55 protein-coding genes, 2 tRNA genes and 1 other RNA gene are annotated in these 55,475 nt (G+C 63.0%); 40 read left to right on the forward strand and 18 right to left on the reverse strand.

The annotated features are described in order from the left end of the window. Nucleotides 1–172: 172 nt before the first annotated feature. The 5 genes from NKJ06_RS15920 to ffs form a co-directional block, all read right to left on the reverse strand. Nucleotides 173–1,096: a cell wall hydrolase gene (locus NKJ06_RS15920; protein ID WP_352810182.1), complete on the reverse strand. Its 924-nt coding sequence runs from the start codon at nt 1,094–1,096 to the stop codon at nt 173–175. Continuing rightward, entirely contained in the window at nt 1,023–1,670 is a 648-nt protein-coding gene (locus NKJ06_RS15925) for a hypothetical protein (RefSeq protein ID WP_352810183.1), read from the reverse strand. Before NKJ06_RS15925 ends, NKJ06_RS15920 begins: the two co-directional genes overlap by 74 nt. Nucleotides 1,671–1,688: 18 nt before the next feature. Then, on the reverse strand, nt 1,689–2,012 hold the full coding sequence (locus NKJ06_RS15930; protein ID WP_352810184.1) for a YbaB/EbfC family nucleoid-associated protein: 324 nt from the start codon (nt 2,010–2,012) through the stop codon (nt 1,689–1,691). A 30-nt stretch (nt 2,013–2,042) separates the two neighbouring features. Beyond that, nucleotides 2,043–3,860, reverse strand: a complete 1,818-nt coding sequence (locus NKJ06_RS15935; RefSeq protein WP_352810185.1) for a DNA polymerase III subunit gamma/tau — start codon at nt 3,858–3,860, stop codon at nt 2,043–2,045. Nucleotides 3,861–3,964: 104 nt separating this feature from the next. Further along, an RNA gene (ffs, locus tag NKJ06_RS15940) (signal recognition particle sRNA small type) lies at nt 3,965–4,061 on the reverse strand. 171 nt (nt 4,062–4,232) lie between these two features. On the opposite strand from ffs, the gene NKJ06_RS15945 reads away from it, so the two are divergent. From NKJ06_RS15945 to NKJ06_RS15955, 3 genes are read left to right on the forward strand one after another with little or no spacing between them, the layout of a single operon-like run. Next, nucleotides 4,233–4,652 (forward strand): HIT family protein, encoded by a 420-nt coding sequence (locus tag NKJ06_RS15945; protein WP_352659487.1) that lies wholly within the window; start codon nt 4,233–4,235, stop codon nt 4,650–4,652. Between the two features lie 41 nt (nt 4,653–4,693). After that, nucleotides 4,694–5,638: an NAD(+) diphosphatase gene (nudC, locus tag NKJ06_RS15950; protein ID WP_352810187.1), complete on the forward strand. Its 945-nt coding sequence runs from the start codon at nt 4,694–4,696 to the stop codon at nt 5,636–5,638. Between the two features lie 37 nt (nt 5,639–5,675). Further along, nucleotides 5,676–5,975 carry a Dabb family protein gene (locus NKJ06_RS15955; protein ID WP_352629817.1) on the forward strand — a complete coding sequence of 100 codons (300 nt, stop codon included), beginning with the start codon at nt 5,676–5,678 and terminating at the stop codon, nt 5,973–5,975. Between the two features lies 1 nt (nt 5,976). Here NKJ06_RS15955 and NKJ06_RS15960 read toward each other — a convergent pair whose 3' ends face one another. Both NKJ06_RS15960 and NKJ06_RS15965 read right to left on the reverse strand, forming a co-directional pair. Next, nucleotides 5,977–6,840, reverse strand: a complete 864-nt coding sequence (locus tag NKJ06_RS15960) for a prephenate dehydratase (RefSeq protein WP_352810188.1) — start codon at nt 6,838–6,840, stop codon at nt 5,977–5,979. Nucleotides 6,841–6,884: 44 nt separating this feature from the next. After that, nucleotides 6,885–7,613, reverse strand: coding sequence for a 3-deoxy-manno-octulosonate cytidylyltransferase (locus NKJ06_RS15965; RefSeq protein WP_352810190.1), 729 nt, complete (start codon nt 7,611–7,613; stop codon nt 6,885–6,887). Between the two features lie 192 nt (nt 7,614–7,805). Between NKJ06_RS15965 and NKJ06_RS15970 the strand changes: the two genes are divergently transcribed. The 9 genes from NKJ06_RS15970 (at nt 7,806) to NKJ06_RS16010 (ending at nt 18,250) form a co-directional block, all read left to right on the forward strand. Then, complete coding sequence (locus NKJ06_RS15970) at nt 7,806–8,489, forward strand: c-type cytochrome (RefSeq protein ID WP_352810191.1); 684 nt, start codon at nt 7,806–7,808, stop codon at nt 8,487–8,489. Nucleotides 8,490–8,643: 154 nt separating this feature from the next. Next, on the forward strand, nt 8,644–10,521 hold the full coding sequence (locus tag NKJ06_RS15975; RefSeq protein ID WP_352810192.1) for an extracellular solute-binding protein: 1,878 nt from the start codon (nt 8,644–8,646) through the stop codon (nt 10,519–10,521). Beyond that, the gene (locus tag NKJ06_RS15980; RefSeq protein WP_352810193.1) at nt 10,521–12,389 is read left to right on the forward strand and encodes an extracellular solute-binding protein; all 1,869 of its coding nucleotides are present in this window, start codon (nt 10,521–10,523) and stop codon (nt 12,387–12,389) included. The genes NKJ06_RS15975 and NKJ06_RS15980 overlap by 1 nt, the downstream gene beginning before the upstream one ends. 30 nt (nt 12,390–12,419) lie before the next feature. After that, entirely contained in the window at nt 12,420–13,517 is a 1,098-nt protein-coding gene (locus NKJ06_RS15985; protein WP_352659480.1) for a microcin C ABC transporter permease YejB, read from the forward strand. Beyond that, nucleotides 13,517–14,662: an ABC transporter permease gene (locus NKJ06_RS15990; RefSeq protein ID WP_352629829.1), complete on the forward strand. Its 1,146-nt coding sequence runs from the start codon at nt 13,517–13,519 to the stop codon at nt 14,660–14,662. The genes NKJ06_RS15985 and NKJ06_RS15990 overlap by 1 nt, the downstream gene beginning before the upstream one ends. A gap of 157 nt (nt 14,663–14,819) precedes the next feature. Beyond that, nucleotides 14,820–15,053 (forward strand): hypothetical protein, encoded by a 234-nt coding sequence (locus tag NKJ06_RS15995; RefSeq protein ID WP_352629830.1) that lies wholly within the window; start codon nt 14,820–14,822, stop codon nt 15,051–15,053. Beyond that, complete coding sequence (locus tag NKJ06_RS16000) at nt 15,053–15,553, forward strand: type II toxin-antitoxin system VapC family toxin (RefSeq protein ID WP_352810194.1); 501 nt, start codon at nt 15,053–15,055, stop codon at nt 15,551–15,553. Before NKJ06_RS15995 ends, NKJ06_RS16000 begins: the two co-directional genes overlap by 1 nt. Continuing rightward, a complete protein-coding gene (locus NKJ06_RS16005) occupies nt 15,550–17,178 on the forward strand; it encodes an ABC transporter ATP-binding protein (RefSeq protein WP_352629833.1) in 1,629 nt (542 codons plus the stop codon). Before NKJ06_RS16000 ends, NKJ06_RS16005 begins: the two co-directional genes overlap by 4 nt. A gap of 130 nt (nt 17,179–17,308) precedes the next feature. Further along, a complete protein-coding gene (locus NKJ06_RS16010) occupies nt 17,309–18,250 on the forward strand; it encodes a 2-hydroxyacid dehydrogenase (RefSeq protein WP_352810195.1) in 942 nt (313 codons plus the stop codon). Here NKJ06_RS16010 and NKJ06_RS16015 read toward each other — a convergent pair. Together NKJ06_RS16015 and NKJ06_RS16020 are read right to left on the reverse strand one after the other, a co-directional pair. Further along, nucleotides 18,247–18,609 carry a hypothetical protein gene (locus tag NKJ06_RS16015; protein ID WP_352629837.1) on the reverse strand — a complete coding sequence of 121 codons (363 nt, stop codon included), beginning with the start codon at nt 18,607–18,609 and terminating at the stop codon, nt 18,247–18,249. The two genes, NKJ06_RS16010 and NKJ06_RS16015, sit on opposite strands and share 4 nt — an antisense overlap. Before the next feature lie 119 nt (nt 18,610–18,728). Further along, nucleotides 18,729–19,646 (reverse strand): class I SAM-dependent DNA methyltransferase, encoded by a 918-nt coding sequence (locus NKJ06_RS16020; protein WP_352629838.1) that lies wholly within the window; start codon nt 19,644–19,646, stop codon nt 18,729–18,731. A gap of 106 nt (nt 19,647–19,752) precedes the next feature. On the opposite strand from NKJ06_RS16020, the gene NKJ06_RS16025 reads away from it, so the two are divergent. Then, nucleotides 19,753–20,763 carry a ligase-associated DNA damage response exonuclease gene (locus NKJ06_RS16025; RefSeq protein WP_352629841.1) on the forward strand — a complete coding sequence of 337 codons (1,011 nt, stop codon included), beginning with the start codon at nt 19,753–19,755 and terminating at the stop codon, nt 20,761–20,763. A gap of 4 nt (nt 20,764–20,767) precedes the next feature. Continuing rightward, nucleotides 20,768–22,369: a cisplatin damage response ATP-dependent DNA ligase gene (locus NKJ06_RS16030; protein ID WP_352629843.1), complete on the forward strand. Its 1,602-nt coding sequence runs from the start codon at nt 20,768–20,770 to the stop codon at nt 22,367–22,369. A 24-nt stretch (nt 22,370–22,393) separates the two neighbouring features. Here the strand turns inward: NKJ06_RS16030 and NKJ06_RS16035 are convergent, their stop codons facing one another. Then, nucleotides 22,394–23,554 carry a hypothetical protein gene (locus tag NKJ06_RS16035; RefSeq protein WP_352629846.1) on the reverse strand — a complete coding sequence of 387 codons (1,161 nt, stop codon included), beginning with the start codon at nt 23,552–23,554 and terminating at the stop codon, nt 22,394–22,396. Nucleotides 23,555–23,876: 322 nt separating this feature from the next. Here NKJ06_RS16035 and NKJ06_RS16040 point away from each other — a divergent pair. Next, a tRNA-Thr gene (locus NKJ06_RS16040) sits at nt 23,877–23,952 on the forward strand. 97 nt (nt 23,953–24,049) lie between these two features. Here NKJ06_RS16040 and NKJ06_RS16045 read toward each other — a convergent pair. Next, nucleotides 24,050–24,125, reverse strand: a tRNA-Cys gene (locus tag NKJ06_RS16045). Between the two features lie 270 nt (nt 24,126–24,395). Here NKJ06_RS16045 and NKJ06_RS16050 point away from each other — a divergent pair. The 9 genes from NKJ06_RS16050 (at nt 24,396) to NKJ06_RS16090 (ending at nt 29,120) form a co-directional block, all read left to right on the forward strand. Next, nucleotides 24,396–24,584: a YodC family protein gene (locus tag NKJ06_RS16050; protein ID WP_352629848.1), complete on the forward strand. Its 189-nt coding sequence runs from the start codon at nt 24,396–24,398 to the stop codon at nt 24,582–24,584. Between the two features lie 174 nt (nt 24,585–24,758). Continuing rightward, nucleotides 24,759–25,193, forward strand: coding sequence for an EF-hand domain-containing protein (locus NKJ06_RS16055; RefSeq protein WP_352629850.1), 435 nt, complete (start codon nt 24,759–24,761; stop codon nt 25,191–25,193). A gap of 45 nt (nt 25,194–25,238) precedes the next feature. Continuing rightward, on the forward strand, nt 25,239–25,781 hold the full coding sequence (locus tag NKJ06_RS16060; protein ID WP_352629852.1) for an RNA polymerase sigma factor: 543 nt from the start codon (nt 25,239–25,241) through the stop codon (nt 25,779–25,781). Further along, a complete protein-coding gene (locus tag NKJ06_RS16065) occupies nt 25,774–25,908 on the forward strand; it encodes a hypothetical protein (protein WP_352629854.1) in 135 nt (44 codons plus the stop codon). Before NKJ06_RS16060 ends, NKJ06_RS16065 begins: the two co-directional genes overlap by 8 nt. A 22-nt stretch (nt 25,909–25,930) precedes the next feature. Further along, nucleotides 25,931–26,353: a hypothetical protein gene (locus tag NKJ06_RS16070; protein WP_352629857.1), complete on the forward strand. Its 423-nt coding sequence runs from the start codon at nt 25,931–25,933 to the stop codon at nt 26,351–26,353. Beyond that, nucleotides 26,350–26,811, forward strand: coding sequence for a periplasmic heavy metal sensor (locus NKJ06_RS16075; protein WP_352810196.1), 462 nt, complete (start codon nt 26,350–26,352; stop codon nt 26,809–26,811). The genes NKJ06_RS16070 and NKJ06_RS16075 overlap by 4 nt, the downstream gene beginning before the upstream one ends. Nucleotides 26,812–26,924: 113 nt before the next feature. Next, nucleotides 26,925–27,212, forward strand: a complete 288-nt coding sequence (locus NKJ06_RS16080) for a GCG_CRPN prefix-to-repeats domain-containing protein (RefSeq protein ID WP_352629861.1) — start codon at nt 26,925–26,927, stop codon at nt 27,210–27,212. Between the two features lie 154 nt (nt 27,213–27,366). Then, nucleotides 27,367–28,578 carry an LTA synthase family protein gene (locus tag NKJ06_RS16085; RefSeq protein ID WP_352629863.1) on the forward strand — a complete coding sequence of 404 codons (1,212 nt, stop codon included), beginning with the start codon at nt 27,367–27,369 and terminating at the stop codon, nt 28,576–28,578. Beyond that, a complete protein-coding gene (locus tag NKJ06_RS16090; protein ID WP_352629865.1) occupies nt 28,563–29,120 on the forward strand; it encodes a hypothetical protein in 558 nt (185 codons plus the stop codon). The genes NKJ06_RS16085 and NKJ06_RS16090 overlap by 16 nt, the downstream gene beginning before the upstream one ends. Nucleotides 29,121–29,192: 72 nt before the next feature. On the opposite strand, the gene pdxR is transcribed toward NKJ06_RS16090, so the two are convergent. Next, a complete protein-coding gene (pdxR, locus tag NKJ06_RS16095; protein WP_352629867.1) occupies nt 29,193–30,650 on the reverse strand; it encodes a MocR-like pyridoxine biosynthesis transcription factor PdxR in 1,458 nt (485 codons plus the stop codon). Nucleotides 30,651–30,725: 75 nt separating this feature from the next. On the opposite strand from pdxR, the gene NKJ06_RS16100 reads away from it, so the two are divergent. Further along, entirely contained in the window at nt 30,726–31,349 is a 624-nt protein-coding gene (locus tag NKJ06_RS16100; RefSeq protein ID WP_352439684.1) for an FMN-binding negative transcriptional regulator, read from the forward strand. A gap of 45 nt (nt 31,350–31,394) precedes the next feature. Then, on the forward strand, nt 31,395–32,081 hold the full coding sequence (locus tag NKJ06_RS16105) for a B3/B4 domain-containing protein (protein WP_352629870.1): 687 nt from the start codon (nt 31,395–31,397) through the stop codon (nt 32,079–32,081). 115 nt (nt 32,082–32,196) lie between these two features. Here NKJ06_RS16105 and NKJ06_RS16110 read toward each other — a convergent pair whose 3' ends face one another. From NKJ06_RS16110 to NKJ06_RS16130, 5 genes are all read right to left on the reverse strand, one after another. Next, nucleotides 32,197–33,777: an indolepyruvate oxidoreductase subunit beta family protein gene (locus NKJ06_RS16110; protein WP_352629872.1), complete on the reverse strand. Its 1,581-nt coding sequence runs from the start codon at nt 33,775–33,777 to the stop codon at nt 32,197–32,199. Next, nucleotides 33,770–35,923, reverse strand: coding sequence for a thiamine pyrophosphate-dependent enzyme (locus NKJ06_RS16115; protein WP_352810198.1), 2,154 nt, complete (start codon nt 35,921–35,923; stop codon nt 33,770–33,772). The genes NKJ06_RS16110 and NKJ06_RS16115 overlap by 8 nt, the downstream gene beginning before the upstream one ends. Before the next feature lie 45 nt (nt 35,924–35,968). Continuing rightward, a complete protein-coding gene (locus NKJ06_RS16120) occupies nt 35,969–36,451 on the reverse strand; it encodes a MarR family winged helix-turn-helix transcriptional regulator (RefSeq protein ID WP_352629876.1) in 483 nt (160 codons plus the stop codon). Beyond that, nucleotides 36,451–38,022, reverse strand: a complete 1,572-nt coding sequence (locus NKJ06_RS16125) for a phytoene desaturase family protein (protein WP_352629877.1) — start codon at nt 38,020–38,022, stop codon at nt 36,451–36,453. The genes NKJ06_RS16120 and NKJ06_RS16125 overlap by 1 nt, the downstream gene beginning before the upstream one ends. A gap of 311 nt (nt 38,023–38,333) precedes the next feature. Then, nucleotides 38,334–39,125 carry a cyclase family protein gene (locus NKJ06_RS16130; RefSeq protein WP_352629879.1) on the reverse strand — a complete coding sequence of 264 codons (792 nt, stop codon included), beginning with the start codon at nt 39,123–39,125 and terminating at the stop codon, nt 38,334–38,336. 119 nt (nt 39,126–39,244) lie between these two features. Between NKJ06_RS16130 and NKJ06_RS16135 the strand changes: the two genes are divergently transcribed. The 13 genes from NKJ06_RS16135 (at nt 39,245) to NKJ06_RS16195 (ending at nt 53,393) form a co-directional block, all read left to right on the forward strand. Beyond that, the gene (locus NKJ06_RS16135; RefSeq protein ID WP_352629880.1) at nt 39,245–40,819 is read left to right on the forward strand and encodes a phytoene desaturase family protein; all 1,575 of its coding nucleotides are present in this window, start codon (nt 39,245–39,247) and stop codon (nt 40,817–40,819) included. Nucleotides 40,820–40,933: 114 nt separating this feature from the next. Then, a complete protein-coding gene (locus NKJ06_RS16140; RefSeq protein WP_352629882.1) occupies nt 40,934–42,463 on the forward strand; it encodes an ABC transporter substrate-binding protein in 1,530 nt (509 codons plus the stop codon). 217 nt (nt 42,464–42,680) lie between these two features. After that, on the forward strand, nt 42,681–43,688 hold the full coding sequence (locus NKJ06_RS16145; protein ID WP_352629884.1) for an ABC transporter permease: 1,008 nt from the start codon (nt 42,681–42,683) through the stop codon (nt 43,686–43,688). After that, nucleotides 43,681–44,529: an ABC transporter permease gene (locus NKJ06_RS16150; protein WP_352629886.1), complete on the forward strand. Its 849-nt coding sequence runs from the start codon at nt 43,681–43,683 to the stop codon at nt 44,527–44,529. Before NKJ06_RS16145 ends, NKJ06_RS16150 begins: the two co-directional genes overlap by 8 nt. Further along, nucleotides 44,526–45,404 (forward strand): ABC transporter ATP-binding protein, encoded by an 879-nt coding sequence (locus NKJ06_RS16155; protein ID WP_352629888.1) that lies wholly within the window; start codon nt 44,526–44,528, stop codon nt 45,402–45,404. The genes NKJ06_RS16150 and NKJ06_RS16155 overlap by 4 nt, the downstream gene beginning before the upstream one ends. Beyond that, complete coding sequence (locus NKJ06_RS16160; protein ID WP_352629890.1) at nt 45,397–46,233, forward strand: ATP-binding cassette domain-containing protein; 837 nt, start codon at nt 45,397–45,399, stop codon at nt 46,231–46,233. The genes NKJ06_RS16155 and NKJ06_RS16160 overlap by 8 nt, the downstream gene beginning before the upstream one ends. Nucleotides 46,234–46,312: 79 nt before the next feature. Then, nucleotides 46,313–46,912 (forward strand): VOC family protein, encoded by a 600-nt coding sequence (locus tag NKJ06_RS16165; RefSeq protein WP_352629892.1) that lies wholly within the window; start codon nt 46,313–46,315, stop codon nt 46,910–46,912. A 140-nt stretch (nt 46,913–47,052) separates the two neighbouring features. Continuing rightward, nucleotides 47,053–49,341, forward strand: a complete 2,289-nt coding sequence (locus NKJ06_RS16170) for a bifunctional salicylyl-CoA 5-hydroxylase/oxidoreductase (RefSeq protein ID WP_352629895.1) — start codon at nt 47,053–47,055, stop codon at nt 49,339–49,341. Nucleotides 49,342–49,540: 199 nt separating this feature from the next. Then, nucleotides 49,541–50,299, forward strand: coding sequence for an SDR family NAD(P)-dependent oxidoreductase (locus tag NKJ06_RS16175; protein ID WP_352629897.1), 759 nt, complete (start codon nt 49,541–49,543; stop codon nt 50,297–50,299). Then, nucleotides 50,293–50,763 (forward strand): MarR family winged helix-turn-helix transcriptional regulator, encoded by a 471-nt coding sequence (locus NKJ06_RS16180; protein ID WP_352629899.1) that lies wholly within the window; start codon nt 50,293–50,295, stop codon nt 50,761–50,763. Before NKJ06_RS16175 ends, NKJ06_RS16180 begins: the two co-directional genes overlap by 7 nt. Then, a complete protein-coding gene (locus NKJ06_RS16185; protein WP_352629901.1) occupies nt 50,760–51,572 on the forward strand; it encodes an enoyl-CoA hydratase family protein in 813 nt (270 codons plus the stop codon). The genes NKJ06_RS16180 and NKJ06_RS16185 overlap by 4 nt, the downstream gene beginning before the upstream one ends. Nucleotides 51,573–51,785: 213 nt before the next feature. Continuing rightward, complete coding sequence (locus NKJ06_RS16190) at nt 51,786–52,934, forward strand: acyl-CoA dehydrogenase family protein (RefSeq protein ID WP_352629903.1); 1,149 nt, start codon at nt 51,786–51,788, stop codon at nt 52,932–52,934. A 63-nt stretch (nt 52,935–52,997) separates the two neighbouring features. Continuing rightward, nucleotides 52,998–53,393, forward strand: coding sequence for a RidA family protein (locus NKJ06_RS16195; RefSeq protein WP_352629905.1), 396 nt, complete (start codon nt 52,998–53,000; stop codon nt 53,391–53,393). A gap of 24 nt (nt 53,394–53,417) precedes the next feature. Here the strand turns inward: NKJ06_RS16195 and NKJ06_RS16200 are convergent, their stop codons facing one another. Continuing rightward, entirely contained in the window at nt 53,418–54,509 is a 1,092-nt protein-coding gene (locus tag NKJ06_RS16200) for an LLM class flavin-dependent oxidoreductase (RefSeq protein ID WP_352629907.1), read from the reverse strand. 121 nt (nt 54,510–54,630) lie between these two features. On the opposite strand from NKJ06_RS16200, the gene NKJ06_RS16205 reads away from it, so the two are divergent. Continuing rightward, nucleotides 54,631–55,407, forward strand: a complete 777-nt coding sequence (locus NKJ06_RS16205; RefSeq protein WP_352629909.1) for an HpcH/HpaI aldolase family protein — start codon at nt 54,631–54,633, stop codon at nt 55,405–55,407. Nucleotides 55,408–55,475 lie beyond the last annotated feature (68 nt).

Here is a 55,475-nt window from a genome sequence, read left to right on the forward strand (position 1 = left end):
CCACCCCCCCCCCCCCCCCCCCCCCACCCGCCCCCCCCCCACGCCCGCGGCCCCCCGCCCCCCCCCCCCCCCCCCCCCGCTCCAGGATTTTCAGAGCGCTTTGGAACATCCCACTTCCGCAGCAACCGCCATATTGGCTTGGTGGACCATTGGGCGGACCATGGAGCGCGGATCAGTTGGTTTCGAGCGGCCGGCCCTGGCTGACGATCATCGCGCCAATGGCGTCGGTGTTCTCAGGCGTCGACTGGAACCCCATCGACGCCTCTTGCGGTGCGCTTTGAACCGAGGAGATGACCCTTGTGTTCAAGGTTCCGCCAAAACGTGCGGCATCCGGTTCCTCCATCGGCTCCTGCATCGCCACCACCGTCGGCTCCACCGAGACGCGCGCGGATTTCGCGGGCGGCGCAGCGGCTGCGGGCACATAGGTCTGTTGGGCAGGAGCGGATCGAACGGTCGCCGGCTTGATCGGAGGTACCGGCTCGGCGGAAGCAACCATCACCGGTGCGGCTGACTTCTGGGGCGCCGCCGAGGCAATGGCTACCTGTGGCTCATCCGGCAGCGGCTGCCAGTTGCGGCCGCGCTTCTCATAGAAGGCATTGCCGCCGGCAACCATGGTGTAGTGCATGTTCTTGTAAGGGAAGCGCAGCCCGGCGGTGTGGAAAAACATCGTGTTCTTCAGCTTGGTCTTGCGCTCGCCCTTGAGCACCGCGTCGGCGGCTTCCTCGACATCGGGCATCGCTCGCGAATTCATCGGCCTTGTCATGACGCCGGGGGCAAACTGCCCGCGCTCGCCCACCACCTCGCAGATGGTGCTGCCGTGGTTGCCGGAGCGAAGCCGGTTCATCACCACCGTGCCGACGGCGATCATGCCGTCGCGGCTTGAGCGGTTGGATTCAAAGAACATCGCCCGCTCCAGGCATTCCTTGTCCTTCGGCGTATGGCTGTAGGCCCGGGAGCTCAGGAAACTCGGAGTGATGGCGTCGGTCAGGCTGGCCACGGACATACCGTGTGAAGTGGTCTGGCTACAGGCAGCCAAAAACAAGGGTGAAATGACGGCGCCGAGCAACAGCGGCGTCTTCCATCGCGTGGCAATCAACAGGTAACCCTCTCACTTCCATGCCCGCCCCCAGGCTGCGGCAAGAATGAGACACTTTCGGGCAAAAAGATGGCCAAAACGTTATTAATGAGACGCTGTTGCCAAATTGGCACAGTTGCATGGCTTTATGCGGGCTAGCGCCCGGCTGCAATCGCGACCGGCTGGCCAGGTTCAGCCTCTTCGATCTTCTCCGAAAACAGGCCGCGCCGAAGGAACAGCGTCCGCGCGTCCCTGGCCGTCGGCGCGATCCTTGCCGGCCAGTCGCTTTTGATGAACTCGGCCTTGGTCTTTTGATGAACTCGGCCTTGGTGAAGTCCGGATTTGTCTCGCTGGCCGCCTCCAGGAATTCGGCGATCTCCAGCACGATCGCGCGCTCGCCCTTCGAAAGCGCAGATGTGCCGGCTTCGATCGACGAGCGATGGACGAAATCCTCGAACAGATTGAAGTAACCTTTGATGCCGACGAGATCGACGCCGTTGTCGCAGTCAGCCAGGATTTCCAGGATCTCGTAGATCCTGTTGCGGATACGCTGCTCGATCAATCTTTCGGAGGGCTCTTCGGTCATGTCGATCACGGGGGCGCGCGCCGAATGCTAAAAGGGCAGTTTCATTCCCGGCGGTATCGGCAGGCCGGCCGTCAGCGTCTTGGTCTTTTCCTGCATGATCTGCTCGACCTTGGTCTTGGCGTCATTGTGAGCGGCGAGCACCAGGTCTTCCAGGATTTCGACATCGTCCTCCTTGAACAGGGACGGGTCGATCTTCAGCGACTTCATCTCGAATTTTCCGGTCAGCGTCACGTTGACCAGGCCGCCGCCGGCCTGGCCGGATGCTTCCAGCGTGGCGATCTCGTCTTGCATGGCCTGGAACTTGGCCTGCATTTCCTTCGCCTTGCCCATCAGGCCGAGAAGATCTTTCATGGTCCGGTCCTTTGCGGATTCGTGGCTGGATCAGGTTTCGTCGTCGTCAGCCGGCGGCTCGACCGGCACTTCGGCCTCAGTCGTTTCGGCTTCCGGCGCGTCTGGAATGCGCACGTCGATGATCTTGGCACCGGGAAAGCGCGCCAGGATGGCGGCCACCGTCGGGTCACTCTTGGCATCGAGGAAGGCGGTCTCGCGCTTGGCCGATTCCATTTCGGCAAGCGTCTGGCCACCCTCTTCCTTCGACAGCGAGACCAGCCAGCTGCGGCCGGTCCAGGCGCGCAACTTCGTCGTCAGGTCGTTGAGCAGCATCTTGGGTGCGTCGCTGGTCAGGCCGACGTCGATACGGCCGGGCTCGATGCGCACAAGGCGGATATAGCTCTTGATCTGCACCTTGAAGGCGATGTCGCGCTGCGCGTCGGCCAGGGCAATGATGTCGGCCAGCGATTTCAGCGGCGCCGATTGCGTCTCCACGACCGGCTCCGGCGGCGCGACGAAAGTGGCGGGGGCAGGCGTGGCTTCGACCAGCCGCATGGTCTGTGCGCCGCCCGACCCGGCAGGCATGCGCGTCTGCGTCACCGCGCTGGCGCCACCGCCATTGCCGGAATTTGCGGGCGCACCATTCGCGCGCGGCGCGCCATTTTGCACCGGCGCTGCGCCCTCAAGCGATCTCAACGCCTCATCCAGCGTCGGCAGGTCGGCGGCGTGCGCCAACCGGATCAGCACCATTTCGGCGGCACTCACCGGCCGGTTGGAGGACTGGACCTCGGGAATGCCCTTGAGCAGCATCTGCCATGTCCGCGACAGCACCCTGACCGACAGCGTCCTGGCGAAATCCGCGCCGCGATGCCGCTCGTCCTCGGAGAGCGACGCGTCCTCGATGGCCGTCGGCACGAAACGCAGCCTGGTGACGAGATGGTTGAACTCGGCAAGATCGGTCAGCACGGCTGCCGGATCGGCGCCGGTATCGTACTGCGCGCGGAATTCGCCAAGGGCGGCCGCCACATCGCCCTTCATGACATGTTCGAACAGGTCGACGATGCGGGCGCGGTCGGCGAGACCCAGCATCGCGCGAACCGCATCGGCGCTGACGGAGCCGGCGCCGTGGGCAATCGCCTGGTCGAGGATGGAGAGAGAATCACGGGCCGAGCCTTCGGCGGCGCGGGCGATCATCGCCAGCGCGTCGTCGTCGACCGAAATGCCTTCCTTGGCCGATATCGAGGAAAGATGCGCGACCAGCGCGCCGGCGTCGATGCGCCTCAGGTCAAAGCGCTGACAGCGCGACAGTACGGTGATCGGAACCTTGCGGATTTCGGTGGTGGCGAAGATGAATTTGACATGCGGCGGCGGCTCTTCCAGCGTTTTCAACAGGCCGTTAAAGGCCTGCGTCGACAGCATGTGCACTTCGTCGATGATGTAGACCTTGTAGCGGGCCGAGACCGGGGCGTAGCGCACACGCTCGATGATGTCCCTGATGTCGTCGATGCCGGTGTGCGAGGCGGCGTCCATCTCGATGACATCGACATGACGGCCTTCCATGATCGCCTGGCAATGTTCGCCGAGCACGGCAAGGTCGACGGAAGGCTGGTCGACATCAGCGGTTTTATAGTTCAGGGCTCGCGCGAGTATCCGCGCCGTCGTGGTCTTGCCGACGCCGCGCACGCCGGTCAGCATCCAGGCCTGGGCGATGCGGCCGGTGGCAAAGGCATTGGTGAGTGTGCGCACCGTCGGCTCCTGGCCGACCAGTTCGGAGAAGTTCGAAGGACGGTACTTGCGCGCCAGCACGCGATAGGCGGCCGCCTTGCCATTCTCCAGGCTTTTTGGTCCCGAATTTCCGGCTTCGCTCATTCGCCCGTAAAGCTCCAATGGCCGCGCCCGAAGGCGGCCGATTCCTGCGCATAGTCTCGCCCGCGCTGCAATGCGTCGTCAATGTCGCGAGAGGAGCCGATGAGGTGGGAGGCTGGAACAATGACCCGTTCCGGGCTCGTTAGGGCTGCTTCCTTCCGGACCTGACCCGGTTGGCGAGTGGATCGTCCACCACCAACCTCCCGCTGTCCATATCGGCAATTGTGCGATGAAATGCAAGTGCGCCGAATAAATCGTAAGAATATGGGATTGGCGCACCAAACCGTGAGGGCGCAATGATTCGCTTGCAGCTCTCTTGCCGCCGCTCTAGCGTTCCTGCGTTTGAGGAAAACAAGAAAAGCAAGGGAAACGCCGATGTTGCCGGGCCTGAAGGCCGGATTCACGCTGGACTCCCGGCTGGAGGCGGACAGCGAGCAGTTGATGTGGCTTGGGCTATGCGAACTGCGCGTGATGAACGACCGCCGCTGGCCATGGCTGCTCCTGGTGCCGCAGCGGCCGGGCGTGGAGGAAATCCACGACATGACGCCGCTCGACCAGGCGATGCTGACCTTCGAGACCAATATGGTGGCACAGGCGCTGAAGAAAGCGACTGGCTGCACCAAGATCAACACCGGCGCGCTCGGCAACATCGTGCGCCAGTTGCACATCCATATCATTGCGCGTTCGGAAGGCGATCCGGGCTGGCCCGGCCCGGTGTGGGGACACGGCCTGCGTGAACCCTATCAACGTTCCGACCTGCGGCGGTTTGCCGAAACGATCAAGGCGGCGCTATAAGCGTCCCCCGTGTCCATCCCGCAACGTACCCCAGAGTCTCCATGAGCTTCCGCCTGTTTGACGCGCCTTTGCGCGAGCCGAGCCAGTTCGTCGGCTTTGCCGGCAACACCATCGACCGGCAGTCCGAAAACCGCGCCGACGATTCGGTCGACAAGGCGCTCGCCGACCCGGCGACGCGGCTGCTTCTGATGAATGGCGGCCGGCTCTATCTGAAGCTCGGGGATGGCAGTGGTCTCGACCCCTGGTTCGGCGCCGCCGAGAGCGAGCCCTTCGAGGTTTCCCTGGCACAAGGCGTCCTGCTTGGGTTTTCCGAACAGGGACCGGTGCTGGCTGTGCCGGCCGGCGTCGACGCCGAACAATTGCCAGAAACCATCAAGGCCATCGACTATCGCTCGGTCTATATGCAAGGGCTGATCGATGAGGCGTCTGCCGGCGCGATGGCGCAAGGGGCGGCCCTGCTTGCCTGGCACGCAAGCCATCGCTTCTGCAGCAAATGCGGCACTGAATCGCAGATGCGGGCGGGCGGCTACAAGCGCCACTGCCCGAATTGCAGCACCGAGCATTTTCCGCGCACCGATCCGGTGGCGATCATGCTGACGGCGACGCGGGAGAAATGCCTGCTCGGGCGAGGCCGGCATTTCGCGCCGGGTATGTACTCCGCCCTTGCCGGCTTCATCGAGCCGGGCGAGACGATCGAGGCGGCGGTGCGCCGCGAGACGCTGGAGGAGGCCGGGATCCGGCTTGGCCGTGTCGTCTACCACGCCAGCCAGCCCTGGCCATTTCCCTATTCGCTGATGATCGGCTGCTTCGGCGAGCCGCTCAACGACGATATCCAGGCCGACCTAAACGAGCTGGAGGACTGCCGCTGGTTTGCCCGCGACGAGGTGCGTTTGATGCTGACCCGGGAGCATCCCGGCAATTTGGTCACGCCACCGAAAGGCGCCATTGCGCATCACCTCATCCGCGCCTGGGTCGACAGCGAATGATAGCCGCGACTATTGAAAGACATTGCAGGAGCAGCTCATGATCCGTCACACCGTCGTTTTCACGCTGAAGCATCCGCCGCATTCGCTGGAGGAAAAGAGGTTCCTGGTCGACGCCAAGAAAATCCTGACCGCGATCAGGGGCGTCACGCATTTCGAGCAGTTGCGGCAGATCAGCCCCAAGAACGACTATCACTTCGGCTTCTCGATGGAGTTCGCCGACCAGGCTGCCTACACCAGGTACAACGACCACCCAGACCACGTCGCCTTCGTACGCGACCGTTGGGTGCCGGAGGTCGAGACCTTCATGGAAATCGACTACGTGCCGCTGGGCTGGTGATTTAATCAGCCACCTTCCACTGTTCACGCGACTCGCTGGCCGGATAGACGCCCAGGATCCGCACTTCGCGTGAGAAGAAGCGGAGTTCGTCCAGTGCCAGCTTGACCAGCGGATCGTCGGGGTGGCCCTCGATGTCGGCGTAAAACAGCGTCGCCGTGAAGGCGCCAAGCTGGTAGCTCTCCAGCTTGGTCATGTTGATGCCGTTTGTGGCAAACCCGCCCATCGCCTTGTAGAGCGCTGCGGGCACGTTGCGGACGCGGAAGATGAAGGTCGTCATCATCTTGACGTCGGGTGACGGGCGCTCGGCCCATTGCTTGTTCTTGGTCAGGACGACAAAGCGGGTGACGTTGCTGTCGGTGTCCTCGACATTTTGCTCGATGATGTCGAGCCCATAGAGCGTCGCGGCCAGCGCCGGCGACAGCGCCGCCGTGGTGCGGTCCTTGACCTCGGAGACCATCTTGGCGGCGCCGGCCGTGTCGCCGGCGACGATCGCCTTCCAGCCGTTCTTGCGGATGTATTTGCGGCACTGGCCAAGCGCGTGAATGTGGCTGTGCACCGTCTTGATCTCTTCACGCCTGACGCCCGGCAGCACCATCAGCTGGAAATGGATCGGCAGGAAATATTCGCCGACGATGTGCAGCTTCGATTCCGGCAACAGATGGTGGATATCGGCGACGCGCCCGGCGATCGTGTTCTCGATCGGGATCATGGCGAGATCGGCCTTGCCGGTCTCGACCGCGTTGAACGCGTCCTCGAAGGTCGGGCACGGTAACGGCTCCATCGATGGATAGACGTTGCGGGAGGCGGTGTCGGAATTGGCACCCGGCTCGCCCTGGAAGGATATTCTGTTGGTCTTTTCAGGCATGGGCCAATTCTCGATTCAAGGGGTCTCAGCTTCGAAGGATTTTCTCAGTTTGCAAGAATGGTTCTGGCGCGTTCGAGGTCTTCCGGCGTGTCGACGCCAAGCGGCAGCGAGCGCACGATTTCGGCGTCGATGCGCATGCCGGCCTCCAGCGCCCGCAGCTGTTCCAGCCGCTCGCGCCGCTCCAGCGGCGACGGCTTCAGAGCGACGAAACGCTCGAGCGCGGCTCGACGATAGGCATAGAGCCCGACATGGTGATAAAGCGGCCCCTCGCCCCAAGGCGCTGTGGCACGGGTGAAATAGAGCGCCCTCAGCCTGGTGCCGAAGAGCGGCGAACCGACGATCTTGACGACGTTGGGATTGGTCTTCTCCTCGTCCCGGACGATCTCGACACCGAGGGTAGCGATGTCCACCGCCTCGTCCTCGAACGGCCTGAGCGAGGCGACGATGATTTCGGGATCGATGGTCGGCAGGTCGCCCTGCACATTGACGATGGTTTCGACCTTGCGCTCGGGATCGAGCGCGACCAGCGCCTCGTGGATGCGGTCGGAGCCGGATTCGTGGTCCATGCGTGTCATCACGGCCTCGAAACCATGCGCGCGCACCGCTTCCGCCACGCTTTGCGTGTCGGTCGCCACCACCCCCCGGCCGCGGCCGGCCGCGGCCGCGCGGCGGGCGACATGGACGATCATCGGCGCGCCGGCGATGTCGGCCAGCGGCTTGCCCGGCAGGCGGGTCGAGGCCATGCGGGCCGGGATCTGGATCAGCGTGGACATGCGCGGTGCGAGGCGTCTCAAAGAGGACAAGGAAAGTGGCAAAAGGTCTCACTGGAAGCGCCCTTATAGGTGTTGCAACGCCGCAGCAAAAGACCTAGTTTCCGCCCGATTTGGCCGCCCTGGCAGGGCGGGTCGCGATACCGACGGACGGAGTGGACGGTTCGGTCCGCCGGAAAAGGGAGCAAGGGGCGTATGGATTCCACCGAAGTCAACAAGCTGCTCGCCGGGTTGCTCGGAACCGTTTTTGTGGTCTTCTCGGTCGGCATTGTGTCCGATGCGCTGTTTGCTTCGCCGGCGCCGGAAAAGCCCGGTTTCGCCATCGAGGCTGCGGAGCCCGCCGAAGGTGGCCCGGCCGCGCCTGCCGCCGAAGCCAAGCCGATCGCCGACCTGCTGGCGACCGCCAATGTCGAGCAAGGTGCTGCCGTCTTCAAGAAATGCCAGGCCTGCCATTCCGGCGAAAAGGGCGGACCCAACAAGGTCGGCCCCGATCTGTGGGATCTCATCGACCGTCCCGTCGCAGAGCATGAAGGCTTTGCCTATTCGGCCGGCATGAAGGAGTTTTCCAAGGGCGGCGCCGAGAAGTGGACCTACGACAACATCAACCACTTCATCACCTCGCCGAAGAAATTCGTGAAGGGCACCGCCATGGGCTTCGCCGGCCTGCCCAAGGACGAGGACCGCGCCAACGTCATCGCCTATCTGCGCACGCTGTCCGACAATCCCAAGCCGCTGCCGGCGCCAGGTGCCGCCGCCGACGCAACCGCGCCCGCCAAGCCGGCCGACGCAGCTGTTCCGGCCAAGCCGGCTGAAGGTGCAGCGCCCGCGAAACCGGCCGCGCCGGCTCCGGCCGCCCCCGCACCGGCGCCCGCTCAATAGCCGGATATCCATCTCGACGACCTTGAAAAAGCCGGGTTCAGCCCGGCTTTTTCGTTAGGAAAACCGCATAGGCGGCGACAAAGCCGCGCATGGCGGTTTTCACAGGCGCCAAATCGTCTAGATTGTCGATCAAGGCGTTGCAAAGGGATAGTGCATGACGGTTGGCAGAACGCTTCTCAAGTCGATGCTGGCGGCAGCCCTGCTGGCGGCCGGATTGCAGACGAGCCATGCCGATGAATGGCGCACCACCTCATCGCTGATCGGCGAGTCCAAATACGGCGACAATTTCCAGCACTACGACTACGTCAACCCGGACGCGCCCAAGGGCGGCACGCTGAATTCAGTAGTGCCCGGCACATTCGACAGCTTCAATCCATACATAGTACAGGGATCACCGGCCGCCGGCCTCGTCGGGTTCGGCGGCGGCTTGCTCTACGACACGCTGATGGAGCAGGCGACCGACGAAGGCAGCACCAGCCATCCGCTGATCGCCGATGCCTACAAATATCCCGCCGACTACTCCTCGGCGACCTATCGGCTCGACCCGCGCGCCAAATGGCATGATGGCCAGCCGATCACCGTCGACGACGTGATCTGGTCGTTCCAGGTGCTCAAGGCCAACAGCCCGCAATACAGCCGCTATTTCGACAACGTCACCGATGCGGTGGCGGTTTCGGACCGCGAGGTCGAGTTCCATTTCAACCAGAAGGGCAACCGCGAGCTGCCCAAGATCATCGGTGATCTCGCTGTGCTGCCAAAGCATTGGTGGGAGGGCACTGATGCCAACGGGAAGAAGCGTGACGTCACCAAGCCGACGCTGGAAATTCCGCTCGGGTCGGCGGCCTACAAGATCGCCAGCTTCAAGCCGGGCTCGGAAATCATCTGGCAGCGCGTGCCGGACTACTGGGCGGCCAAGCTGCCGGTGAAGATCGGCCGCGAGAATTTCGATACGCGACGCTACACCTATATCCTCGATGACAACGCTGCCTGGCTCGCCTTCACCAAGGGCGGGCTAGAGGATATCAACCGCGAATACAGCTCCCGCAAATGGGCGACGGCCTACAATTTCCCGGCATTCCAAGCCGGCGACGTCGTCAAAAAGGACTTCCAGACCAAGGCGCCGCAATCGATGCAAGGCTTCGCCCTCAACCAGCGGCGGCCGCTGTTCCAGGACAGGCTGGTGCGTGAGGCGCTGACCATCCCGTTCGATTTCGAGAGCATGAACCGCACGCTGTTCTTCGGCTTCAACACCCGCACATCAAGCTATTTCCAGGGCACCGAACTGGCGTCGAGTGGATTGCCGCAAGGCAAGGAGCTGGAGATCCTGGAAAAATACCGCGACAAGCTGCCGCCCGAACTTTTCACCCAGGAATTCAAGCTGCCGGTCTACGATTCGCCTCAAGCGGAACGGAAGTACCTGAAACAAGCGGTCGATCTTTTCGCCAAGGCGGGCTGGGTGATCAAGGGCGGCAAGATGGTCAATGCCAAGACCGGGGCACCGTTCAAGTTCGAGATCCTCGGCTGGAACGACACCGACCAGGTGATCGCCAGCCCCTACGTCGCCAATTTGCGCAAGATCGGCGTCGATGCCACTTTGCGCATCATCGACCAGACGCAGTACATCAACCGCGTCAACAATTTCGATTTCGATGTCGTCACCGGGATTCTGCAGCAGTCGGAATCGCCCGGAAACGAGCAACGCGATTTCTGGACTTCGAAAGCCGCCGACTCGCCCGGCTCGCGCAATCTGATGGGCATCAAGGATCCGATTGTCGACGCGCTGGTCGACCGCATCATCTTCGCCACCGATCGCGACGACCTCGTCGCCGCCACGCACGCGCTCGACCGCATCCTGCTGTGGAACTTCTACGTCGTGCCGCAATATTACCGTTCCGCGGTCTGGCTGGCCTACTGGAACAAGTTCGGTTTTCCAGACAAGCAGCCCGCCTATGTCGGCGCCGATATCGACTCCTGGTGGATCATTCCCGACAAGGAAAAGGCGCTGGCGGCCAAATACAGGGGCAGCAATTGATGGCGGTCCTGACCCGCCGTGATTTTCTCGCCCTGGGCACCGCTGCCGCAGCCACGACCCTGTTGCCCGGCAAAGCCTTCGCCGAAATTGCGACCGGCACCAAGCTGCATGGCCTGTCGGCCTTCGGCGACCTCAAATACAAGCCTGACTTCACGCATTTCGACTATGTCAATCCGGATGCCCCAAAGGGTGGCCAGATGAATTTCGCGCCGCCGAATTCGACCCTCAATCAGAGCTTCCTGACATTCAACACATTGAATTCGCTGGTATTGAAGGGGGACGCGCCGCCGCGCACCGAACTCTGTTTCGATTCGCTGATGACAAGCGCGCTCGATGAGCCGGATGCGGTCTATGGCCTGCTCGCCGAGTCCGTTACCCTGTCACAAGACCGCAACCGCTTCCGCTTCGTGCTTCGACCGCAAGCGCGTTTCCACGACGGTTCGCCGCTGATCGCCGAGGACGTTGCGTTCGCGCTGAAGCTTTATAAAGACAAGGGCCATCCGAACCTTTCCCAGGCGTTGCGGTATATGACGGAAGCGGTTGCGGTCGATCCCGCCACTCTCGACCTGACCTTCAATGGCAAACAGTCGGCGCAAAATATACTAGTGGTCGTGGCAATGCCGATCGTCTCCAAGGCCTTCTACACGGCCAATGAGTTCGATGCCTCGACGATGACACCGCCGCTTGGCTCGGGACCCTACAAGATCGGGCGCGTGTCAGCCGGGCAGACTGTCGAATATGACCGCGTAGCCGACTATTGGGGCCGCGATCTCCCGGTGAACCGCGGGCTCTACAATTTCGACCGTATCCGCATCGACTTCTATCTTGATCGGCAAGCGGCATTCGAAGCCTTCAAGAAAGGCGACACGCATTTTCGTGAGGAATTCACCGCGCGGGTGTGGGCAACCGGATACGACTTTCCGGCGCTGAAGGAGGGCAAGGTTCTCAAACGGGAATTTCCAGGCGAGAAGACGCCAGACATGCAGGCTGTCGCGCTGAACCAGCGTCGTCCGCAATTTCGCGATGAGCGCGTGCGGCGGGCAATCGCCAGATGCTTCGATTTCGAATGGATGAAGCGGGCGCTGTTTTACGGCTCTTACGAGCGCGCTCAATCGAACTTCGAACGGTCGGATTACAAGGCCGAAGGCCTGCCCTCGCCCGGCGAATTGGCCCTGCTGGAGCCGTTTCGGGCCGAATTGCCGCCGGAGGTCTTTGGCGAAGCGGTGACGCAGCCTGCCTCCGACGGTTCGGGCCATGACCGCAAGCTGCTGGGCGAAGCTTCGAGATTGCTTGCGCAAGCCGGCTGGAAGCGTGCGGGCAGTTTCGTCGTCAACGACAAGGGTGAGCGGCTGCGGGTCGAAATGCTGGCGGAGGATGACGGCATCGTTCGCATCTACACCCCATGGTCCGAGAATATGAAGGCGATCGGGATCGACGCATCGATCCGGCAAATCGATTCGGCACAGTATGAACAGCGTCACAGTGATTACGACTTCGATCTTGCCCTGCTGCACTGGTCGATCGGGGCGACGCCGACTGACGACGGCCTGGAGATGCTCTATGATTCCCGGATGGCGAAAACGCCGGGGCAGCGCAACTATCCCGGTACGGAGAGCAAGGCCATCGACGCGCTGATCGTGGCGGCCGGCAAGGCGAAAAGCCGTACAGAACTGGTCACCGCGCTCAGAGCGCTCGACCGGGTCTTGCGCGCGCGGCTGGACTGGATTCCAACATACTATCTGGCGAATCACCGCGTCGCCTATTGGGACATGTTCGGCTTTCTCGAACAGAAGCCCGATTTCGGCTTTCCGGCCGAGACGCTGTGGTGGTTCGATAAGGGCAAGGCGGCAAAAATTGGCAAAGGCTGAGATGTTCGCTCAAGCAGGGCAAAAGGCCTGATGGGCGCTTATATCCTGCGCCGCATCCTTTTGATGATCCCGACGCTGTTCGGCATCATGGCGATATCCTTCGCCGTCATCCAGTTCGCCCCCGGCGGGCCGGTCGAGCAGGTGATCGCCAGGCTGACCAATCAGGGTGGCAGCGATCGCCTCGGCGGCGGCGGTGGCGACGCAGGCGGCGGCGCGAACTTCGATGCCGCCGGCGATGTCAGTTCGAAATATCGCGGCGCGCAGGGCCTCGATCCGGAATTCATCAAGAAGCTGGAGAAGCAGTTCGGCTTCGACAAGCCGCCGCTCGAGCGGTTCGGCATGATGCTGTGGAACTATATCAGGTTCGATTTCGGCGACAGCTATTTCCGCGACATTTCGGTACTCGACCTGATCCTGGAAAAAATGCCGGTGTCGATCTCGATCGGGCTGTGGATCACGCTTCTGTCCTATCTGATCTCGATCCCACTCGGCATCCGCAAGGCGGTCAAGGACGGCACTCCGTTCGACGTCTGGACCAGCGGCGTCGTCATCGTCGGCTATGCCATTCCGGGCTTCCTGTTCGGCATCATGCTGATGGTGCTGTTTGCCGGCGGGTCCTTCTGGGACTGGTTTCCGCTGCGCGGCCTCACTTCGGATAATTGGGATCAGCTGTCTTGGTGGGGCAAGATCGTCGATTATTTCTGGCACATGACCTTGCCGCTGACGGCGCTAGTGCTGTCGGCCTTCGCCACCACCACGCTGTTGACCAAGAACTCCTTCCTCGAGGAAATCCGCAAGCAGTATGTGGTGACGGCGCGAGCCAAGGGCCTGTCCGAACGGCAGGTGCTCTATGGCCACGTCTTCCGCAATGCCATGCTGATCGTCATCGCCGGCTTTCCAGGCGCCTTCATCTCGGCCTTCTTCACCGGCTCGCTGCTGATCGAGAACATCTTTTCCCTCGATGGCCTCGGCCTGCTGGGCTTCAGGTCGGTGGTCGAGCGCGACTATCCCGTGGTGTTCGCCAATCTCTACATCTTCTCGCTGCTCGGGCTGTTTGTCGGACTGCTGTCCGACCTGCTCTACACGTGGGTCGATCCGCGCATCGATTTCGAGCGGAGAGACGTCTGATGTCAGAGGCCACAGTCCCTGCTGAAGCGGCACCGGAGCGGATCGCCCGGCCGTTTCTGTCGCCGCTCAATAAGCGACGCCTGCAGAACTTCAAAGCCAACCGGCGCGGCTACTGGTCGCTGTGGATCTTCCTGGTCCTGTTCGTGCTGTCGCTGTTTTCCGAATTCATCGCCAACGACAAGCCGATCATTGCCTCCTACAAGGGCGAAATCCTGTTTCCGGTGCTGGTCGCCTATCCCGAGGAAAAATTCGGCGGCTTCTATGCCGTCACCGACTATCGCGACCCGGTCATCCAGGACGAGATCAACGCCAATGGCTGGATGATCTGGCCGCCGGTGCGCTACTCCTATCAGACGGTCAACAACGCCATTCCGGAGGCCGCACCGGCCAAGCCATCCTGGCAATATGACGCCAAGACGCGTTGCAACCAGTATCCGCAAGGTGCGGCCGATCCGGCCTGCATCGTCGGCAACTGGAACTGGCTCGGCACCGACGATCAGGCGCGCGACGTGCTGGCGCGCGTCATCTACGGCTTCCGCATTTCGGTGCTGTTCGGCCTGATCCTGACTGCCGGCTCGGCACTGATCGGCGTCGCGGCCGGCGCCGTGCAAGGCTATTTCGGCGGCTGGACGGATCTCTTGTTCCAGCGTTTCATCGAAATCTGGTCGGCGATCCCGGTGCTCTATCTCCTGCTCATCGTCGCCGCCATCCTGCCGCCGGGCTTCTTCATCCTGCTCGGCCTCATGCTCTTGTTCTCCTGGGTGGCGCTGGTCGGCGTGGTGCGGGCCGAATTCCTGCGCGCCCGCAACTTCGAATATGTCAACGCGGCACGAGCGCTCGGCGTGCCCAACCGCACCATCATGTTCCGGCACCTGTTGCCCAACGCCATGGTGGCGACTTTGACCTTCATGCCCTTCCTGCTCTCAGGCTCGATCTCGACGCTGACCTCGCTCGACTATCTCGGCTTTGGCCTGCCGCCCGGCTCCGCTTCGCTCGGCGAACTGCTCAAGCAGGCGCAGCGCAACCTCAACGCGCCGTGGCTCGGCATTTCCGGCTTCATCGTCATCTCGCTGATGCTGTCGTTGCTGGTCTTCGTCGGCGAGGCGACGCGCGATGCCTTCGATCCGCGCAAGACGTTCAGATGACAACGATGCGGATCGGCATTCGGCATGATATATTCTCAGTGAGGCAGCTCGAACGAAAATGAGCGTCTGCATTAATTGCCGAGATGACTGATGGCCATGGTCAATGACGGATCAGAATCGGCAGATCCTCATATCGAACCAACGGAAGGACAGAGGTTTGAATAAGGTCATCCTTGAGCACTACCCCGCATCCAAACTCCCGGATGAACTGCGAGAGGGTATAGCTTTGAGCGCCTCGGTTAAGGTGACGATAGAAGAGGAAGCCAAACAGCCTCTCGGCCGCAAACAATTGCTTGAACTTATGCGGAATGCGCAGGCCAACGCGGCGGGAACAAGTCTCGACGAGGCTGTTGCGCGTGTTCGTGCCCTCCGCGATGAGTGGGAGGATTGATGGCCGCCTTCCGGCTTTACGTCGATACGAACATTTTCATCTATGCTTTCGAAAATAACGATGCTCTGGCAAAAAAGCTGCTTCAGCTCATTTCAATGAACGAGGGCAGAAAGCAGCCTTTCCTCGCGACAAGCGAACTCGTGCTGGCGGAGTTGATGGTTGACCCTCTGAAAAAGAGCAATGAGCCGCTTGTCGAGCTCTATGACAATGTTTCGATTGGCAACGTTTTTGTCTCGATTGGGACGGTAACTCGCGAGGTTCTCTGGCACGCAGCACAGCTTCGCTCGCAATTCATTTCTCTCAGACTGCCGGATGCCATTCATCTTTCAACGGCGATGCATTTCGGATGCACGCAATTTCTGACTGCCGATACCAGATTGAAGGATGCCTATTCCATCGCACCAAATCGGCTTGTCCCTCCCCAATTGACAGCGCAAATTTCGATCATACGACCGGAGATTTCTGCCCTTGATAAAGTTATAGCGGAAATTGATACATGACTGCTTCCTTGCTCTCCGTTCGCGACCTCAGCGTCGCCTTTGCGCAAGGCGGACAGCCGTCGACGGCGGTCGACCATATCTCGTTCGACATCGCCAAGGGCGAGACAGTGGCGCTGGTCGGCGAATCCGGCTCCGGCAAATCGGTCTCGGCGCTCTCGGTGCTGAAGCTGTTGCCCTATCCCAGCGCCAGCCACCCCTCGGGAAAGATCCTGTTCCAGGGCGCGGACCTGCTTGCGATGAGCGAGAAGCAGCTTCGGCAGGTGCGAGGCAACAAGATTACGATGATCTTCCAGGAGCCGATGACCTCGCTCAATCCGCTGCACACGATCGAGCAGCAGATCGTCGAGATCCTGAAGCTGCATCAGGGCATGGCCGATCGCCCGGCCAAGGCGCGCACGCTGGCCTTGCTCAACGAGGTCGGCATCCGCGATCCGCAAAAACGGCTCGACGCCTATCCGCACCAGCTGTCCGGTGGCCAGCGCCAGCGCGTCATGATCGCCATGGCGCTGGCCAACGAGCCCGAATTGCTGATCGCCGACGAGCCGACGACAGCGCTCGACGTCACCGTGCAGGCGCAGATCCTCGAACTGCTGGCCGGCTTGAAGAGCCGCAAGGGCATGTCGATGCTGTTCATCACCCACGACCTCGGCATTGTGCGCAAGATTGCCGACCGCGTCTGCGTGATGACCAAGGGCAAGATCGTCGAAACCGGGCCGACCAAGGAGATTTTCGCCAATCCGCAGCATGCCTATACAAGGCATCTGCTGGCGGCCGAGCCGAAGGGCAAGCCGCCGGCCGCCAATGCCGCGGCCAAACCTGTCATGACCGGCAAGGACATAAAGGTCTGGTTCCCGATCAAGCAGGGCTTTTTCCGCCGTACCGTCGACAATGTGAAGGCGGTCGACGGCATCGATGTCACCGTGCGCGCCGGCCAGACGCTGGGCGTGGTCGGCGAATCCGGTTCGGGCAAGACGACGCTCGGCCTGGCGCTGGCACGCATGATCTCGTCGACCGGGACCATCCAGTTCAACGGTCGCGACATCAACCAGCTGACCTTTAACGCCATGCGGCCGCTCAGGCGCGAATTGCAGATCGTCTTCCAGGATCCGTTCGGCTCGCTCAGCCCGCGCATGTCGATCGCCGAGATCATCGAGGAAGGCCTGAAGATCCACGAGCCGAAGCTGTCGCCGGACCAGCGCGACGACAAGGTGGCCGCCGTGCTGAAGGAAGTCGGCCTCGATCCGGCGACGCGCAACCGCTACCCGCACGAGTTTTCCGGCGGCCAGCGCCAGCGGGTAGCCATCGCGCGCGCCATGGTGCTCAATCCGCGCTTCGTCATGCTGGACGAGCCGACATCGGCGCTCGACATGAGCGTGCAGGCGCAGGTCGTCGACCTGTTGCGCAGCCTGCAGGCCAAACACGACCTGGCCTATCTCTTCATCAGCCACGATTTGAAGGTCATCCGCGCGCTCGCCAACGACGTCATCGTCATGCGCAATGGCAGGATCGTCGAAGCCGGTCCTTCCCAGCAGATTTTTGAAAATCCGCAAACCGACTATACTCGGGCACTGATCTCGGCCGCCTTCAAGATCGAGACGGCGCCGGTTGGCATCGTCAGCGAGTGACTTAGAGCAATTCCAGGAAAAGTGTGAAACGGTTTTCTGTCCGGAATTGCGCCAAAACAAACAGAGAGAGCGGTTCGGCGTTTCCGTGAAACTATGAACCGCTGGCGTAAAAAGGGACTAAAAGACCGCAATGGAAAAAGGCCGCATCCTGCTTTCGGTCACCGGCTTTCACCCGCAGCGCTGGCGCGACCTTTTGTCGGCAGAACGCGAGGTGGTGCTGGAGCCGGACGGCGCCAGCGACCCGTCGATCACCTATGCCGTGGTGTGGAAGCAGAAGCCGAACATCCTGGCGTCGCTGCCCAATCTGCGCGCCATCTTCTCGATCGGCGCCGGTGTCGACCATATCTTCGCCGACCCCGGCCTGCCCGATGTGCCGATCGTCAAGGTCGTCGCCGACAATCTCACCCAGTACATGACCGAATATGTCGTCTGGCGGGTGCTCGACCATCATCGCCAGGGCCTGCTCTACCGGTCGCAGCAGCTGAAGAAGATCTGGCACGAGCCGCAGCAAAGGCCGGCCGGTGACATTTCGGTCGGCATCATGGGCCTCGGCAGTCTCGGCCGCGCCACGGCCTCGGTGCTGCTATCGCTCGGCTTTGCCGTCAACGGCTGGTCGCGCAGCGACAAGGCCATGGAAGGCGTCGCGACCTATTCCGGGGAGGCCGGACTGATCCCCTTCCTCAAGGCGACCGACATCCTGGTCGTGCTTTTGCCGCTGACGCCGGACACCAAGGGCATCATCAACTATGGCGTGCTGAAGGAATTGAGGAAGCGCAACGGCCTCGGCGGCTCGGTGCTGATCAATGCCGGACGCGGCCGCCTGCAGAAGGATGCCGACATTTTGCGGGCGCTGGATGACGGCACGCTGAAAGAGGCGAGCCTAGACGTGTTCGAGGTCGAACCGCTGCCGAAGACCAGTCCGCTGTGGCGACATCCAAAAGTGTTCGTGACGCCGCACGCGGCCGCGACCTCCGATCCCGTCCATTTGGCACCGATCATGCTGCGCCAGATGGACGCTTTCGAACGCGGCGAAAAGCTCGACAATCTGGTGGACCGCAAGGCCGGATATTAACCAGGCAGAGCGAGCTTCTTCTGCTTGTCCGGCTGGCCGCATTCGCGGCGATCGATCGACCGGTTCATGGCATCGATCTGGCCGGTCGCCTGATCCGTATCGCGCTTGGCCTTGGAGCGCATGTCCGGCGTGAACGGGCCAAAGCCCATCGCCGGATTGGAGAAGGTCGGTTTGGCTTTCGTTGGAAGATTGTATTGCTGCGCCAGTCCGTTGCGCTGCGCCAGCAGTTGGTCGCACGGCACGCTGTCATACTGCAGGGAGGACTGGATGTTGGCGTCCTGCCGTTCCGACATCGAATTGCCGCCAACGCAGCCAGCGGTCAGCAGGCAAGATGCCAAGACAATCATGTTGCAGCGCATCGACTATGCTCCTCCTGATATCCCGCCTTGATGCGACCAGATCGCAAATATCAGTCGCGCATGCAAATCGGACTTTTTCGCAGCACGGATGTCTGTAAGGCCGACGAGAGATTGCAGCCTCAAGCCGCCGGCAGCTTGCCCGCCACAACGACCAGCCCTCTGACCGGTTCCCGCCGGTCCAGCCGGATCACGGTCGTTTCCAGCGACAGGACCGAAAATCCGTTGGCGGCCAGGACGTCGCGCACATAGTGTTCCGCATGCGCGTAGCGTCGCGATGGCTGCAAGACAAAATAGCCATTGCCGACCAACCTCTCGACGGAAAACGCGAACAGGCCATCGCTAGCCAGCAAGCCGGCAATCGTCCTCACCACGCTGTCCAGCGCGCCGACATAGATGAAGACATCGGCCACCGCCACAAGATCGGCTTTCGGACCGGCATGGACAAAATCACGCAGATCGGCCTTATCGAGGAAATCATAGTCGCCCTTGGCCCGCGCCCTTCTCAGCATCTTGGCCGAAATGTCATACCCCTCCAGCCGATCGACGATCGGCCGCAGCCTCTGCCCCATCAGGCCGGTGCCGCAGCCGAGATCGAGCGCCAGCGGGAAACGGCCCGGCCTTGCCGTTCGAACGGCTTGATCGAGCATCTCAGGCAGCCGGTAGCCCAGTCTGCCGACCAGCGATTCATCGAAGCTCTCGGCATAGTGGTCGAACAAGGTCTCGACGAAGGCGCTGGAGAGCGCGTCGACCACCGGCGCCTTGCCGATCAGTTGCAGATTCAGTGCGGCGCCTTGACGATCCGATGGATCGAGCTGCAGCGACATCGTCCAGGCCCGTGCTGCCAGATCCGGCGCGCCCGCCGCCTGCTGCATCTCGCCGAGGCGAAACCAGCCCATCGCCCATTGTGGTGTCATTTCCAGCGCACCGAGCAGCAATTCCGCCGCTGCCGCATGATCGCCATCCGCATGAAGCATCTCGGCATAATCGGCACGGCGATCGGCGTTCAAATCGCCGGACGAGGCCTGAAGCGGTTTCATGGCGATGGGTCCTGCCGGCGGATCGAGCCGGCGGTGCTGTATGCGGGAGTCAGCAGTCACTTACAACAGGCTTCCCGCAGCGGAATTATATCCTATCTTGGGAATCATGCGCGCCAGCGACCTGCTCCATCCCCGGCCCGAGGGCCTTTATTGCCCGCCGGGTGATTTCTTCATCGACCCGGTGCGGCCGATCAACCGCGCGCTGATCACGCATGGCCATTCCGACCATGCGCGTTCCGGCCACCGCTCCGTGCTGGCGACGCAGCAGACGATCGACATCATGGGCCTGCGCTATGGCGAGGATTTTGCGGGAGCGACGCAAGCAACCCGGCTCGGCGAGACGATTGACCTCAACGGCGTCAGCGTCAGCTTCCATCCAGCCGGCCATGTGCTGGGCTCGGCGCAGATATCAGTCGAGCATCAGGGCATGCGCATCGTCGCCTCCGGCGACTACAAGCGGCAGAGGGACGCAACCTGCGCGCCGTTCGAGCCGATCCAGTGCGATGTGTTCATCACCGAAGCGACCTTCGGGCTGCCGGTGTTCCGTCATCCACCCGACACCGAGGAGATCGCTCGCCTGCTGAAATCGGCGGCACAGTTTCCCGAACGCTCGCATCTGGTCGGCGCCTATGCGCTGGGCAAGGCGCAGCGGGTGATGCGGCTGTTGCGCGACGCCGGCTACGACCGGCCGCTCTACATCCATGGCGCACTGGCCAAACTCAGCGAATACTATCAGAGCCAGGGCATCGACCTCGGGCAGTTGGAGCCGGCAACCGTCGAAAGTGGCGGCAAGGATGATTTCAGTGGCGCCATCGTCGTCGGCCCGCCATCGGCCTTCGCCGACCGCTGGGCACGGCGCTTTCCCGATCCGATCTCGTGCTTTGCCTCGGGCTGGATGCGCATTCGCCAGCGTGCCAAGCAAGGCGGCGTCGAACTGCCGCTAATCATCTCCGACCATGCCGACTGGGACGAACTGACCGCCACCATCAAGCAAACCGGCGCTGAGGAAATCTGGGTGACGCATGGCCGCGAGGAAGCGCTGGTACGCTGGTGCGAACTCGAAGGCATCGCCGCCCGGCCACTGCACCTGGTGGGGTACGAGGACGAGGGCGATTGATGGCATGAACCGCTTCGCCGAACTTCTCGATCGACTGGTGCTAACGCCGTCGCGCAACGGCAAGCTGACCTTGCTGGCCGACTATTTCCGCACCGTGGAGGATCCCGATCGCGGTTTGGCGCTGGCGGCCATCACCGGCGATCTCCACATCGCCGCGGTCAAGCCGGCGATGCTGCGCACACTGGTCACCGAGCGCATGGATCCGGTGCTGTTCGGCTATTCCTACGACTATGTCGGCGATCTTGCCGAAACGGTCTCGCTGGTCTGGCCGCAGACGCCCGGAAACATCCCGAACCGCGAGCCGACGCTTGGCGAGGTCGTCGCCAAACTGCAGGCGGCAAGCCGTTCCGACGGACCGAAGGTGCTGGCAGGGCTGCTCGATAGCGCCGGCATCTCGGCCCGCTTCGCCATCATCAAGCTGGTCACCGGCGGCCTGCGCATCGGCGTGTCGGCGCGGCTGGCCAAACAGGCGCTGGCGGATTTCGGCAAGGTCGATGTCACCGAGATCGAAGAGCTTTGGCACGGGCTGTCGCCGCCCTACACAGCACTATTCGCATGGCTGGAAGGCAAGGCCGAAAAGCCCCGGAAAACGGCGATGGCGTTGTTTCGCCCGGTAATGCTGTCGAACCCGGTTGGTGACGGCGATCTCGAAAAGCTCGATCCGGCGGATTATGCGGCCGAGTGGAAATGGGACGGCATCCGCGTCCAGGCGGTGGCCGAAGGCGGCATCCGCCGGCTCTATTCGCGCACTGGAGACGATGTTTCGGGCGCTTTTCCGGATCTTGCCGACGCCATGCATTTTTCCGCGACGCTCGACGGCGAACTGCTAGTCGGCGATCCCCGAGAGGCGACAGGGACCTTCTCGGATCTGCAGCAGCGGCTGAACCGCAAGACGGTAACCACGAAGATGCAGCAGCAATACCCGGCCTTCATGCGCTGCTATGATGTGCTGCAGATCGGCGACGAGGATTTGCGCGCGCTGCCATTTCGCGAGCGCCGCGGCCGCCTCGAAAACTTCGTGAAAACGCTCGACCCAAGCCGGTTCGATCTGTCGCCGTTCGTCGAATTCTCAGACTGGCATGCGCTGGAAGAAATGCGGCGGGTACCGCTGCATCCAATCATCGAAGGCGTCATGCTGAAGCGCTGGGACTCAGCCTATGTCGCCGGACGGCCGAAAGGCCCCTGGTTCAAGTGGAAGCGCGATCCGCACACTGTGGACGCGGTGCTGATGTATGCGCAACGCGGTCATGGCAAGCGCTCGAGCTTCTATTCGGATTATACGTTCGGTGTCTGGTCAGGTGCCGAAGGCGAGGAGGAGCTGGTGCCGGTCGGCAAGGCCTATTTCGGCTTCACCGACGAGGAGTTGAGGCAGATCGACAAATATGTCCGCGACAACACGGTCGAGCGTTTCGGCCCGGTGCGCTCGGTGCGGGCCGACCGTGACAACGGCCTTGTGCTGGAAGTCGCGTTCGAGGGGCTCAACCGCTCGACCCGGCACAAATCCGGCGTCGCCATGCGCTTTCCCCGTATTTCACGGCTGCGCTGGGACAAGCCGGCCAACGAGGCCGATCGTATCGAGACGCTGCAGGCATTGCTCGATCGCTAACTCGCCCTTTCATCGCCTGATGCTTTACGGCTCGACCGAAACACGGATTTCGTAAATGTCGGCGGCCTTGCCCTGCTTGTCGAAGTCGGAATTGATGGCGATGGTGCCCGCAGAGCCGGGACGCTTGTCGGGAAACTGCACGTCGAACAGATATTCGTTCTGCTGCTGGCCGACAGCGTAGCGCTTGCGGCCGCAGTCGCCGAGTTCGCCAAAATTGCAATCGACGGAAATCTGCGTCTCCTTGCCTTCCTCCGAGCGGGCGATGATATCGAACACGGCATGTTTGCCGGCGAGCTTCTCCAGAACGCCCTGCCCGACATCGAAGCTGATCGCCGAACCGGAGGCGCCGGAACGGATGCGCAGGAACGAACCGGTATCGTCCTTCATCACCTCGGCCTTGGCGTCCGACGGGGCGCTGACATGCGACGCATCGGTCGGCGAAAACACGTTGATCCAGTCGCGCGTCTGGTCCGCGGCACCGGGTTTTGCCAGGCCGCCATCGGCCGGTGTGAAATCGTCGTCGTCGACGGTCGGCGGCGCTTGCGGCGGGGCGGTATCGAGTTGCGCCGACGTCTTGAACACGCCGGTCTGCACGGCGAAAAACAGGCCAATGCCAACAGCGGCAAGCAGCGTCACGGTCAGGAAGATGGCGGTCAGCGGCAGGCGACGCCCTCTTATGCGCCGTTCATCGCGATCGGGCGCCACTTCCGTCGCCGCGTCGGCCGAGGCCGGAGCCGACATATCGATGGACGGAGCGTCGGGAAGGGCAGCGTCCGGCATGATGTCGGGAACCACCGGCAGCACGCGCGAGCGCGGCGCCTCTGAGGCAGAGCGCGGCGCATCTGAGGCGGATTGCGCAGGCCCATCGACGACGACAGCGGGTGACGGTGTCTGTTGGCCCGTTTCGACCGCGGGAGCGGAGTTAGCCCCAAGCTCGACCGCCGGTGCATCGCCCTGCGGGCCGACATCCGACACCGCCGGCAGGAACTCGGATTCGATTTCGGTGATTTTCGCCTGGATCGCCTTGCGGCGCTTTATGGCGAGCTCCACGGTTACGTCCGGATTGGCCTTTAGCGCGCGGTCAAGCGCGGCAAAAGCCGCGCGATAGACCCTTTCGCGGAACGCGCGGTCCTCGGCATTGCCTTTCTCCAAGGCGTTCCGGATCGCTTTTTCGATCGCGTCCAAGCGGGTCCCTCTGTCCGTTCGCCAACCTTGCCGTGATCGTTAGCCGCAGGCGGCCAATCAATCAACGGGCGAGCAGCGCATTCTGCCTTGGAGAGGTGTGCAAAGTCCATTGCGGCGCTGTTCCGGCAACGAAATCAGCACGTTTCATCGATTTTCACACTCCGGAAGCGCGCGCACCGTGCGCAGCGTGACTTCGCGACGATTGGCGAACAACGCGGTGGCCGGCTTTCGACAACGGCATGAGGAATTGCCAAGTCCCATCTTGAATTCGCGGCCGGTTGCGTCTATCACCCCCGCATCTTGGAGGCCTTGGCCCTCCCGGGCCGCTTTAGCTCAGTTGGTAGAGCACCGCATTCGTAATGCGGGGGTCGCGTGTTCGAGTCACGCAAGCGGCACCATTTTCCCAAGAAAACAACCAATGGCGCCATCACTGGACCAAGCCCGTTGCTTCCGTCGGCTATCTCCGCCGATACCTTGTCGGATAGGGAAGTGAAGTGGAGGCCTCGCCTCGGGATCGAACCGAGGCTTCAGAGATTTGCAGTCTCCAGCGTAGCCGCTCCGCCACGAGGCCATCACTGTCCAAGTAACGGCCAAATCTTTACGGAAAGGTTAAGGCCGGGCAGATCGATAGAAACACCGCGAACCATGCCGACCAGAACGATCGGCGACCCTCTCGACCTCACCCGCGATGCATCGCCTTCGCATCCGATCGTGCTCACGACATCCTGGCCGTCGTCGAGCTGCTGGAGCAAGGGATTTGCGACGCCGGCGAAGCACATCTGCCATTGTCGAGACCCCGGTTTGATGTGAAACTCGTGGCCTCAGCATGGGAGGTCAAAAAATGCCCAACATTTTCAAGACCGGAGACGTCGTCAAGCTGAAATCTGGAGGCCCCAGGATGACGGTCAGCGATGGCGCGGCCTCGGGCATGTATATGTGCCACTGGTTCAATCGCGAGGGCGAAGTGTGGACCCCGCAACATGCCGGGTTCAAGTCTGAACAACTGATTGCGGCCGAACAGTCGGACTAGAGCCAATTCCTTCCGTATGGAATCGGTCCCATGGAATCGGGACGGCTCAATTGTTTGTTCGAGCGTGAACGGATCAGCACGCGACCGACGGATTTTCCGGGTCGCCGCGTTTAACGGTTGAAGCGTGATGACGGCAAGGGCTGTCTGCAGCGCGCCAACCCGGAGACGCATAGCATGATCAGCCGTTTTATGTCAGTCGTTGCCCTGAGTTTGCAGACCGTTGCGGCTCTCGCCCAGACAACACCACCGCCCCCTGCACCGCCGACCTCCGCGCCGGCTGCCGCACCCAGCGCCTCGGAGGCCAGGCCCGACGTCACGCTGGCCAAGTTCCAGAAGCGGCGCGAAAAGGCGATCATGGCGGCCGACACGGACGGCGACGGCAAGATCAGCCTGCTGGAGTGGACCGCCGTGCAGGCCAAACGCAACGTCAAGGGCGACCTTGCCATATCCTTTGCCCGTCTCGATTCCAACCATGACGGCTTCATCGATCGAGCCGAACTCGATGCATTCTTCGCCAAGCGCTTTGCCCGGCTGGACAAGAATGCCGACGGCATTCTGACGGCCGACGAGCTGCCGGGCCACAAAACCGCTCCCAAGCAGGAGCAATGACCAAGAGGCAATGACGCGCGATGGACATTGGGAGTGCGCCGACTAATGGTTGCGGATCCGGACGAGGAGCTGGTTCGCCATGTCGGCGCCGGCGATCCGGCAGCCGTGCAAGCCCTGGTCGCGCGCAAGCTGCCGCGCATCCTGGCGCTTGCCGCGCGCATGCTCGGCGATGCGGCAGAGGCCGAGGATGTCGCGCAGGAAACCTTCGTGCGGATATGGCGCCATGCCTCGAGTTGGCGGCGCGGCAATGCGCGCTTCGACAGCTGGATCCACCGGGTGACGCTGAACCTGTGCTACGACCGGCTGCGCCGGCGCCGCGAATGGGTGACCGACGAGGTGCCGGACGTCGCCGATCCTGCGCCGCTTCCCGATGCTCATCCCGGGGAAGAAGCTCATCGGGTCGAACAGGCGCTGCAACGCATCGCGCCGCGTCAGCGCGAAGCGATTATCCTGGTCTACTATCAGGAGATGTCCAACATCGAGGCGGCTGCGACCCTGGAGATCAGCGTCGATGCCCTAGAAAGTCTGCTTGCGCGCGGCCGGCGGTCGCTGCAGACGATCCTGACCAGGGATGGCGCCGATGAGTGAGAACCGGGCCGGCACCAATGCACAACGGCCATCGCGCCTTGCAGGCGCTGCCTGGTGGTGGGTTGTTGTCGTTCCGACACCGCGCGGGCACGCGGTGCTGACGGGCAAGGGAAAGACACATGGCTGAAGGGTCCAGGAACGAACCGGCAATGGATGCCAAGCGCTTTGCCGCCCTGGCGGCGGCCTATGGCGGTGAACTGCGGCGATGGCCCGAGGCTGAGCGGATAGCCGGCACGGCGTTTGCCGCAAGCAAAGCGGGCAAGGCCATTTTGAAGCAAGCCGGGACCCTGGACGTCCTGCTTGGCAGCTACCGCGTCGACGCTCCCGGCCAAGCCCTGCACGGCAGCATCCTGCAGGCCGCCGGCCGGCATCTCGTCCAGCGCCGGCGTCAGCAGTTCTGGTGGCTGGGGCTGGGACTTGCCGGAATTGGTCTGGCCGGCGCCGTGGCAGGACTGGCCCTGGTGACCGTCGTCACGCCCGAGGTCCAGCCGGACCACTATGTGCTGGATGCCAATGTGACGGCGTTTGGCGACGCCGACCCGGATGCCGAGAACGGTGAGGAAAACCTATGAGCCCGCGTTGGATCCGAGGTCTGGTCATTGCTTCCGTGGTGCTGAACGTCTTTCTTGCAGGCGCATTTGTCGGTGGTGCGGTCTGGCTGAGAAATGCCAAAGCCGGCGCGGGTGTCTCGCTGGAATCGGCTGGCCGACAGCTTCCCAACCAGGACCGCCAGGCGTTCCGCCAGGCGCTGCGCCAGGTTCGCGTGGAGGCCCGGCAGAACATTCTCGATGGCCAGCAGGCCAGGCAGGAGGCGGCGGACCTGTTGCAGCAACCTGTCATGGACAAGGCAGCATTGTCGGCTGCCCTGGAGCGGGCACGCAATGCCGATGTGACGGTGCGCGCGCGGCTTGAACAGGCCATTGTCGATTTTGCGGCGAACGCATCACCCGAAAACCGGAGCGTGCTGGCACAGGCATTGCTGCGCCATATGGAACGCCGCGCCGCTGTTGCGCCAAAAAAATCGCCGTGACGACCGACGGAAAAGGTCGGAGACGCCGTTTAACGAAGAGAAGGGACAGGCCTGCCCCGATCGCACCATGCGGGCGGCCAATCTTCAAACTCGAAAGCACTCGGAGTCCAATTATGAGTCGCCTGAAAAACTATGCAGCAGCCGCTATGCTGGCCCTCAGCGGAACGGTCGTGACAGCCACCGCGTCCAGCGCAATGCCCATCGTGTCCGTTACGCAGCCGGCCGCCCCGGCACTGGTCGAGCATGTCCGCTGGGGCTGCGGCATTGGCTGGCACCCGAACCGCTGGGGCCGCTGCGTGCCGAATGGCGTCGTCATCGTGCGCCCGCGCTACCACTACTGGCACGCTTCGGTCTACGTCTGGCACCCGCATCATCACTGGCGCCACTGGCACCATTACTGATCATAGCGCCGCGGGGCCAGGCACTTTCAGGCTGGCCCCGCGTGAGCGCTGACGCGCACCGGACCAGCCCACAGTTAAGGTTAAATTCACTATACATTTGTTCTTGCCGTGCAAATAATCGAAGAGTTTCCCGAAACTATGCTCAGGCATGTTCATGGGAAAATCTGCGATTCAGCTTCGAATCCTTGGGCGGGTGCTCTGCCATCCGCTGACGCTGGCCGTGGTCGGCCTTGCCGGCGTTTTCGCCGCCGGACAGGCCGAGCACGAATGGCTGTCGGTGCCGTTCTCGCTGGCGCTTGTGGCAGCCCTCGCCGGACTTCTGTTCCTGGCTACGGGGCGCCTCGCCTTTTCCGTCTATCTCGCCTGGATGAGCATTGCCTTCGTCACCGTGGTGTCAGCGATCAAATTCAGGATGAAGGGGTTTTCGCTGCATTTCTACGACGCGGTCTTCGTGTCGAGGGATCCGGAAGTGTATCGCTTCCTGCTCGGCTCCTACCTCCATCTGATCGCGCCGGTCGTCATTGCCTTGGTGCTCGGCATCGCGGCGGCGATCCTCCTGTTCCGGATCGATCGAAAAATTGGCTGGCCTGTGTTGGCACGCGTCCTGATCATGGCGGTGCTCGTCGTTCTGGTTCCGCTGACCTTTCCGGCCGAGGCATCGAAGGACCGCTATTTCTACTACATGCAAGGCCGGCATATGTCGGCCTTCTTCGTCTCGCTGCTGGATCTGCGCAATTTGGTCGTCGAGCCGGCCTTCGAGAAGCGGCTGCAGGCCGTCGCGCCGCAGCCGCCTTTTGCCGACACGGTCGATTGCGGCGACCGCACGAACCTTCCCGATGTCTTCTTCGTGCTCAGCGAAAGCCAGTCCGATCCCGGCTATTTTCCCCAAGTGCGCAATGGCGTCGGCTTCCTGCAGGGATTCGCACCGGGGGCCGGCACGTCGCATCCGATGCAGGTCGAGACGTTTGGCGGCGGCACCTGGATCACCAATCTGTCGCTGATGACCGGCCTGTCGGCCACCGATTTCGGCTGGCGAAGCCCCTATCTGACGATCACCCTGCAGGACAAAGTCGCCGGAGCTCTACCGGAGGTGCTGGCGCGCTGCGGTTATCGAACTGTCGTGATGACGCCGATGGACTTTTCGTTCGTCAATGAAGGCCCGTTCCTGAAGTCGATCGGCGTCGAGACCGTGCTCGACATCAAGGACATCGCCGCGCCCTTCTATCACCTGCGCGACAACTTCTACTATCACGCAGCCGAGGTATTCATCGCCAGGCACCGCAAGGAGGATGGCCGCCGCTGTTCCTTGAGATCCAGACCATGTTCCCGCACTCACCCTATGAGGGGCGGATGGAGCCCGACCTGAAGGTCGAGGGCGAGCCTTTCTCGGGTGATTTCCAGGCCAATGAATATCTGCGCCGGATGGCGGTGGCGCGCGGCGATTTCCAGGATTTCCTCGACAACAGGCAAGCGGATGCCGGCTCGCGCGGCGCCGTCGTGCTCGAATTCGGCGATCACCAATCGTCGGCGACAAAACCGTTCGTCGACGCCGTCGCCGGTGACGAGGCATTGGCAACACCCGGCTCGCTTGCCTATCGCACCTTCTACACGCTCACCACCTTCAACCATAAGCTGCGCCATCCGATGCCTGACCTGGCGCCGCTCGACATCGGCTTTCTCAGTGCAAGCCTGCTCGACGCTGCCGGCCTGCCGATGTCGCCTGTCATGGCCGATCTCGTGCGCCTGCGCGACCATTGCGGCGGCAGGTTTCATGGCTGCAAGGATCGGGCCGAAGTGGACGCGCATCTGCGCCGGCGCGTCGATTCAGGCCTGCTGCATCTGTTCCCGCAGGAGGCGCCGCTGCGTGTCCATGCGGATCCGTTGCAAGCGGTGAATGCCAGCCGTTGACATGAGTGCCCGCGCCGTTTCCAACGCGGGTGTTCGAATGCCCCCAAAGACTTCGGACAGTCGAAACCCCGGTCATGCCGACCGGAATTTGGATCGATAGACCTGCACCAGGTCATCTATGCCCTTTCCAATCAGCGCAACGGGCATGGAGGCGTATCCGAAGATGAACCCCGCACGTTGATCTGTCGGGACCGCGAACAGACGCGAGATTGGATAGATGCCCACACCATCCTGCCTCGCGCAGTCGGCGAAACGCTCTTCATCGCCGGCGGTGAGGTGGTTGAACCACACGACAACATGGAGGCCAGCCGACGTTCCAACGATGTCGACCTCATCGCCAAACGCTTCAGCCATTGCGTTCAGGAACACCGCACGCCTGTCGGCATTCAGTCGCCGCATCCTTCGAACGTGGCTTTCATATGCGCCCGTTTCGATCATTGAAGCGAGCGCCTCTTGCTCGAAGCTCGAGCTGTGTCGATCGGCGATCTGCTTGCATCGGACAAAGGCCTCCACAAGCGTGCCGGGTACAACCATGTAACCAAGGCGGAGCGTTGGCGACAGCGTCTTGGATACGGTGCCGACATAGATGACCCGACCTTGACCGGTCACCCACAGTGGTGGAATTGGGCGTACGTCATACCGGTACTCCCCGTCGTAGTCGTCTTCGATGATGTAGCTGTTCCCGGCGATCGCCCATTCGATCAGGGCCTTGCGACGGCCGAACGGCAGGACGCCGCCCAGCGGAAACTGATGGCTGGGCGTCACAAATGCCAGGGCAACATCCCTGGGATCGGGAAGCCGGGAGGTGTCCATTCCATCCTTGTCGCACGGGATGGCCAAGGGTATTGCTCCTGTAGCAAGCATGACGTTGCGGGCCATCGCATAGCAGGGCTCCTCGAGCACAACCCGGCCTCCCGGATCAACAAGCGCCCGCGCGCACAGGTCCAGCGCCTGCTGGGAGCCGCTGACAATGATGATCTGGGCGACGTCGCATTCGATGCCACGGGCTCGCCAGAGGTAGCCTTGCAGGACACGGCGAAGTGCCAGATTGCCGGCTGGATGCTGATAGCCAAGGCGTTCCCGGTGCGCTAGGACCGCCGCGCTCAGCGCGCGCCGCCAGGTGAGCTTGGGAAAGTCCGACGAAGCGATGTCGCCGTACCGGAAATCGTATCGAAGCACTGCCTGTTCCGCGCTGATGTTCTTCGGCAATGCCATTGCACGCGCGGCATAGGCGGACAGCTGGGGAGTGGATTCCTGTGCCTGCGATACCGGTCTGGTATACGGGTGTCGTCCTTCGGACGTGACTGTCGGCTTGGCGCCCTGCCGCACCTGAATGTAGCCCTCGGAGATCAACTGGTCATAGGCGGCCGTCACCGTGGTCCTGGATACGCCGAGTTCCTCCGCAAGCGCGCGGCTCGAGGGCAATCTCCCACCCGCATCATAAACGCCGGACTTAATCTGCTCGCGCAAGGAAAGGTAGATGCGACGGGTCGCGCCGCTCTTTCGTGAGCCCTTCACCAACTGGACCAATGAAACATTCCAAAACTGGCGGTGTATCTTGTGCCACCTTGAGGTGAACAATGCGCTCACGTCAAGGAGATGCTTATGTACACCCCGCCAGCCTTCGCCGTGGAGGACACGACCGAGCTTTACGAAATGATGCGGCAATGTCGCCTTGCCAATTTCGTGACGGCTACGCCCGATGGTCCGATGGCCACCCCTTTGCCTATGTTCCTCAATGAGACGGAGGGAGAAAGGGGCGTCCTCTATGCGCATCTGGCGCGACCGAACCCGCATTGGCAGACTCCTGTCATCGGCCATGGACTTGCAGTTTTCATGGGACCGGACGCCTATGTGACGCCGTCCTGGTACGCCTCGAAAGCCGAACATGGGAAGGTCGTCCCGACGTGGAATTATACAGCCGTCCATGCGAGTGGGCCGGTGGAGTTCTTCGAAGATGCCGAACGCCTGTTTGAGGTGGTGTCGCGCCTCACGGGCATTCACGAGGCGTCACGTTCGCCGCCTTGGGCAGTCACCGACGCTCCTGAAGCCTACATCAAGGCTCAGCTCCGCGGCATTGTCGGTATTCGCATGCCCGTCGTTTCGCTGCAGGGAAAGCGCAAGATGAGCCAAAACCGCCCTGAGGCCGATCGCAAAGGGGTGAAACAGGGACTTGGCGATAGCGGCAGGCTTACCGATCAGATCGTTTCCGAGATGATTCCGGGCTGAGACGGGCAACTGGGTGCCTGAGTGGAATTCTGGAGTTGGCAACAGATGTTCGAACAACCGGTGATCGACGAACGGATCAAGGAAATCGCCCCCGGCTTCAGAGCGATGAGCATTCATGTCGATGCGGCAAATGCCGGAGAAGGAAGCCTTCCCACAGGGCTTCTGACAGATGCCTGCGATTACGTCCTGCGGGAGGGCGGCCCGTCATGGGCCGACGCCCATTTGACCAGCTGGGCCGACACCTATGCCCGGTTCGGAGCCAAGTCCAATCGGACACCCTGTTCGGCGCAAGCACTGAGAAAGCGGGTGTTGGAGGACGGAATGATTCCTTCGATCAATCCTGTCGTCGATCTCTATAACGCCGTCAGCCTCAAATATGCGATTCCCGTCGGCGGCGAGAACTACGATGCCTATGCCGGGCGTCCGCTTCTGACCGTGGCCGACGGACGCGAACCGTTCGAAACAGTCATGAACGGCGAAGTGGTGATCGATAACCCCCTCCCCGGAGAGGTCATCTGGCGAGACGATGCGGGCGTCACATGCCGGCGTTGGAACTGGCGGCAAGGTACGCGCACCCGACTGGAGACAACCGATGATCGCATCTGGTTTGTGTTGGAGAGCCTTGAGACAATGCCGGAAGGCGCGCTTGCGGATGCATCGGACATGCTGGTTGAAGGGCTGAATATGTTGATGCCCGATTGCTTGGTGTTCGCTCGGAGAATTGCAGTCTGAGGATGACTGGTCCGCTGCCAGCGCAAAGTTGCCACAGCGGTGCAGGGTTGGTGACATTTGAAACCGGATCCCGGAATTGTCTCGCTCAGGTGTGAGTGACACACTGCGGCGCGGATCAGCGGGCGACGTGTTCGGAGAGCGTCGCCACCGTCTTCAAGGCACCATCGAGCATGTCGCCCTTTTCGTCCTTCAGCGCCATCTCGCGCAGGCGGCGGATCCAGTCGGCGGCGTCCGCCCGACCCTTGAGCAGATCGAGCGCGGACAGCACCCGGTCGAATTTCGACTGGGCGCGGACATGGGTATCGCTGTAGCCCTTGATCAGCCGGCGGCAATTGAGGATTTCGACGGCCAGCGCATAGTCAGTCGGCACATAACCAAGAGCCAGCGCGTACCAGCGATCGAGATGCGCGACCTCGACCTTGTGGCGCAGCAGGCTGCGGCGCCAGCGGCGCAGGCCGCCGATGAACCACAAAGCGGCAAAGCCGGCAAAACTGTCGGTGCGGATACGACGGCCATGATTGATACGGCGGTCGAGAAAGGCGGCGAGCTTCGGCCGGTTCTCGATGTAGCTGCCCAGACTTGCCGGCAGTGTGCCGCAGAACTCCTCGATGCGCGGATGGAAATATTCGGTCACCTGCAGGATCGAGCCGTCCTTGACACCGACCTCGCGGCGCACGCGTTTGTCGCGTGTGGAGCGTGTCTTCAGATCGGCGACGCGGATCATGTCGTCGTAGCATAGCGCATTAGCCAGATGCTTCGCGGCAGCGATGGACAAGCCATATCCGCGATCCGGCCCGTCCAGTGCGACTGCCTTGTCCAGCCGGTCGAGATACTCGCGCCCGTAAGCGATGTCCTGATAGTCGACGACCTTTCGCAGGCCCCGAAGCGCCATGTCGCGCACCGCCACCGGCATCAGCTCGATGCGGGCGGCCAAGGCCTGCCAGCCTTGCAGCAGGTTTTGCGGGCCAGTGACGCGCCCGGCGCCCAGGGCAGATTCGACAAGCGCGGACTCAGCTTGCTTCTGCGCCGGCGCTGCCGTACCGCGCGCGCGATCAAACGCAGCACCGAAGGCGGCGAGGCTGGCCTTGACGCCCCGACCGCCGGCACCGATCGCCTGTTCGTAGCTCTCGCGAGAGAACGGCAGGGCGTCGGACCCCGCCAGCGCGCCAAGCAGGCTGGCCGAGATCATCGAGCCATTGTCGGCGGCGATCTTCTCCATGTCGAAAGCGATGAAGCGCTTCGATGCGGCTTCCGCCGTCGCGTGCACCTTGGAGGACGACGCCCGACCATCACCCGGCTCGATCTTTTCCGAGACGGCGGCGATGCGATGCGACGAGGCGATCAGCGTCGTGCGCTCGGGCGTGACGAAGCCGCGGATGATGGCGCGGCCGGCTTCCATCAGTTCCGCGGCGATCAGGATGTCGACATCGCCTTGCGAGGGCGACAGCGCGAAGACCGGCAGGCGGCCGGTGTCGCAGGCCATCTCGACATAATAGATGGTGGCGCCGGTGCGCTGGGCGACGCCGGCGACCGAGGTCGACTGCGCGACATAGCCGTTGCGCTCCGCGACATCGGTGATCCAGTCGGCCAGCACGCCGCCGCCCTGGCCGCCGACCGCAAGCACGGCAAGCTTGATGACGCGCTCGTCATCCTGAGCACTGGGCCGGGCGCGAAGTGGGGGGACAGCGTCAAGCATCGGCGAAAGTCAGGCGCCGGCTTTCGCGGCGGCGCTGCAACAGGCTGATGGTGGCGCGGCGCACGGATTCCAGGAAACGGTCCCAGCGGCTCGGATTGTGCACGACGTCGGCGCGGTAGAAGGATGGGCACAGCACCGCCGCATCGGCGACCTCGCCGCAATTGCCGCAGCCGACACAGCTCTGGTAGATATGCGCCACCGGATCGTCGCGCAGCGGATCGTCGAGCGACTTCACAGACAGCGACGGACAACCCGACAGCCGCATGCAGGCATGGTCGCCGGTGCAGATGTCCTCGTCGACGCCGAACTTCGGTTTTATCACCCGCTCGCCGCCCTTGATCGCCTTGTCGACCAGCGGCTTTTCGCGGCGCTGGCGGTTGAGCATGCATTCGGACGAGGCGACGATGACCTTCGGCCCCTTCTCCTCGGTGGTCAGTGCCTCGCGCAACGTGTCCTGCATCTTGGTCACGTCGTAGGTGCGGTCGACATGGCGCAGCCATTTGACGCCCATCCCTTTCACCGCCTCGGTGATCGGATGCTTCGTCGACTTGGTCTTGTTGCCCGCGCGGGACGAGAGGATGTCTTGGCCGCCGGTGGCGGCCGAATAGAAATTATCGACGATGACGATGACACCGTCATTCTTGTTGAACACCGCGTTGCCGATCGAGGAGGTCAGGCCGTTGTGCCAGAAGCCGCCATCGCCGACGAAGGAGATCGAACGGCGCTTGGCATCGGGCGAGTTGAATGCCGAGGCCGAGGCGGGCCCCAACCCGTAGCCCATGGTGGTGGCGCCGAGCTCGAAAGGCGGCATGATCGAGAACAGATGGCAACCAATATCGGAGGCGATGTGATGCTTGCCGAGTTCCTGCTCGACCAGCTTGGTCGCGGCAAAGATCGGCCGCTCCGGGCAGCCGATGCAAAAGCCCGGCGGGCGACCCGGCACGACATTGATCAGGTCCGCTGTGTCGACGCCGTCGCCCACCTTGTTGGGGGCACGCACTTCGCCCGGCAGCAGATGCGGCGCCTCGGCACGCAGGAAGGCACCGATGCCGTCGAGCATGACTTGGCCGGTATATTCTCCGGCCATCGGCAGATGCTCCTTGCCGACCAGCCTGGTGCCGCGCCCGGCCTTGTGCAGCATCGCGGCGAAGGCCTGCTCGATGTAGTTGGGCTGGCCCTCCTCGACGACGAGTACGGATTGCTTTCCTTCGCAGAAGGACAGGAACTCGTCATCGATCAGCGGATAGACGGCGTTGAGCACGTAAAGCGGCACATCGGTGTCGCCATAGGTGTCGGCAAGGCCGAGACGCTGCAAGGCGCGGATGACCGAATTGTACATGCCGCCCTGCATGACGATGCCGACCGAACCATGATCCGAGCCGAAGAATTCATTGATCTTGTTCTTGCGGATGAAATCGACCGCCGCCGGCCAGCGCTTCTGCACCTTTTCCTTCTCGTGCAGGAAGGATGCGGGCGGCAGCACGATGCGGCCGGTGTCGCGGCGTGGTGCATCAAGCGCATCTGCGACCGTCATCGGCGGCCGCTTGTTGTCCTTGGCGATGAAATGGCCGTGGACATGGCAGCAGCGGATGCGAACCTGCAGCATGACCGGCGTGTTGGAGATCTCCGACAGCTCGAAGCCGTCCTCCACCGCCTTGACGATCGACGGCAGATTGGGGCGCGGGTCGAGCAGCCAAACCTGGCTTTTCATGGCGAAGGCATGGCTTCGCTCCTGCATGATCGAGGAGCCCTCGCCGTAATCCTCGCCGACGATGATCAGTGCGCCGCCGGTGACACCGCCGGACGCGAGATTGGCGAGCGCATCGGAGGCGACATTGGTGCCGACCGTCGACTTGAAGGTCGCAGCGCCACGGATCGGGTAGTGCACCGAGGCGGCCAGCATGGCGGTGGCGGTGGCTTCCGAGGCACTGGCCTCGAAATGCACCCCGAGCTCGCCCAGAATGTCCTGTGCGTCGGCCAGCACGTCCATCAGGTGGCTGATCGGCGCGCCCTGATAGCCGCCGACGTAGCCGACGCCGCATTGCAGAAGCGCCTTGGTGATGGCGAGGATGCCTTCGCCGGCAAACTCCTCGCCGGCGCCGAGCCTGAGTTTTTCGACTTCCTTGGCAAAAGACCGTTCGGCCATTTTGTGACTCCTTCCGTTACCGCCCGGGGTTGGCGGCGCGTAGGTCTAGATGTCGTGCTTGCGGATGTTCTTCAGCATCTTCAAAAGCGTGGCGATGAGTGCGGAATATTCGGCGTCGTCGATATCGTCGAACATCGCCTCGAACGCGTCATGCATGGCCGGCCAGGCGCGGGTGAACTCAGTGCGGCCGTCATCGGTCAGGAACACATGGCGGATGCGGCTGTCGGTGACGCCCTGCTCGCGCCGCACAAGGCCCTGGCCCTCCAGCGAGTCGAGCGTCCGGCTCAAGGTCGACTGCTCGATGACAGTATAGACCGAGAGGTCGTTGACGGTGATGCCGTCGGTGACCGACAGCACCGCCAACGTGCGGACCTGCGGGATGGTCAGGCCCTGCTTGCGGAAATCGTCGCGCAAGGTGGCGTTGTAGCGGCCCATGATGCGGTTCATCAGATAGGGCGCGAATTGCTGCAGGCCGATCTGCCCCAAGGTCGAAATGCGCTGGCGCTTTTCCGGAACTTTCTGTTCCATCACAGCCTCCCCGCCAGGAGAAAGCCGGAGCCGCCGCCGAGCCCCGCACCCGGATGGGTCGAGGCGCCGATATGGTAGAGACCCTTGATGCCGGTCTGATGGTTGCGGCTGGTCTTGAACGGCCGCCACAGGAACGACTGGTCGAGGGTCGAGGAGCCGCCATAAGGGTCGCCGCCGACCAGATTGATGTTCATCGCTTCGAGGTCGGCTGGAGAATAGGCCCGGCGCGCAATGACGCTATCCCTAAAGCCGTCGATGTGGCTGGCAAGGATCGCTTCTGCACGGTCGGCATAGGCATCGCGCAGCGCGTCGGTCCATTGCCCGTCAGCCGGCGCCTGCAGCTTGTCCGCCGCGTCACCCTTGATGTGGCGAGGTGCCTCGGGCAGTTGCAGCCACAGGATCGCCTTGCCCGGCGGACAGCGCGACGGATCGAGTGCATGCGGCTGGCCGACGCAGATGGTCGGCACCTCCGGCAGCATGCCGCGCGCTGCTTCGTTGCAGGCTTTCGACACGCCATCCAGTCCCGGCGTCAGGTGCAGCAACGCCACCTTGTCCAGCCCTTCGCCCGGCCATGCCGGCGGCTTGTTAAGCGCATAATGGACCTGGAAATTGCCTTTGCCGTAACGATATTTCTGCGTCGCCTCGACATCAGCTTTGGGCGCATCCGCGCCGAGCAGCCGGCCATAGAGCTGCGTCGGCGTGACCGAGCAGATAACGCTCTTCTTCGCATGGACGATTTCGCCCGAGGCCAGCCGCACGCCGGTGGCGCGGCCCCCGGTCTGGATGATGGAAGCAACGTCCGCTTCGGTGGAGATGACGCCGCCGCGCTCGGTAATGAGTGCTTCGAAGGCCGAAAGCAGGTTCTTCGCGCCGCCCTTGACGATCGGCGCGCCGGCCGCCTCGAGTGCAAAGGCGATCACCCTGGCGATCTGGCCGGAGAAGGCGTCTTCGGGACCGAGCCCGGCATGCAGCACCCAAGGTGCCCACAGCGCACGGATGGTCTCCGACTGGTAGGTGCTTTCGAGCCAGCTGCGCGCCGGCACCAGCGCTTCGCCGAGAAAGGCGGCAAGGCCGCGCGGGCCGCGCCGCCAGGCATCACCGGCCAGCAGCTTGGCGGTCGGATAGGACCACAGGCTGCCACCGAGCAGGCCGAACAGCAGACCGGCATTGCGCTCGATGCCGCCGACATCCTCCGCGTGCCGGTCACCGTCGCCTGCCGCGATCGCATTGAGGGCGGCGACATTGGCGGCGCGGTCGGTGCTGAGCACGGCATGGCTGCCGTCCGGCCGCAGCACGCCGGTTGGCGTGCCGGTATGGCAGAACTCCAGACCATGCCGCGCAAGGTCGGCGCCGAGTGCCGCAAAGGCCGGCGAGGTGATGAACAGTACGAAGGTCGTCGCCATCACATCATGGATGAAGCCGGGCGCGGTGATCTCCTCGGTGCGCATACAACCGCCAATGCGGTCGTTGCGCTCGAGGACGAGCACCTTGGCACCCTTGCCGCCGAGCATCGCCGCGCAGACCAGCGCGTTGATGCCGCTGCCGACGATGATGTGATCCGGCGCGTTCATTGGGGGATGCTCTCAGTCGGCAGGCAGTGGGGTTCAATTGCGTGGAATTGCGCTCTACGGCGCCCCCCTCTGTCCTGCCGGACATCTCCCCCTCTTGGGGGGAGATTGGCAGCTTTGGCGCTCCGCTCATTCCTGCGACTTTGGAGATTGGCTAAGATGGCAATGACAGTCGATCTCCCCCCTTGAGGGGGAGATGTCCGGCAGGACAGAAGGGGGCGCCGTAGAGTGGCGGCGTTGCAAGGCTGCCACCCTCCACCCGTCATCGGGACATTGCCTACACACATGATCTTCACCCGAAGACCCACCTCGTCCTATTGCTTCGACACCAGCGCCAGCGCGCGGATCGGGCTGCCTGTGCCGTGCTCGATCTTCAGCGGTGCGGCGATCAGGATGGCGCCCTTCGGCGGCAGCTGGTCGAGGTTGCAAAGGCTGGCGAGGCCATAGCGGTTGGCCTTGTGCATCAGCGTGTGCGCCGGGAATGGCGGCTCCATGCCGCCGGCCTTGCCGGCATCGGTGCCGATCGTCTCTGAGCCCCAGCCCTTGATGTCCTTGCTGATCAGGAACTGGATGGCTTCGGCGGTCGGGCCGGGCGTGTGCGGGCCGGTCTCGTTGGCGTTGAGGAACTCGGCTTCCGAGCCGTTGCGCTTGTACCAGTCGGTGCGCATCACCACCCATTCGCCAGCATTGATGGCGCCATGCTTGGCTTCCCACGCCTTGATGTGGTCGACGGTGAGCAGGAAATCAGGGTCGGCGGCGGCTTCCTTCGAACAGTCGATGACATTGACCGGGCCGACGAAATTCTGCGCCGGAATGGTGTCGGTGGCGCCGTCGGCATAGTCCTTGCCGGAGATCCAGTGCTGCGGCGCGTCGAAATGCGTGCCGGAATGCTCGCCGAGCTTCAGCCAGTTCCAGGCCCACCAGGGACCGTTCTTATCATAGCGGGAGATCGAGTGGATCTCGATCTTGGGCGTGTCGACGGCGAGTTCCGGCGGCAGCTTGATCAGTGGCGTGTCCGGTCCTAGCGGCGCTGTCAGGTCGACCACCTTGATGGCGCCTAAAAGAAGCTGGCCGGCGACTTCGCCGAGGAGTTTTTGGGTGTCCATGGTCTCTGTTCCCTCTTTCGTGATGATCATCAAGGCTCGTCTCGGCCCTTAATATCCTACTAGACGAAAACATATGCATCTGCAATTATCTTTAAGCATAAAGGAAATGGGAACGGGGCGTGAGCGAGTTCGACGCCATCTTTGTCGGGGCGGGCCACAACAGTCTGGCATGCGCCGCGCATTTGGCGCTCAAAGGCTGGAAAACCGGGATTTTCGAGCGCAACGCAACAATAGGCGGCGCCGTCCAGACGCGCGAGTTCACCCTTCCCGGCTTCCGCCACGATTTCGGCGCGATGAATCTCAGCCTGTTCGCCGGCTCGGCCTTCCACCGTAAATATGCAAATGAATTGAAAGCACAGGGGCTGGAGTTCGCGCCGGTCGCCGATTGTTTCGCCAGCGCCTTTCCGGACGGTCGCTGGTTCGGCGTCAGCAACGATCTGGAAAAGACCACTGCCCGCATGGCCGCCTTCTCCGCCGCCGATGCCTCGACATGGCGCAGATTGGTCGCCGCCTTCCCGGCGGAGGCCGAGCATCTGTTCCGGCTGCTGGGTTCGCCGATGAGCGCACGTGCTCTTGCCGGCACCGCCTGGAACCTGTGGCGCAAGAAGGGCATGTCGGGGGTGCTCGGTACGGGACGGCTGCTGCTGTCATCGCCCCGCGCCTGGCTCGAGGAGACTTTCGAGTCGCCTCATATCAGGGCAACGCTCGCCACCTGGGGCATGCATCTCGACTTCGCGCCCGACATCGCCGGGGGTGCCGTGTTCCCCTATCTGGAGTCGATGGCCAACCAGAGCTTTGGCATGGTGCTGGGCAAGGGAGGCGCCGACACCATTATCCGCGCCCTGTCAGGCATGGTCAGGTCTGCCGGCGGCAAGATCGTCACCGGCGCCGAGGTGGCCGAGATCACGGTTTCCGCTGGCAAGGCGGCCAGCGTGCGGCTCGCTTCCGGTGAGATCCACACAGCGACCAAGGCGGTCATCGCAGGCGTCGCGCCCAAGGCGCTGACCGGCAAGCTGCTGCCCAATGGTTCGGGTGACGCCGGCTTCGATAGGGCGATGCAAAAATTCCGCCATGCGCCGGGCACGATGATGATCCATCTGGCGCTCGATGAATTGCCGGACTGGCGCGCCGGAGTGGAGCTGCGGCAGTTCGCCTATGTTCATCTGTCGCCGTCGCTCGATGCCATGTCACGCACCTATCAGCAGGCGATGGCGGGCATGCTGCCTGACGAGCCGGTTCTGGTCGTCGGCCAGCCGACTGCGATTGATCCATCGCGGGCGCCCGAGGGCAAACATGTGCTGTGGGTGCAGGTGCGCATGCTGCCCGCTGAAATCACAGGCGATGCCGCCGGCAAGATCGCGCCCGCGCATTGGGACCAGGTCAAGGAGGTCTACGCCGACCGTGTCCTCGACATCATCGAGACCTATGCACCCAGCCTGCGAAACAATATCCTCGGCCGCGCTGTCTTCTCGCCCATCGATCTCGAGCGCGAAAATCCGAACCTCGTCGGCGGCGACCAGGTTTGCGGCAGCCATCATCTGGCGCAGAATTTCCTGTTTCGCCCGGCGCGCGGCTACGCCGGCTGGAACACGCCGATCGGCAATCTCCATCTCACGGGTGCCGCGACATGGCCTGGTGCCGGCACTGGTGCGGCTTCGGGCTACATGCTCGCGCAACAGCTTGGCGGGAGGTAGGAGCGACGATTCCGTAGAGGCGACGAAAGGCAAGGCGCTGCTGCCCACGAAGCCTGAACCAATAAAGTGACATTGCCGCGCGACGAAAACAGAAAACCAACAAGGGGAACGACCATGACAATCAACAGACGCGAATTGCTGGGATACAGTGCCGCGGCACTCGGGGTGGCGGCAGTCGGCCTGCCGCAGATCGCCAAGGCGGCTGCCGGTGAACTGACCATCGCCTATAACGTCAACCTGCCGTCCTGGGACCCGACCACCGGACCTTCGGCCGTCAACCCGACGATCCAGGGGCTGTATCAGTCGGTATTCGACCAGTTCATCCCGCAGAAGCCCGATTTGTCCTTCGCGCCAGGGCTGCTCACCGAATGGGGCTGGAACGACGACCGCACCAAGATCACGATGACGGTGCGCGAAGGCGTGACCTGGCATGACGGCTCGCCGTTCACGGCGGAAGACGTAGTCTGGTCGCTGCAGCGGGCGGGTGACGAAAAGACCGGCAACCCTATCCAGTTCGTCTGGAAGAACGTCAACAATTTCAAGATCGACGGCAACAAGATCACCGGCGACGTCGTGCAGTTCGACCCGGTCTATTTCAAATGGATGTCGTTCCTGACCGGCTACATCCTGCCGAAGGCCTATTACGAAAAGGTCGGCGCCGAAGGCTTCGAGAAGGCGCCGATCGGTACCGGCCCCTACATGGTCGAAAAATTCGAGCGCAACGCCTTCCTGCGGCTGAAGGCCAACCCGAACTACTGGGGCGGCAAGCCGGCCTTCGAGAATGTGACGATCAAGTTCGTCGCTGATGCGGCAAGCCGCGTCGCAGAGATCGAGTCCGGCTCCTCGCAGGTGACGCTTGAAATTCCCTATGAGGAATATGACCGGCTGATCGCCAAGGACGGGCTGGCCGGCTCGTGCAAGAACGTCTCCGACATCGGCATGATCTTCTTCAACGACATCGAGGCGATGCTGGACAAGAACGTCCGCCAGGCAGCCGTCATGTCGATCGACAAGAAGCTGCTGGTCGATCGCCTGCTGCGCGGCTACGGCCAGCCGATCGACACGCTGGAGACGCCGGAATACACGGCCTATGATGCGTCGATCAAGGTCGAGCACAATCCGGAAAAGGCCAAGGAATTGCTGGCCGCCTCCGGCTACTCGCCGGAAAAGCCGGTCAAGTTTACCATCCAGACCACCAAGGGCTTCAAGCCCAAGGACTATGAGATGATCCAGGCGATCGTCGGCATGTGGCGCAAGGTCGGCATCGAGGCGACGATCGAGGTCTATGAGATCGCCAAGCACTACGAGTTGCGCGCCGCCGACAAGCTGGCGCCGGCCGCCTTCTACAACTGGGGCAATGCTATCGGTGACCCGACCACCTCGACCGGCTTTGCCATGTACGGCCCGAGCCCGCATTCGGTGTGGGACAGCCAGGACCTGATCGACATGATCAACCCGCTATGGGGCGAGAAGGACGAGGCCAAGCGCATTGCTGGCTGGAAGGCCGTCGACAAATACATCGCCGATCAGGCCTATGTGCTGCCGCTGATGCAGTATGCGCAGCCGATCGTGCATGCCAAGAGCGTCAATGTGGTGCAGCATGTGTCCGGCGCGCTGCTGCCGGCCCTGATGACTCCGGCCTGATATCGGCGAGGAGACGCTGTCGCGAGACGGCGTGTCCTTTCCAACTGCGCAGGCCCCCTCATCCGGCCCTTCGGGCCACCTTCTCCCCGCTGGGGAGAAGAGACTGGCTCAGCCGTCTGCGACCTCTTCTCCCCTCGGGGGAAGGTGGCCGCGAAGCGGCCGGATGAGGGGGCTGTTCGTTCCATCAGTCACTGAAACGCATTGGGCCTACGCCAGAATGCTCCTGCAAAGATTCCTGGTCCGTCTTCTGGCGATGCTGATCACGCTGTTCGGCGTGGCCGTCGTCGTCTTTGTCGTGATCCGTGTCGCGCCCGGCGATCCGATCGCCATGATGCTGCCGCCCGGCGCAACGGATGCCGACATCGACCGGCTGCGGGCGCTCTACGGGCTCGACAAAACCATCGTGCAGCAGTTCTTCATCTGGCTGTCCGGCGTCGTCAGGGGCGATTTCGGCACCTCGATCTCGCTCAGGCAGGACGTACTCGGCCTTGTCTTCAACCGGCTGCCGGCGACGCTGGAACTCGCCATCGTCGCGCTTGTGATGGCGGTGGCACTCGGCGGCACGACGGCGGTCATCGGCGCACGCGAGCGCGGCACGGCGATCGAGGCCGGCATCGACATCGCCAGCGGTGCGGCGCTTTCCATTCCCGATTTCCTGTGGGGCCTGGTGCTGATCCTGTTGTTCGGTGTGCTGGTGCCGATCTTCGACATTTCCGGCCGGGTTTCGCCGCAGCTCGACCTGCCCTTCGTCACCCAGTTCTATCTGTTCGAGAGCTTGCTTCGCCTGCGCCTCGACCTCACCTGGGATCTCCTGAAACACATGCTGATGCCGGCGGTGGCGCTGGCTCTGCCATTGGCGGCGATCATCTCGCAGCTGTTGAAACAGTCGCTGAAGGAAGTGCTCGACCTCGACTATGTCGTGCTGGCACGGGTGAAAGGGTTTTCGGAAACGCAGGTCATCCTGCGCGAGGCGCTGAAGAATGCCGCCCTGCCGACGCTGACGCTGGTCGGCGTGCAGTTCACCTTCCTCATCGGCGGCACGGTCATCGTCGAACGGCTGTTTTCCTATGAGGGCCTCGGCAACATGGCGATCGATGCCGTCATCAACCGCGACCTGCCGCTGATCCAGGGCATCGTGCTGGTCTTCGCGCTGCTGTTCGTGCTGATCAACCTCACCGTGGACATGATGTATGCGCTGCTCAATCCGAGGCTGCGCCATGGATGAGGGCCGTGCTCGAAGGCGTGGTGTGTCGCCGCGCTTGTGGCTGGCCGGCGGCTGGCTGCTGCTGGCGCTTCTGGCCGCGATCTTTGCGCCGTTGGTCGCGCCGCAGGATCCGCTGGCGCAGGATCTGATGCTGGAACGGCTGCCGCCGTTCTGGATCAGCGGCGCCGAACCCGGCTATTGGCTGGGCACCGACAGCCTCGGCCGCGATCTGTTGTCCCGGCTGATCTTCGGCGGCCGCATTGCCTTCATCGTCGCTTTTGCGGCTGCGATCGCCGCCTGCCTGGTCGGCTCGATGCTAGGACTGGTCGCCGGCTATTTCGGCGGCTGGGCCGATCGCATCATCTCGCGCATCGTCGATGTCTGGATGGCGTTTCCGCCGGTGCTGTTCGCTATCCTTCTGGTGGCGGTGCTCGGCACTGGGCTCAGCTCCGTGATCCTCGCCATCGCCATCATCGACTGGACGCGTTTCTGCCGGGTGATCCGCGCCGAAACGATGGGCCAAGCGCGCATGGATTATGTCGAGAATGCCCGCATCGCCGGTTATGGCCGCATCGGCATCATGCTGCGCGAGGTTCTGCCCAATGTGCTGCCGTCGATCGTGGCGCTGCTGTCGCTGGAAATGGGTATCGCCGTCATCGTCGAGGCGATCCTGTCCTTCGTCAATCTGTCGATCTCGACCGACGACCCGACCTGGGGCGGCATCATCGCCGAGGGACGGCTGTCGATCCACCAGGCCTGGTGGGTGCTGGTGTTCCCGCTGATCACGCTGATCCTGACCGTGCTGTCGTTCAGCCAGTTCGGCGAGGCGCTGAAGACGCGTTTCGATCCGGTGCTGCGATGAGCGCCTGTCTCGACATCAGGGATCTGAGCGCCGTGCTGCCCAACGGCCAGCGCGTGCTGCGCTCAGTGTCGCTTGCCGTCCAGCCCGGCGAGGTCCGCGCCCTGGTCGGCGAGAGCGGCGCCGGCAAGACGATGATCGGCAAGGCGGTGCTCGGCGTGCTGCCGTCGAGCGTGCGCATCGTCGAAGGCGATATGCTGCTCGAAGGCGAGGATCTCGGCCGGCTTCAGCCAAAGGCAAGGCGCACGCTGATTGGCGCCCGCACGGCGCTGATCCCGCAGGATCCGCTGACCGCGCTCAACCCGTCGCGCCGCATCGGCTCGCAGATGACCGACCGGCTGGTGCGCATTCTCGGCTGGAGTGGCGAGAGGGCCGATACCCGCATTCGCCAGTTGCTCGACGAGGTGCAGATCCGCGACCCCGACCGCGTGCTCAAAAGCTATCCGCACGAGCTTTCCGGCGGCATGCGCCAGCGGGTGCTGATCGCCGCTGCCTTCGCCGCCGAGCCCCGGCTGATCGTTGCCGACGAACCGACGACGGCGCTCGACGTCACCGTGCAGAAGCAGATCCTGCGGCTGATCGTGCAGTTGCAGCGCGAGCATGGCACGGCGATCCTGTTCGTCACCCACGATCTCGGCGTCGTCGCCAAGATCAGCCAGAAGGTCTCGGTGCTCTATGCCGGCAAGGTCGTTGAAGAGGCCGAGACGGCTGCTCTCTTCGCTGCCCCGCAACACCCCTACACGCGCGCGCTGATGGCTGCGACGCCGCGCTACACCGACCCGTTTGCCTCGCTGAAACCAGTGGATGACGCTGTGCTGGCCGGGCTTGCTTCAGAGATCGCTGCCGCCGATCAGGCTTGGAGGCGGCCGCATGGTTGAGCCGCTGTTTTCCGTGCGCGGGCTGAAGGTCGCGCTGCCCGACATGACGCGCAAACCGCTGATCGGCCGCGCGCCGCTGGCCGAGATCCTGAAAGGCCTGGATTTCGACCTGCCCAAGGGCTCGGTGACCGGGATCGTCGGCGAATCCGGATCCGGCAAATCGACGCTCGGCCGCGCTTTGGTGCGCCTCTTGGAGCCCAGCGCCGGAAGCATCAGCTTCGACGGCCGCGATATCACCCATCTGCCGGAAGCGGAGCTCAGGCCACTGCGGCGCAATCTGCAGATGATCTTCCAGGATCCTATGTCGTCGCTCAACCCGCGCCGCACCATTGCCAGCATCATCGCTGCACCGCTGAAACAGAATGGCCTTGGCAACAATCTGAAGGCGCGCGTCGCCGAGGCCTTGCAGCGCGTCGGCCTGCCGCAAAGCTTTGCCGGCCGCTACCGCCACGAACTGTCGGGCGGCCAGCGACAGCGCGTCGGCATTGCCCGCGCGCTGGCGCTGTCGCCGAAATTCGTGCTGGCCGATGAAATCGTCTCCGGCCTCGACGTCTCGACGCAAGCGCAGATCCTCACCCTGCTGGAGAAGCTTGCGGCGGAGATGGGGCTGACGGTCGCTTTCATCAGCCACGATCTGTCCGTCATTCGGCGGCTGTGCCGGCAAGTGATCGTCATGCGCGAAGGCGTGATCGTCGAAGCCAGCGCCACCGACGCCTTGTTCGAAAACCCGCGGCAAAGCTACACGCGCGACCTAATCGCAGCCATTCCGCTGCCCGAGATCGACCCGGGCTGGCTGGACATCCCTGCCGCCGCCAAGGCTCCGACATGAATGCACACGCACGCCGAAAAGCGGGCCTCGGACGTGCGACCGGCAAAGACCCAAGTCCCGCCAATGGAGGAGGACTAACATGAAGAGGATACTTCGAAACGCAACGCTCGCAGTGGCGATGTTGGGCAGCGCCGGCATCGCCACCGCCAGCTCGATCCCGGGCATGCGCGGCCATGATCACACCGGCATCACGGTGCCCGACATGAAGCAGGCGGTCGACTTCTTCACCGAAGTGGTCGGCTGCAAGAAGGCGATGTCGTTTGGCCCGTTCGCCGACGACAAGGGCACCTTCATGCAGGATCTTCTGGGCGTCGACCCGAAGGCGGTGATCGAAGAGGTCACCATGGTGCGTTGCGGCTATGGATCGAACATCGAGCTGTTCAAATACACAGCGCCCGACCAGAAGGACCTGACGCCGAAGAACAGCGACATAGGCGGCTTCCACATCGCCTTCTATGTCGACGATGTCGCCGCCGCCAAAGCCTATCTCGACGGCAAGGGCGTCAAGACAAGGATGGGACCATTGCCGGTCAAGGAAGGACCGGCCGCCGGCCAGACCATCCTCTACTTCCAAGCGCCCTGGGGGCTGCAATTGGAAGCGATCAGCTATCCCTCGGGGATGGCCTACGAGAAGGGTGCGGAGACCGTTTTGTGGAGCCCGAAGAGCCCGGAAAAATGATGGGAATGCGTGCTTGCGGATGTCCCGCAAGCACGCCACACAGATGCGACGTTGAATCATTTCGATATGAAACTTTAAGCTTGAAATAATTTGCCGCCGGCGCGATACTGAAACCAGCAAGCGAAGAGGAGATCGCAGACATGAAGGTTGCGGTTCTCGGCGGTGGACCAGCCGGCCTCTACTTTGCCATTTCGATGAAACTCAGGGACGCCGCGCACGATGTGACGGTGTTCGAGCGCAACCGCGCCGACGACACGTTCGGCTGGGGCGTCGTGCTGTCGGCCGAGACGCTCGACAATCTGTCGAAGAACGATCCGGTCAGCGCCGTCTGGATCAAGAAGCACTTTGCTTACTGGGACGACATCGCTGTCATCCATGACGGCGTGCGAACTGTTTCGACGGGGCACGGTTTCTGCGGCATCGGCCGCAAGCGGCTGTTGGTCCTGTTGCAGCGCCGGGCGCGCGAACTCGGCGTCAAGCTGATGTTCGAGACCGATATCGCCGACCCGAAACCCTACATGGAAACGCATGATCTTGTCGTCGCTGCCGACGGGCTGAATTCCAGGGCGCGCAACACCTTCGTTGACGTCTTCAAACCCGACATCGACACCCGCAAATGCAAGTTCGTCTGGCTCGGAACCAACCAGAAATTCGACGACGCCTTCACCTTCATCTTCGAGAAGACCGAGCATGGCTGGGTGTGGGCGCACGCCTACCAGTTCGACAGCGATACCGCGACCTTCATCGTCGAATGCAGCGAACAGACCTGGGCTGCCTTTGGCTTCGGCGCGATGTCGCAGCAGGAATCGATCGCTGTCTGCGAGCGCATCTTCGCCAAGCATCTCGGCGGCCACGCGCTGATGACCAATGCCAACCATATCAGGGGTTCGGCCTGGATCAATTTCCCGCGCGTGCTGTGCGAGCGCTGGTCGTACAAGAATTTGGCCTTGATGGGCGATGCGGCGGCGTCAGCGCATTTCTCGATCGGCTCCGGCACTAAACTCGCATTGGAAAGCGCGGTGGCGCTGGCCGAGTATGTCGAGTCCGAACCGGACCTTGAGGCCGCGTTCCGTAGATATGAGGATGCTCGCCGCACCGAGGTGCTGAAGCTGCAATCGGCGGCGCGCAATTCGCTCGAATGGTTCGAGGAGGTGGAGCGCTATCTCGGCCTCGATCCGGTGCAGTTCAACTATTCATTGCTGACCCGCTCGCAGCGCATCAGTCACGAGAATCTGCGGCTGCGCGACGCCGAATGGCTTGGCGGTGCGGAGGAATGGTTCCAGCGCCAGGCGGGCGCCGGCGGCATGCGCCGCGCGCCGATGTTCGCGCCGTTCAAGCTGCGCGACCTGACGCTGCAGAACCGCATCGTCGTCTCGCCGATGGCGCAGTACAAGGCCGTCGACGGCTGTCCGACCGACTGGCATTTCACCCACTATGCCGAGCGCGCCAAGGGTGGCGCAGGCCTCATCTATATCGAGATGACCTGCGTCAGTCCCGAGGGTCGCATCACGCCTGGCTGTCCCGGATTCTACGCGCCCGAACATGAAGTGGCGTGGAAACGGCTGGTCGATTTCGTCCACGCCGAGACCGAAGCCAAGATCTGCGCCCAGATCGGCCATTCCGGCGCCAAGGGCTCGACCCGGCTTGGCTGGGAAGGCAACGACGTGCCGCTGGTATCAGGCAACTGGCCTGTCATGGCGGCCTCGGCCGTCGCGTGGTCACCTGAGAATCAGGTGCCGAAGGCGATGGACCGCGCCGATATGGACAGGGTGCGCGACGAATTCGTGGCTTCGGCCGAGATGGCCGATCGCTGCGGCTTCGACATGCTCGAAATCCACGCCGCGCACGGCTATCTCCTGTCGTCGTTCATCACGCCGGTCACCAACCGGCGCACGGATGCCTATGGCGGCTCGCTGGAAAACCGCATGCGCTATCCCCTCGAAGTCTTCCGCGCGGTGCGCGCCGCATGGCCGGCCGAGAAGCCGATCTCGATGCGCATTTCGGCTAATGACTGGGTCGGCATCGAAGGCGTGACGCCTGCCGACGCGGTCGAGATCGCACGGCTGCTGCATGAGGCCGGCATCGACATCTGCGACGTCTCGGCCGGCCAGACATCGGCGCTGGCAAAGCCCGTCTACGGCCGCATGTTCCAGACGCCGTTTTCCGACCGCATCCGAAACGAGGTCGGCATGGCCACCATGGCGGTCGGTAACATCTACGAGCCGGACCATGTCAACTCGATCCTGATGGCTGGTCGCGCCGATCTGGTGGCGCTGGCACGGCCGCATCTCGCCGATCCCTACTGGACCTTGCATGCCGCGGTCACGCTCGGCGACCGCGGCGTCAAATGGCCGGATCCCTATTTGCCTGGGCGCGACCAGCTCTACCGGCTGGCCGAGCGCGATGCGGCGGCGGGGCTGAAAGTATGAGTGCTTTTCGCTTGCTACGTCGGCGCTGTACCCCCATCCCTAGCCCCTCCCCACAGGGGGGAGGGGGACTATGTTGCGTTCGACCCAGCGGAAACCGCATAAGTTTGCGATCGATAGGTGCTGCTGCTGCCTTCTCCCTCCCCCTAGTGGGGAGGGTTAGGGGTGGGGGTACTTGGCGCCAAGTTTCGAGGATTGGCGCATGATCGCGGGCAAGCATGCGCTGGTCACTGGCGGCGGCTCCGGCGTTGGCCGAGCCATCGCGCTGGCTCTGGCGGATGCCGGCATCGACGTGACCATCTGCGGCCGCCGGGAAGCGGAGCTTGCCAAGGTCGCCGGCGAAAACGACCGCATCTCCGGCATCGCCGCCGATGTCACCGATGAGGCGGCGATGGCGTCGCTTTACGAGAGGGCGGAAGCCGTGCGTGGGCCCTTCGACATCGTCGTCGCCAATGCCGGCATGGCCGGCAGCACGCCGGCCCACAAGACCACCCTTGCCGACTGGCAGCGGACACTCGACGTCAATCTGACCGGCGCCTTCCTGACGGTGAAACCGGCGCTGGCCGGCATGGCCGCGCGCAAGGCGGGGCGGATCGTCTTCATTGCCTCCACGGCAGGGCTGAAAGGCTACGCCTATGTCGCGCCTTACGTCGCCGCCAAGCATGGCGTCGTCGGCCTGATGCGGGCTCTTGCCGCCGAGACGGCGAAGTCCGGCGTCACCGTCAACGCGGTGTGCCCGGGCTTTGTGGAAACCGAAATGCTGGAGGAATCCATCCAGCGCATCATCGATAAGACCGGCCGTTCGGTCGAACAGGCGCGGTCGAGCCTGGCCTCGACCAATCCGCAAGGCCGCTTCATCCAACCGCGAGAGGTCGCCGCCGCCGTGCTGTGGCTGTGTGGCGACGCCGCCCAATCGATCACCGGACAGGCGATTTCCATCTCAGGAGGCGAAACATGGTAGCCGGCCCCCTGCCCGCGCCGTCGGGACCCGGCAAGGACCGCTTGCGTCTGTGGATCAGGCTGCTGCGTGCCTCGCGCACGATCGAGGCCGAGCTGCGCGAGCGCCTGAAGAAGGAGTTCAACACGACGCTGCCGCGCTTCGACGTGATGGCAGCCCTTTATCGGGTGCCGGAAGGCATGCTGATGAGCGACCTGTCGCGCTTCCTGCTGGTGTCCAACGGCAATGTCACCGGGATCGTCGACCGGCTGGTTTCGGAAGGACTAGTGGCGCGTGCGAGGCGCAATGGCGACCGCCGCACCTCGATGGTGCGGCTGACCGAGGAAGGCACGCAAACCTTTGCCGCCATCGCCGCGGCGCATGAAGGCTGGATCGGCGAATTGCTGGGCAAGGTCAGCGAGGACGACGCGCGCCGGCTGACCGGCATGCTGACCTCGTTCCGCAGCAACTGGGAGGGACGCGAATGACCGAGATGGCCGGGCGCAAGCCGAAGCATTTCCTGTGGGAGGTCGATGGCAGGATCGCCAAGGTCCGGCTCGACCGGCCGGAGCGCAAGAACCCGCTGACCTTCGACAGCTATGCCGAACTGCGCGATACGTTCCGCGACCTCGTCTATGCCGACGACGTCGACGCCGTGGTGTTCCTGTCCAATGGCGGCAATTTCTGCTCCGGCGGCGATGTCCACGACATCATCGGCCCGCTGGTCAAGATGGACATGAAGCAGCTTCTCGCCTTCACCCGCATGACCGGCGATTTCGTCAAGGCCATGCTGAATTGCGGCAAGCCGATCATTGCGGCGGTCGATGGCGTCGCGGTCGGCGCCGGCGCCATCATCGCCATGAGTTCGGACATCCGCATCGCTACGCCGGAAGCGAAGACGGCGTTCCTGTTCACCCGCGTCGGCCTCGCCGGCTGCGACATGGGCGCTTGTGCGATCCTGCCGCGCATCATCGGCCAGGGCCGCGCCGCAGAACTGCTCTACACCGGCCGCACCATGACGGCTGATGAAGGCGAGCGCTGGGGTTTCTACAACCGGCTGGTCGATGCCGCAGCGCTGGAGGCAGACGCGCTCGACATGGCGGCGCGCATCGTCTCCGGCCCGACCTTCGCCCACGGCATCACCAAGACGCAGCTCAACCAGGAATGGTCGATGGGCCTCGACCAGGCGATCGAGGCGGAAGCGCAGGCGCAGGCGATCTGCATGCAGACCCGCGACTTCGAGCGCGCCTACCAGGCGTTCGTGGCCAAGGAAAAGCCGGTGTTCGAGGGGGATTGAGGATGGTAGGTTTGCGCCCAGGCACCCCCCTCTGGCCTACCGGCCATCTCCCCCGCAAAGGGGGAGATCGGCTGTACGTCTTGTTTTCGCCAATCTCCAACGTTGCCAGGTCGAAGCCGTCGGCAAGGCTGCCAATCTCCCCCCTTGCGGGGGAGATGTCCGGCAGGACAGAGGGGGGTGCGACGGATCGCGACGAAAATCGAGGGCGCGCCCATGCCTGACCGTTCCTTCCTCAACTGGCCGTTCTTCGAAGACCACCATCGCGCGCTGGCCGACCAACTGGAGGCGTGGTGCGCAAAAAACCTGCCGGTCGATCACCATGATGTCGATGCCGCCTGCCGCGAGCTGGTGGCCAAGCTTGGCCGGGACGGCTGGCTGAAGCCGACGGCTGTCGACACCGACAATCCGGGGCCACTCGACGTCCGCACATTGTGCATTACGCGCGAGACGCTCGCGCGCCATGACGGGCTCGCCGATTTCGCCTTCGCCATGCAGGGGCTGGGCACCGGGGCGCTCAGCCTGTTCGGTACGCCGCAGCAGCAGCAATGGCTGGCAAAGACACGTGCCGGCAAGGCGATTTCCGCCTTTGCCCTGTCGGAGCCGCGCTCGGGATCGGATGTCGCCAACACCGAAATGACGGCGACCCGCGACGGCGACAGTTACGTTCTGTCCGGCGAAAAGACCTGGATCTCCAATGGCGGCATCGCCGATCTCTACGTCGTCTTTGCCCGCACCGGCGAGGCGCCGGGCGCCAAGGGGCTCTCCGCCTTCCTCGTGCCTGATAACACCAAGGGCCTTGGCATTGCCGAACGGCTCGAAGTGATTGCGCCGCATCCGCTGGCGCGGATGTCGTTCGATCAGGTCCGGCTGCCGGCCGCGGCGCTGATCGGCAGACCGGGCGACGGCTTCCGCATCGCCATGTCGGTGCTCGACGTGTTCCGCTCGACTGTCGGTGCGGCAGCCCTCGGCTTTGCCCGCCGCGCGCTGGATGAAAGCATCAAACGCGTAGCCGAGCGCAAACTGTTCGGCGCGCCGATGGGCGAACTGCAGATGGTGCAGGGCCATATCGCCGACATGGCGCTGGACGTGGATGCGGCGGCGCTGCTGGTCTACCGCGCCGCATGGACCAAGGATATGGGTGCGCCCCGCGTCACCCGCGAGGCGGCGATGGCCAAGCTGTTTGCCACCGACAAGGCGCAAGAGGTGATCGACAAGGCCGTGCAGCTGCATGGCGGCGACGGTGTCCGCAAAGGCCATATCGTCGAAAGCCTGTATCGCGAGATCCGCGCGCTGCGCATCTATGAGGGTGCCTCCGACGTGCAGAAGGTGGTGATCGCGCGACAAGTGATGGGCGCGGCCTGACGGCAGAGATTTGACGGGCATTCGATTTTGAAAATTGGTTTTTGGAATACCGGGAGGTTTTGAATGCACACGATTCTGCAGCCGGAAGGCTGGGCAAAACCTGTCGGTTACGCCAATGGCGTCGCGGCACGCGGGCAACTCGTCTTCGTTGGCGGACAGGTCGGCTGGAACGGCCAATGCCAGTTCGAGACCGACGACTTCGTCGGCCAGGTGAAGCAGACGCTCGAAAACATCGTCGCGGTGCTGGCCGAGGCCAGCGCCGGACCGCAGCACATCACCTCGATGACCTGGTATTTTACCGACAAGGCCGAATACCTCGCCAGCCTCAAGGGCATTGGCGAGGTCTATCGCGAAGTGATCGGCCGGCACTTTCCGGCGATGGCCGCCATGCAGGTGATGGCGCTGGTCGAGGATCGCGCTAAGGTGGAAATCCAGGCGACCGCCGTCATTCCGGAATAATCTATTGGCTGGCCTAGGAATAAATTATTCGCGCAGGCCCGCCTGTCTCAAAATCGGCAGCACGTTATCGCAGAAATAGGGCAGCTCCTGCGTGTAATTGACGAAGGACAGCGCGATGCCCTGATAGCCGTGCCCGGCAATGGCGACCATGTCGGCGGCGATTGTTTCCGGCGTTCCAATCAGCGGGTAGGTGCCGGCGCCGCCGGCGAAACGCTGCCGGTAACGGTCATAGGCATGCGGGTCGTGCGATTGCGAGAATTCCTTCTTGCCGGCCATGTGGGCATCGACTGCATCGTGGTCCGCCATCTCAACCGCGTAGCTGTTATAATAGGCCTGCGACTCTTCCATCGTCGGGCGGCAGACGACATGCGCAACGGTATAGACGCCGACGTCGCGGCCTGCCTTGTCGGCCCGCTCGCCGATGTCGGCGACATGCTTGCCGGCATCGCTCATTTCCGAAAAGGTCGTGAACAGATAATCGCATCGGGCGGCGGCGAAATCTCGGCCCGGCCCGCCGAAAGCAGCGTTCATGGTCACGGGTCGCGGAACTTGCAGACTGGCCGGTCGGCTCACCGCTTCCTTGAGGTGATAATAGGTGCCTTCGTAATCGAGCGGCTCAGCCGACGCATAAAGCTTTTCGAGGATTTCAATCCATTCCGCCGCCTGGTCGTAGCCCTTCTCGACCAGCGGCGTGCCGAACATGCCGAATTCCTTCGGGTTCCAGCCGCAGACGATGTTCAAGCCGGCGCGGCCCTGGCTGATATGGTCGACCGTCGCCAGCGCCTTGGCGGCATAGAGCGGATGCACCAGCGGCACATGCACGGTCATGAACAGGCCGATCTGTTCGGTGGCGACCGCAAGAGCCGCCGCCCAGGTGAAGGTCTCGAACGACCATTCGCGCACCTTGTTGCGACCGCCAAAACCGCGCCAGCGCGCGATCGGCAGCATGAACTCCAGGCCTGCGCGGTCAGCGATCTGCGCGGCCGTGAGATTGTCCTGCCACCTCGCCGTCCAGCGTTCCGGAACATCGGTGATGGCAAGCCCGCCATCGGCATTGGTTGAAAAAACACCAAGCTTCAGCCTGTTCGGGCCGTGCAAGGGATGTGGTTTGTTCATGTCGCGACCTCCCGGCGAAGATCGCACGCTACGGCTCCGCGAAAATATTTCAAGCATGAAATAGCTTCGCCTCGCGATGGTTTGCGGATATGGATTCCGGCAGGAGGAGAAAGGGATCGGCATGAGCGAGTTCCGCCAGAAATGCATCGGCAAGACGAGCCTTGTCGGCTCCTTTGTCGCTATTCCCCATCCCGTCGCGGTCGAAGTGATGGCGCAGTCGGGCCTCGATTTCCTCTGCATCGACTGGGAGCATGCGCAGATCTCGCGGGACATGATCGAGACCATGGTGCGCGCGGCCGACGTGCATCGCGTGCCGGCCATGGTGCGCGTTCCCGGCCATGCGCCGGAAGCAATCCAGGCGGCGCTGGACAGTGGCGCGCAAGGTATGCTGGTGCCGCGCGTCTCGACCGCCGCCCAGGCCGAAGCAGCGGTGAAGGCCTCGCGCTATCCGCCCAGGGGCGAGCGCGGCGTCGGACCCGGCCGCGCCGCCGGCTATGGCTATCACATTCCCGAATATTTGGCCGGCGCCAACGACAGGATCGTCGTCGCGATCCAGGTCGAGACCGCGGAAGGGTTGGCCAACATCGACGCGATCGCGGCCGTCGACGGCATCGATGTGATCTTCGTCGGCCCCGGCGATCTTTCGGTGTCGATCGATGCACTCGGACCGAAAGGCGCTGACAAGCTCAATGCGGCGATCCGGACGATCGTCGGCGTGACGATCGCGCACGACAAGGCCGCCGGCATTTTTTGCGCCAGCCCGCAGCCTGTCGGGCAATGGGCAGCTATCGGCGCCAGCTTCTTCATCCTGGCCAGCGACACGATGTTTCTCGGGGCGGGTGCGGCCGCCGGTTCTTCCGCCGCGCGGGCCGAACTGGCACGAGGCGAGCGCGGCTAGCACAAAAAGGCGTATCGTCGGGGCAACATTCCGGCCAAACTTTTTAAGCTTAAAACTTTCGCCTTGAA

Source organism: Mesorhizobium sp. M0293 (assembly GCF_040321735.1).
Classification (GTDB): domain Bacteria; phylum Pseudomonadota; class Alphaproteobacteria; order Rhizobiales; family Rhizobiaceae; genus Mesorhizobium.

Bases quoted from the DNA above. Each gene is read 5' to 3' on its own strand.
- NKJ06_RS15930 (WP_352810184.1), bottom strand. From the start codon at position 2,012: ATGAAAGATCTTCTCGGCCTGATGGGCAAGGCGAAGGAAATGCAGGCC.
- NKJ06_RS15935 (WP_352810185.1), bottom strand. From the start codon at position 3,860: ATGAGCGAAGCCGGAAATTCGGGACCAAAAAGCCTGGAGAATGGCAAG.
- NKJ06_RS15945 (WP_352659487.1), top strand. From the start codon at position 4,233: ATGTTGCCGGGCCTGAAGGCCGGATTCACGCTGGACTCCCGGCTGGAG.
- nudC (WP_352810187.1), top strand. From the start codon at position 4,694: ATGAGCTTCCGCCTGTTTGACGCGCCTTTGCGCGAGCCGAGCCAGTTC.
- NKJ06_RS15955 (WP_352629817.1), top strand. From the start codon at position 5,676: ATGATCCGTCACACCGTCGTTTTCACGCTGAAGCATCCGCCGCATTCG.
- NKJ06_RS15960 (WP_352810188.1), bottom strand. From the start codon at position 6,840: ATGCCTGAAAAGACCAACAGAATATCCTTCCAGGGCGAGCCGGGTGCC.
- NKJ06_RS15965 (WP_352810190.1), bottom strand. From the start codon at position 7,613: ATGTCCACGCTGATCCAGATCCCGGCCCGCATGGCCTCGACCCGCCTG.
- NKJ06_RS15970 (WP_352810191.1), top strand. From the start codon at position 7,806: ATGGATTCCACCGAAGTCAACAAGCTGCTCGCCGGGTTGCTCGGAACC.
- NKJ06_RS15975 (WP_352810192.1), top strand. From the start codon at position 8,644: ATGACGGTTGGCAGAACGCTTCTCAAGTCGATGCTGGCGGCAGCCCTG.
- NKJ06_RS15980 (WP_352810193.1), top strand. From the start codon at position 10,521: ATGGCGGTCCTGACCCGCCGTGATTTTCTCGCCCTGGGCACCGCTGCC.
- NKJ06_RS15985 (WP_352659480.1), top strand. From the start codon at position 12,420: ATGGGCGCTTATATCCTGCGCCGCATCCTTTTGATGATCCCGACGCTG.
- NKJ06_RS15990 (WP_352629829.1), top strand. From the start codon at position 13,517: ATGTCAGAGGCCACAGTCCCTGCTGAAGCGGCACCGGAGCGGATCGCC.
- NKJ06_RS16000 (WP_352810194.1), top strand. From the start codon at position 15,053: ATGGCCGCCTTCCGGCTTTACGTCGATACGAACATTTTCATCTATGCT.
- NKJ06_RS16005 (WP_352629833.1), top strand. From the start codon at position 15,550: ATGACTGCTTCCTTGCTCTCCGTTCGCGACCTCAGCGTCGCCTTTGCG.
- NKJ06_RS16010 (WP_352810195.1), top strand. From the start codon at position 17,309: ATGGAAAAAGGCCGCATCCTGCTTTCGGTCACCGGCTTTCACCCGCAG.
- NKJ06_RS16015 (WP_352629837.1), bottom strand. From the start codon at position 18,609: ATGCGCTGCAACATGATTGTCTTGGCATCTTGCCTGCTGACCGCTGGC.
- NKJ06_RS16020 (WP_352629838.1), bottom strand. From the start codon at position 19,646: ATGAAACCGCTTCAGGCCTCGTCCGGCGATTTGAACGCCGATCGCCGT.
- NKJ06_RS16025 (WP_352629841.1), top strand. From the start codon at position 19,753: ATGCGCGCCAGCGACCTGCTCCATCCCCGGCCCGAGGGCCTTTATTGC.
- NKJ06_RS16030 (WP_352629843.1), top strand. From the start codon at position 20,768: ATGAACCGCTTCGCCGAACTTCTCGATCGACTGGTGCTAACGCCGTCG.
- NKJ06_RS16050 (WP_352629848.1), top strand. From the start codon at position 24,396: ATGCCCAACATTTTCAAGACCGGAGACGTCGTCAAGCTGAAATCTGGA.
- NKJ06_RS16055 (WP_352629850.1), top strand. From the start codon at position 24,759: ATGATCAGCCGTTTTATGTCAGTCGTTGCCCTGAGTTTGCAGACCGTT.
- NKJ06_RS16060 (WP_352629852.1), top strand. From the start codon at position 25,239: ATGGTTGCGGATCCGGACGAGGAGCTGGTTCGCCATGTCGGCGCCGGC.
- NKJ06_RS16065 (WP_352629854.1), top strand. From the start codon at position 25,774: ATGAGTGAGAACCGGGCCGGCACCAATGCACAACGGCCATCGCGCCTT.
- NKJ06_RS16070 (WP_352629857.1), top strand. From the start codon at position 25,931: ATGGATGCCAAGCGCTTTGCCGCCCTGGCGGCGGCCTATGGCGGTGAA.
- NKJ06_RS16075 (WP_352810196.1), top strand. From the start codon at position 26,350: ATGAGCCCGCGTTGGATCCGAGGTCTGGTCATTGCTTCCGTGGTGCTG.
- NKJ06_RS16080 (WP_352629861.1), top strand. From the start codon at position 26,925: ATGAGTCGCCTGAAAAACTATGCAGCAGCCGCTATGCTGGCCCTCAGC.
- NKJ06_RS16085 (WP_352629863.1), top strand. From the start codon at position 27,367: ATGGGAAAATCTGCGATTCAGCTTCGAATCCTTGGGCGGGTGCTCTGC.
- NKJ06_RS16090 (WP_352629865.1), top strand. From the start codon at position 28,563: ATGGAGCCCGACCTGAAGGTCGAGGGCGAGCCTTTCTCGGGTGATTTC.
- NKJ06_RS16100 (WP_352439684.1), top strand. From the start codon at position 30,726: ATGTACACCCCGCCAGCCTTCGCCGTGGAGGACACGACCGAGCTTTAC.
- NKJ06_RS16105 (WP_352629870.1), top strand. From the start codon at position 31,395: ATGTTCGAACAACCGGTGATCGACGAACGGATCAAGGAAATCGCCCCC.
- NKJ06_RS16110 (WP_352629872.1), bottom strand. From the start codon at position 33,777: ATGCTTGACGCTGTCCCCCCACTTCGCGCCCGGCCCAGTGCTCAGGAT.
- NKJ06_RS16115 (WP_352810198.1), bottom strand. From the start codon at position 35,923: ATGGCCGAACGGTCTTTTGCCAAGGAAGTCGAAAAACTCAGGCTCGGC.
- NKJ06_RS16120 (WP_352629876.1), bottom strand. From the start codon at position 36,451: ATGGAACAGAAAGTTCCGGAAAAGCGCCAGCGCATTTCGACCTTGGGG.
- NKJ06_RS16125 (WP_352629877.1), bottom strand. From the start codon at position 38,022: ATGAACGCGCCGGATCACATCATCGTCGGCAGCGGCATCAACGCGCTG.
- NKJ06_RS16130 (WP_352629879.1), bottom strand. From the start codon at position 39,125: ATGGACACCCAAAAACTCCTCGGCGAAGTCGCCGGCCAGCTTCTTTTA.
- NKJ06_RS16140 (WP_352629882.1), top strand. From the start codon at position 40,934: ATGACAATCAACAGACGCGAATTGCTGGGATACAGTGCCGCGGCACTC.
- NKJ06_RS16145 (WP_352629884.1), top strand. From the start codon at position 42,681: ATGCTCCTGCAAAGATTCCTGGTCCGTCTTCTGGCGATGCTGATCACG.
- NKJ06_RS16150 (WP_352629886.1), top strand. From the start codon at position 43,681: ATGGATGAGGGCCGTGCTCGAAGGCGTGGTGTGTCGCCGCGCTTGTGG.
- NKJ06_RS16155 (WP_352629888.1), top strand. From the start codon at position 44,526: ATGAGCGCCTGTCTCGACATCAGGGATCTGAGCGCCGTGCTGCCCAAC.
- NKJ06_RS16160 (WP_352629890.1), top strand. From the start codon at position 45,397: ATGGTTGAGCCGCTGTTTTCCGTGCGCGGGCTGAAGGTCGCGCTGCCC.
- NKJ06_RS16165 (WP_352629892.1), top strand. From the start codon at position 46,313: ATGAAGAGGATACTTCGAAACGCAACGCTCGCAGTGGCGATGTTGGGC.
- NKJ06_RS16170 (WP_352629895.1), top strand. From the start codon at position 47,053: ATGAAGGTTGCGGTTCTCGGCGGTGGACCAGCCGGCCTCTACTTTGCC.
- NKJ06_RS16175 (WP_352629897.1), top strand. From the start codon at position 49,541: ATGATCGCGGGCAAGCATGCGCTGGTCACTGGCGGCGGCTCCGGCGTT.
- NKJ06_RS16180 (WP_352629899.1), top strand. From the start codon at position 50,293: ATGGTAGCCGGCCCCCTGCCCGCGCCGTCGGGACCCGGCAAGGACCGC.
- NKJ06_RS16185 (WP_352629901.1), top strand. From the start codon at position 50,760: ATGACCGAGATGGCCGGGCGCAAGCCGAAGCATTTCCTGTGGGAGGTC.
- NKJ06_RS16190 (WP_352629903.1), top strand. From the start codon at position 51,786: ATGCCTGACCGTTCCTTCCTCAACTGGCCGTTCTTCGAAGACCACCAT.
- NKJ06_RS16195 (WP_352629905.1), top strand. From the start codon at position 52,998: ATGCACACGATTCTGCAGCCGGAAGGCTGGGCAAAACCTGTCGGTTAC.
- NKJ06_RS16200 (WP_352629907.1), bottom strand. From the start codon at position 54,509: ATGAACAAACCACATCCCTTGCACGGCCCGAACAGGCTGAAGCTTGGT.
- NKJ06_RS16205 (WP_352629909.1), top strand. From the start codon at position 54,631: ATGAGCGAGTTCCGCCAGAAATGCATCGGCAAGACGAGCCTTGTCGGC.